We start from the raw sequence: 57,671 nt of genomic DNA, 5'->3' as shown, positions 1-57,671 counted from the left end.
ATTGAGAATTAGGAACAGAGAAAATGCGATCGCTAAATTTCTTCTTCATCTTTCTGATTTGCTTGGCTCTAGTATTATTCAGCATCGAAAATACAGAGCCAGTTGCGATTCAAGTTATCCAAGGCGTCCAAGTTAAAGCTCCGCTGTGCGTAGAACTAATTGTAGCGACCGGATTAGGGGCAACACTAGCGTGGCTGTTCAGTCTGTGGTCGAGAATGCAGCGAACCCTCGCGTTGCGCCAAGAGATTCGCCAAGTTCGCGAAAAAGAGCAGCGGATTCAGGAATTAGAACAAAATCTTGAACGCTATAAAGCCGAAGTAGAAGGGCAACAACCTTTGTTAGAAAGTGCTGAACCGATAAGTCTAGAAATAGCAGCCATTGATGCCAAAGCTGCTGAAATAACCGCCACTTAATTTGATATGCTCTCTCGTTTTCCCAGAGGCAAAATCTAAAATCTAAAATCTAAAATCTAAAATCGAATGGCCGTTTCCCGAGACCAAGATGGGTTAGAAACGATTTCTGAGGGGATCGCAATTTTAATTGACCTAGCCGAACGGGGAGAAATTGATCCTTGGGACGTTAAGGTAATTGAAGTGTTCGATCGATGTCTGAGCAAGCTTACGAACGCCTGCGATGCCGATCAGAGTAAGGATTTCTCCGATTTGTCCCACTCCGGCCAAGCGTTTTTGTACGCTTCAATGCTGGTGTTGCTCAAAGCAGAAAGTATCGTCCTCTCCGAACCCCCCGCGAATCCCGACTCGGCCGACGAGCCGGCAGTAGAAGACGCAGAACACTCAGGCGGGCGACACTTGCCGCAGCATTTAGAGCGACAATTGCGCCGTCGCGGTGTAGCTCAACTACCGCAAAAACGCCCGGTGACTCTCCCAGAACTGATTGAGCAGTTGCAGCTAATGAAAGCAGCAATGGAGCAGACAGTTACTCCCCGACGCCGCCCTACTTCAAAAATGCGATCGCAAGCGGCACAGGCTATCTTTGAGCTAGCTCACCAAGAAAATCTCGTTGAAACTGCTAGTGAACTCGAACGGTTTCTGGCTCAGCGGGGCGCGGAAATTGACGAGGGTTGGCTGGACTTGGACAAATTGCTAGAGCTCTGGCATCATAACGATTTGCACTCTCCTGTCAACCCAGAACACCCGGTATCGACTGGGGAAGTTCACTTGCCAAATCATGACCGCGTGGGTATTTTTTGGGCGTTGTTGCTGCTATCGGCTCAGTCTAAAGTAGAGTTGCTTCAAGAGGAGTTTTACCAAGACCTCAAAATCCGCGCGCTTTGAGCTTGCAGGGTATTAGGTTATGGGGCGAAGCGAAACTAATAACTGTGCCGCTGCGTCGGTTAAAATTCCAGACAGAACCTCGCTCGCCGACATTCTGCTGCTGAGTCTCGAATGCGGACAGCGGGAGTGCGAAGTTTTTGCTGATTCCCGATTCCTGGTTTCTTAAATCAAGCAAATAGGGAAGAGTCATTGATAGCCTGGTACGATGTCGCCTATAAACAGGTCAGGATTTTGCCGCGCTCGATCGATTCGATCGCAACCGCTAGCATCTAATTGTTGAGTTTATATCAATTAACAGAGGGTTGAGGAAGTTAAGAATGAAAGCGATGATTCTGGCGGCCGGTAAAGGCACTCGCGTCCGTCCCATTACTCAGACAATACCCAAACCGATGATTCCCATCCTGCAAAAGCCAGTGATGGAGTTTTTGGTTGAATTGCTCCGACAGCACGGATTTGACCAGATTATGGTCAATGTTTCCCACTTGGCAGATGTGATTGAAAACTATTTCCGTGACGGTCAAAAGTTTGGGGTACAAATTGCCTATTCTTTTGAGGGGAGAATTAAGGAGGGAGAACTTATTGGAGAAGCTCTGGGTTCTGCTGGTGGCATGAAGCGGATTCAGGACTTCTCCCCGTTTTTTGATGATACTTTTGTGGTGCTGTGCGGGGACGCTTTGATTGACTTGGACTTGACTGCTGCTGTGAAGTGGCATCGAGAAAAAGGGGCGATCGCTACTATTGTTATGAAATCGGTTCCCCGCGAAGAGGTTCCCAGTTACGGAGTGGTGGTAACAGACGAGTCTGGCAAAGTTAAAGCTTTCCAAGAAAAACCTTCTGTAGAAGAAGCTCTGAGTACCGACATTAACACTGGTATTTATATTTTTGAACCGGAAATATTCAAATACATCCCTTCGGGTCAGGAATATGATATCGGTTCAGAGTTATTTCCCAAGCTAGTAGCAGAAGGCGCACCTTTTTACGGGATTAGCATGGACTTTGAGTGGGTGGATATCGGCAAAGTTCCTGACTATTGGCGGGCAATTCAGAGCGTGCTGCTGGGACAAGTTAAAAATGTTTCGATTCCGGGAATTGAAGTGCGCCCCGGCATTTACGCTGGTTTGAATGTAGCTGTCAACTGGGATAAGGTTGATATTACTGGGCCTGTTTACATTGGTGGAATGACGATCATTGAGGATGGAGCAAAAATTGTCGGCCCGACAATGATTGGCCCAAACTGTTGGCTTTGCAGTGGCGCCACTGTGGAAAACAGCGTGATTTTTGAGTATTCTCGTTTAGGGCCGGAGGTGCGGTTGGTTGACAAACTGGTGTTCGGGCGCTACTGCGTTGATAAAACCGGGGCTGCGATCGATTTGCAAGCGGCGGCTCTCGATTGGCTGATTACTGACGCTCGCCAAGTTTTACCAACTCAGCAGGGAGAAGAGCGGCGGGCGATCGCAGAAATTCTCCGTCCTGAATAATTGGTAATTGCTCAAGGTAAGGTGCGCTAGGCGCACCCTACTTTTACATTTATAAGCTCAGCTTTTAATTCTGGTAATGTGCTTAGGTTGTACCTCACATCTTCCACCATTCTCAAGAACAGGCTTTCCGGTCTGTTCCACAATAAAATCTACTCTTTGTGAACAGGCCGGAAAGCCTGTTCATAAAAGGCTTATTGACCGTGGTGGAACATCTCAGTTACACCCTACATTTTAAGACTGAAGATAAGTATATTGGCTGAGACTCCGCTCGTAATTTTGCAGCAAAAGCTGGGCCTCGGAAAGAGTAATTTTATTTTGCTGCAAAGCTGCTTCTGTCTGACGGCGGATGCTTTCAACCAAATTTTCTGAATCATACTGTACGTAGCTGAGGACTTCTTTCATAGTGTCTCCTTTCACAACGTGTTCGATATGATAGCCAGAAGGTGTTAGCTGAATATGAACTGCATTTGCATCGCCGAATAAGTTGTGAAGGTTGCCCATAATTTCTTGATAAGCACCCCCCAAAAATAGCGCTAAATAGTACGGTTCTCCTGGTTTGAGAGTATGCAGTTCCAAAACCGACTTTACATCTCGCAAATCGATGAATTGGTCGATTTTGCCGTCGCTGTCGCAGGTAAGATCAGCTAAAATACCGCGTTGAGTTGGTTCTTCGTCGAGTCGGTTAATTGGCATAATTGGGAATAATTGGTTAATTGCCCAACTGTCTGGTACTGACTGGAAAACAGATAAGTTGATGTAATAAATAGACGCCATCACCTTTTCTAAGTCTTCCAAATCGTCAGATACATATTCTTTTTGCCGCGCGATCATCTGGATTTTATCGCAGCAAGCCCAGTACAACTGTTCGGTTTTCGCCCGTTCCGCCATTCCCAAATAGCCTAAGTTAAATAAACTGACTGCTTCTTCCTTGAATTGGATAGCATCGTGATAAACTTCTTGGTAATTTTCGGGACTGATAGATTGGTAAATTTCGTAGAGATTTCGCGGAATTTGGTGCGCGTTTTCATCTACTGGTTCTGGTACTTCTCTGGGGACATCGCTAGTACCGAGTACGTCAAAAACTAACACTGATTGATGAGAAGCGATCGCCCGCCCGCTTTCGCTAATGATAATGGGAACCGGGATTTTCCGCTCGTCGCAAGCATCTTTCACTCCCGCTACTACGTCGTTAGCGTAGTTTTGCATATTGTAGTTTTTGGAAGCGTGGAAGTTTGTTTTAGAGCCGTCGTAGTCAACGCCGAGTCCGCCGCCTACGTCCAAGTAGTTCATATTAGCTCCCAATTTAGCTAATTCTACATAAATGTGGCTGGCTTCTCGAATGGCGTCTTTGATGACGCTAATTGAGGAAATTTGAGAGCCGATGTGAAAGTGCAGTAACTGCAAACAATCGAGCATTCCAGCTTTTTCTAGTTCGCCGACTGCGCGGATAATTTCAGGAATTGTCAAGCCAAATTTTGCCCGATCGCCCGTGGAGCCTCCCCAGCGGCCAACGCCTTTGGTAGTGAGTTTTGCTCGCACTCCCAAAATCGGTTTAATTCCTAATGCTTTGCTCGCGGCGATAGCGAGTTCTACTTCCTCAATTTGCTCCAGCACAATTACGGAAGTTTGGCCTAGCCGCTGCGCCAAAATAGCAGTTTCGATGTATTCGCGATCTTTGTAACCGTTGCAAATTAACAAAGCGCCTGGGGTTTTTAAGGTCGCCAAAGCTATCATTAATTCCGGTTTCGAGCCGGCTTCCAGTCCGAAGTGATGGGGTTGACCGAAACGCACCAAATCTTGAATTAATTGTCGGTGCTGGTTGCATTTGACTGGAAACACACCGCGATAGACATTTTTGTAATTGTACCGAGCGATCGCTCTGGCAAAACAAGAATTTAAGCGCTCGATCCGGTCTTCCAAAATATCAGAAAATCGAATCAGCAGGGGCAAAGCCAAATTTCGCTGTTTGAGAGAGTCTACCAGTTCGCACAAGTCGAGGGAACCGCCGCGATCGCCCTTGGGAGACACTGTAACGTGACCGGCTGCATTGATCGAAAAATACGGTTCGCCCCAACCTTGAATTCGGTAGAGTTTCTCACTATCTTCTATTGTCCAAGATGCTTTTGGCAGTTGAGCCGCCGTTACCAAAGCAGTGTCTGGTGCCGCCAAACTCGTGGCTGTTGGCGAGTGAGTCGATAGCGGATCGAGATCGGAGAAAGCAGCGGTGGCTGGGGAACTCATCTTATCGGAAACCTCTTTTAGGAGTGGTCAAATAGATAGTTTATCGCACATATCGGGTTTCCTGATGCAGTTGAAAAATCACTTTGGGTACACGGGCTGGCGATTTTAGATTTTAGATTTTAGATTTTAGATTTTAGATTTTAGATTTTAGATTTTAGATTTTAGATTTTAGAATTGACTCTACAGATGGATGAAGGTGGGGGATTGAACTAAAATCTCAACCGTAATTGCTCTCCTGGACTTATTTCTTCAAGCAAGTATGCGTATGGAGGTGAATTCGGAAACCAGGTTTCCGAGTTCACCTGCACCAAGAGAGTGGTCGGACGATCGATCGCCCGACACACACTAACCAAAAATCACCTCCGGCGGGGCCATGTCAGCCCCCATCCTCAATCCCCCGTTATTAGACTTCTTCAAGCCCGGTTGAGGTGCTTTTTCTGGGGTCTTCTGAGCCGGTGCAACTGAGGCTGGCGGTGTCACCTGCGGTTGAGGTACTGCCTGTGCTCCTGGCACCACGGGTTGCTGCGACAGCCAACCCAAACCCCCTACAGCCCCAGCCATCAAAGCGGTGTAGCCGATGTACAAATGCACCGGACGCATTTGAAAGCCTTCGCCTGAGTCGGAATCGGAAACAGACACATACATACTGGGAATTGGACTCGGAGCGGGTTTGGGCAAAGCATTCGCCATAGCGCTGCCGTCTAGTCCCAAGGCGTCGCCCAGTCTGCGGATAAAACCTCTAACGTAAATATCTTGGGGCAGTTTGTCGATTTCCCCATTTTCGATCGATTCGATGTGGTGAACCGGCACAAGAGTTTGACTGTGGAGTTGCAGCAGAGATAAGGAGCGAATTTGCCGTCCCTTACGCAATTCTCCACCCAACTCCCGCAGGCACTCTTCTCGCTGTTGAACTGCTATTGCTGCTTCTTCTTCCCTGGTGAGTTTTTTCGGCTTTTTGGGAAAACCAAACCCTGGGAAGGATTTTCCGGGGACGGTGACAGTTGCAGGTGGAGCAGACTCGAATTTAATTTCGTCTTGGGGCGCTTCTTTGCTGTCTTCAGAAGTGTCAGTGTCTCGATCGGAATTTTCTTCTGTGTCGGACTCGGTTTGGGGCGGCGCTTCCACACTAGCGCTGCGCCAATAGAAGACAGGAACAGCTACTGGTGGCTCCAATTCTTGAATTTCTGTCACCGTCTCAATGGCGGGACTTACAGCAGTAAAACTCTCTGGGGCTACTTGCGGTTCAATTTTGTTTTGTTTGGGAAATCGATCGAATGCGAGCTTGACGGCTTCTCTGCTAACTGCTCTAATTAAAATTTCGGCAGCGGAGGCTGCTTCACCCAACATTGTTTGCAAGCTAGCTAGAGCTTGGCTATAGGTGTCGCTACATACGAGTTCAGCTTCTATTTGACCTAGGACAGAACGAAAACTTTCTTGAGAAATTTCAATAGTTGGGTGATCTGTCACCCCAAAATAAGCCTCGGGTTTCAGTGCCATGATATTCATGTTGTCTTGGTAGAAGGTATCTGAGTACGTTCTTCGACAGGTTGGCAGTGATTCCGGATGTAGGTTGGGGGAGAGTGGGGCATCGGGCATCGGGCATCGGGCATCGGGCATCGGGCATCGGGCATCGGGCATCGGGCATCGGGCATCGGGCATCGGGCATTAGTAGGCCCTCACAAATAACCAATAACGCATAACCAATAACTAATAACCAATAACTTATAACCAATTCCCACTCATGCCCATGCCCTGCGCGGGCCAATTCCCTGGGAAGGCTCATGCCCCATGCCCCATTCCCTGGGAAGGCTCATGCCCCATGCCCCATGCCCCATGCCCAATTCCCCAGAACTATTGCTTGTGGATGCGATCGAGCAACCACAGAGCCCCGAAAATCCCGACAAAATGGGCAACAGTGGCGTGAGTATTGGCGAGTACCACAAATATATCTAGGGGCTGAATAAATCGGCCCACATCGACTGCGGCACCGAACAAGGCTTGCGGCTGAGCTAGAGATTTGGCTAAAAGCGTGCCGCTGATGGCTTCTGCGCCTATCAGCGTCAGCACCATTCCTGACAAGTTGCTCATCAGTGCCAGCCGCACCTCTTTGATCGTGTCTGCTTTTTTGGGACGGACAGCGTTAGCGGGCGATCGCAGTTGTCTCGACAAGCGGGTGAAGCGGAAAGAGCGATATACGCTGTAAGCAAGTACGGCCAGCCCGCAAATGGCAAAAAATACGCCGCCGCCGGTGCCGGCACTGGTTGAACCCGCAGCGGCGCTAGCCCTGGGGAGGGCGAAGGGGATGGCAAAGAGCAAAATGATCGCCGCTACCACCCCTAGCACTACCTGTACCCAGAAGCAAATCCAGCCTGTTGTACGAAGGGCAAAGGCTACTCGCTGTACGGCGACAGGAAGCTTATCGTTATCTAACTGATTAGTCATATTTTGAGCGGGTATAATTAATTGGCATTAGTTGGTGGCAGTTTTTTCTCTTCCGGGACGGTTGACGGCGGTTAACCCTCTTTATAATAGAAGTAGCAATGTTTAAGATTTGTAACTAACATTGAATTTCACATTTGAATAGCGTCGATCGCCAGGTACCCAAAGCAATGACACAACTACAACCCACCGTCACTCCCAAACTGGAACAGCCTAAGTTTGGCTTCAACAGCTATGCGGAACGCCTTAACGGTCGAGCCGCGATGATCGGTTTTTCTCTAACTTTAATTATCGAGTATGTCACAGGCCAGGGCTTGCTGTCCTGGTTAGGTCTCAACTAATTTTAGCAATGGCGCGGTCAGCCTTACACTTTGTCTTGACTCAAACGGCAGGGGGTGTGAGTTCTGCTGACCGCGACCAATTCGGGAATTGATTAAAATATTAATTAGAAACAAGCCCAGCGACTTCTCTGTCGAGAGAGATCTGTTCCCGAATGCAATCGCTGGCTTTTGGAGGTATATATGGGGTGGAATTTTGATTTGACAAGCTTGGCAATTTTGCCTCGCTCCCGTACAATTCCCCACAGGCGAGAAGATTAATTTAGGTGAAGCTAGTCTCCCTTGCTAAAAATCCCGATCGTTCCGCCAACTCTAAGTTTTAGAGCTTGTAAATAAATATAGAACAGAGTAAAACCAAATGAATGCTTCGTGGACGCGACTTTTGAGGTCAGCTTACCGTAGAGAACCAATTACCAGCTTTGTTGTGACAGTGGGCATTGTCGATGCAGCCATCGGCAGCATGGGTGCGAGTGGCTCTTTATTGGCTTTTGGACTGGGTACGGCTGGGGTGGCGATGGGTCTCCGCTGGTGGCAATTTTACCGCTCTGGAGCCGAACAACCCGCACCTGCTCCTGAATACTATCTTCCTCCTCAGTCTTCTAGACCTCAGTTGCCCGTGCTTAATGTGTCTAAAAAAAATCCTCCTTATTAAGATTACCGGGCAATGGTGACTGGGTGAGGTGCCGATCGACTCCCTGGATCTGAGGCACTAAAAGATCGGGCAAGAAAGTCTTTCGATCTTGGATGCTGAGTTTATGAATATTTCTGTGGCCGAGAAACTGTACAAAATTGGCTCTGTAGCTGCCTGTAGTGGTTTGTCGGTGAAAACTGTTCGTTACTATGAGGAGATGGGCTTGCTGTCTCCTGCGGTAAAGCGATCGCCCGCTGGTTATCGCTTGTTTGGCGAAACGGTATTTAATAGGTTGGCGTTTATTAAACGCTCTCAGGCTCTGGGTTTGAGCCTTCAGGAGATTAAGGATATTTTACAGGTTCGCGATCGGGGAGACTTGCCTTGCTCTGAAGCGAAGCAGCATCTAACGGCTAAGGTAGAGGAAATTTCCGTGCAAATTGCAGCCTTAGAAACTTTGAAGGGGGAGTTGCAAGGCATTCTCAACTGCTGGCAAGAGCAACCCTCGCAGGCGAGCATTACTAGCACGATTTGTCCGAACATTCAGCGGGATTGAGCAGCGGAAAGATACAAAAAAAGGGAAGGAATTATGGGTTTCCTTCCCTTGATGGTTTTGTTGGTGGTTTTGTCGATCGTGTTGAGCTTTTAACTGTTTTCGCAGAGTTTGCTGTTGCTTTTTGAGTTGCCGAGCTCTGGCTGAGCCGCCTTTACCTTTGGAGTTTCTACCCTCGCTGCGGGGAGACTCCCAACTTTTTAGTCTCATGTTTTTCATTTTTTGCACTACTTCTATAATACACCGCCAGATTTTGACTGTCAAGTATTTTTTAGAGCGATATTTCCTAGTATCAACTGTTGACTGATGGGGATTTGCTAAAGGCATAGCGATGCTGCCCCCATTGTCGGCTGCTGGTTACGCCTACAGGCTTTTTCACAGTTTGGGATGTAAGGGCGATCGCATGATTTAATCATACTTGTATGCTCAGTAATTAATTAATGAGTGGAATTAATCGCCAAATCACCCTTGACAGCAGGCACATTGCTAAACACTTGCCAGACACGCCACAAATGAGAAGACTGCTTAATAAAGGACGTGCTGCTCATATTTTTAACGATGAGGCTACTATGAATCAGGTAGCTCAAGCCATAATAGAAGATGGAGAATTTACAGGTACGATTCGGGGCTACGATCGTTATGGTATGTTTTTTGCTGAATCAATTGGTTATAGAGTTGACCCGGATGGTAGCCGTCTTTTACTTTACTACGGAGAGATAAAAGTTGATGCAGAAAACCGATACCACGTTACGCCTCGAAGCCGATTTAGTGAAGAATAACTGGGAATTTACAGAGGTATGGATAGATCCAAATCTTTCACCGCCTTATCTGCTTTTGTTACTAAGTGACGCTGAGGGAAATTGTCGGATATACGATCCGGCTGAGGGTTATAAAGTTGTGTTTTCTAGTCAGAGTTATGATGAGGCGCAGTATTGGCTTTTAGAGGATGAGTATGAACCCGTAGAAGGGCGGCTGAGTGTGTCGGAGTTAGTTTGAATAATTCATGTAGGGGCGATCGCGCTTTTTGGCAATTTGGGATGTAAGGGCGATCGCTATTAGGTCATTATTCCGCACTGTTTGCTACAATTATTTAAGTCAGCTTTAAAAACTGCCATGACCCAAGCTACCTCAATAACAACTGAATATCAAATAACTGTAAGTTCTCCGGTATGGCAAAGAGTTGAGCAAATTGCCGGAGAATTTAACTTGTCAGTTTCTGAACTATTGGAACAGATAGGCGAAGGTCAACTGAAAGTTGTTGCGGTTGCAACTAATTCGGAAAAAATCAGCGATCGAGATATTGCAAATGCTTTGATTTGGTTAGCCGCGCAAACTGATGTAGCAATCAACGTCTACAAGCTACAAAAACTCGTGTATTACGCTCAAGCTTGGTATTTAGGAGTTTACGGCACGCCACTATTTGATGCAGATTTTCAAGCCTGGATTCACGGCCCGGTTATTCCTGATTTATTAGAGAAGTACCAATGCCAATTTAGTTGGGAACCAATTACAGAGAAAATCGAACAACCGAAACTTCCCCAAAAAATTGGGCAATTTATCGAAGAAGTTGCTGAGGCATATTTTGAGTATGATGATGAAACTTTGGAACGAATGATTTGCAGTGAAATGCCTTGGCTAGAAGCGAGAGGGGATTTGCTGAGAGATGAATCTTGTCATGCGATTATTTCTCAAGAGTCGATGAAAAAATATTATTCTGGTCGTGTTTTCTCTAAATAATATAAGTGAGGGCGATTCCCTACGGGATAGCTGCGCTTCACGCGCTTTTTGACAATTTGGGACGTAAGGGCGATCGCGATTTCTAGTAACTAGGATATCAGCAGCTAGGATTTGGGCTTAATCTCTGGTAATTTAAAACTTAATTGGTAATATGGATAAAATCACGGAGCTTCAGTTTTGATTCGGTTGCTTATTAGCGTGTAGTTGTTCTGATAATCAGCAAGCTTTTCTTTAGCTTGAGCTTCCACAAATGTACCTTGAGGAATAGAACTTAACAAGTTGATCGCCTGCTGCAATTTTGATTGAGCATTCTGCCACACTTCTTTAGGATGAGGTGGATTATTCACCATGAGGGCAGCTTCCCCTGCTAGTTTTTGGGCGGCTTCTAAATTAGTGGCTGCTTTCTGTTCAGTGACAATTCTATTAGTAATCGCCTGATAGTTAGTTCGATAAACACTTAGCTTTTCTTGAGCTTGAGTTGCAACAGCCGAATTGTCTGGAATTGCCTCTAACAAGTTGATTGATTCCTGCCACTTCCCTTGTACTTGCTGCCAATTTTCTAGTGGATGAGGTGGATTTTGAGTCATAACGGCAGCTTCCATTGCTAGTTTTTGAGCTGCTGCTAAATTTGTTGCTGTTGGGTCTGGCTGAGGAGTCGGTGTTAAGGTGGGTGAAGCTTCAGAATTTGTTTTTTGCTCTCCAACATTTAGAGGAATTCCCGAATTTGGTATTGTCTGCTGACTCGGTGAAATTTGAAAGGTAGTTTTCCAGCCGACAAAACCCAAAACTGCTAGAGTCAGTGTGGATAGTATAAGTATCCAGCCACTTCTACCCCCGCGTCTTTGCTCTGAAGACATGGTACGGTCAATAGAATTTAGAGATTCTCCTGTCTGTGTGGATCTTTCACTTTGCTTACGACTAGGTTTTTTTTGTTCCTTGCGACGGCGTTCTTTTTCTAGGTGCTTAAGAGATTGTTCAGCCTCTCCTCTTAACCTATTAGCCCGGTCAATTAAAGCATTAGCTTTTTCTTTTAAAGATACACATTCATTCAAGATAATTCCTAATGTTGTAGTTTGACCATCATAAGATATAATAAGCCCATGCTCTTCATCAAACCATTCTATCGCAAACACTGATTCCCCAAAGTAAGATATAAAAGCTTTTATGCGCTCAATAGGCTCGACATTACGTTCAAGATTGTGTACGATACTATCCAGTTTAGGCTGAACCTGTTTTAGCTGTTCTTGAGCTACCTTTATTTGCTGAACTTGTTGCCTTAAACTTTGCTCTTCATCAAAGTCTATGTGAATTCTTAAATTTTCATCAATTTGCCTTACTTCTTCTGGGACCCTTAGAGATTTCCTTTCCCATTCTAGCTTGATCAATAATTGTGAATCATTTAAAATATTTTCTGCTATATTCTTTAGACCCTCGCCCCACTCAGTTAAGTTTTCAACATTTTCTATTAAGTCAGCAAGAGACGTTTCCTTATCTGGGTCGCCCAATTTGTCTGCAAGCAATTTGCTCCCCCCTGCGACAAGTCCCTCTACTAAAAATCCACCAGGTATTAACAAGCCCGCCACCGCCCCTAACCAAGGTATCGCTCCCAAAAATCCTTTATTGAATCTCTCATTATTTAATACTTCTTCAAGTTCCTTGCCAATAGTATTTAGTCGCTTTAGAAGATTATCGATCTTCCCAATTTCACGTCTGATTTCGCTAGGATTGCCAATAGTAAGTTTCATTGCTTCGGCAATTTCTGGCAGTTGGTTTAGAAGGTTTTCAAGGTCAGCCATAATTTACTCTCCTTTAGAGTGGGGGAATCCCCACTGTAGTTTATCAATAATCGTTTAACAGCTAGCTAATTAAAACTTCCACTCGTGGTTTGGATCGGCGAGAGCAGCCTGCACAGAAGATAAATTAGCCAGTTCTTTAAACGGGCTAGACTTAGCAAGCTCTGTAATCGAATCTAATGCTAATCCCAGTTGCTCATTATTACCAGATGCTATTGCTCGATCGACCACATCGAAAAGTTGCTGAAAATTTTTCGATCGTTCATCAAAGGAGCGATCGAGGTACTCCATTAACAAGTCACGTTGAGCTTTAATCTTGGCTAGGCTTTCGTTTTCCCAAGATTTAATTTCACGACGCTTTGTCCGCTCTTGTTCCGCGATTTGCTTGTACTCAGCGTAATGTGCAATAACTTGCTGCAAGACATCACCACAGCTAACAAACGCTGCCATTTTGCTCATTGTTAATTTCCTCACAGATTCCGGTATTTTGCTTGAATATTCGCCACGGCCGAATTCAGATTTCCTTGGCTGTCTAACACAGGGGTTTTCATAATTTCTACAAGGGCTTTCACCAGTAGGGCTACCTGTTGAAACTTAGCAGCATCTTGAACTCGATCAAAGGGTTTTGATTCAAGTTCGTTGAGAAGTAGAGCAACGCGATTGTCTAAATCAGACACCAATTTGCCTAATTCTTTGACTCGCCGTTCGACTTGTCGGATGAAATCTCTAGCCTCTTCAATTTTGGCAACTTCAACGTTAACCTGAGCTTCGTATTCACGTGCTTTCGTTAAAGCTTCCTCACCTTTACCTGCAATTTGGAAACCGCCAACAGCTAAAGCAGGGCCAAGTGCAATACCTCCGAGTACAGCGCCACCTAGTGCCATGCTGCCACCGCCTAACCACGCCGCCACACCAGACATACCGAGTTGAGAAACAGCTACATTGGTACTAAACAAGCCAAAAAATTGAGGAACTGCAACTGTCCCAAAAGTTTGCGCCACGCCTACTGCTGTAGCACCAGCAGCCGCGCCTGCCCCTGCGGCTGAAGTCACACCTTGCAATACTTCCTGACCTTCCAGCGCGACAGTTTTGTATTCTTTTAGGTGCTGAATTGATATGCCTTCTAGTCCAGCTAAAAATTTCATATCACTTTGGGAAGCTTTCTGACCAATGCGTTCGATGAAAGCCACAAAGCGCCCAATAGTACGATGCCTTACACGAATTTGCAGTTGACCGTAAACTTCTGCTAATCTGTTGGCTGCTTCCCAGTCTACTGTTAGATCGCTGACTGCTTTCTCGTGTCGATATTGGGCTCGCTCTCCTATTTCCTTGGCTTGATTGATGTTACCAAAGCCTTCAGTACCTTTCACAGCGCCATACGCAGCAGTAGCTAAAACAGCAGCGCCCATAATAAACGGAATTACAAAAATCATAAACCACTCCTTTTCTTCCCAGTAAATCAATCACCCAAAGACACGTTTAGCTCCCAGTTTTTATCCTCCATCTCTTGATATGAATATGTCAAATCGCCTCGCCTACCGATCTGAATTGTGTAAAACTCTGCTTTTCTTATACCATTCACTTCGATAGAAAATTGGCAGTGGTTATCAGATATTATTTTACCTATGCCTAACTCTCCAGTCGCAATAGTTTCTCCTTTATGATCTTTTACTAGCACCTGCCTACCACTTTTAATATCCCCGTAACCTCCTTTTCCATTACAAAACTGACCCACTCCACCGAAGAAGTCATCCTTGAGTGTTAGTGAGCCTTTAATATTGTGATTGAAACCTAAAAAAGGTATTCCTTTAAAGGTTAGAGTTGCTAAGACAATAACTCCTACTATAATCAAACGTTTTTGACGCTCTGGATTTTCATTAATATAATTTTGGCCGATGTCTAACAATTCTTTGAATTTTCGTTCTTTAAGCAAATCAATAATCGGAGTCAATGAATCAGTCAAATTTGCAAATTTATCTGTTGATAATTTTTTTGAATCTGAACTAACCTCTGCCTTTAGCTGAAACTCTCGATTCCAAGCCGGAAAATCCTCACCCGCCTGCTGCCCGTAAACCTTCACAGAAGCGATCGCCCCCGCCTTCAAATTCGTCAACTCCCTGCGGACAACCCTGATAGAAACCTCCTCATCAGGAACCCGATCGCCCTCCAGCATCACCTGCAAACAACCGTCTTGCAAACTCGCAGTCGCCGTAATCCCCTTGTTTTGCAACGGAAGATTTAACAGACTGGCGATCGCCTCCACATCCCCAAGCTTAGCCCGTTCCTTCAAACTAAGCTGATTTGACTCCGTATTTTCACTAGGACTTGTCCGCCCCTCTGTAACATCCGTAACAGGCAACTTTAGCCCCGCCACTTCAAACTCTTGACTCCACGCCGGCACTTTTGCGCCCGTCTGTCGCCCGTAAACCTTGACTTTCTCAATCGATGCAGCCCCCAAACCAGCGATCGACTTACTCACCCACGGGGCCAAGACTTGCTGACTAGGCGCTTCTGCCGCTTCCAGCATCACCTGTAAACACCCATCCTTAAGGGAAGCTGCGGCGGTGATGCCCTTGGCTTGTAGCTGGCGGTTCAGCAGAAGCGCGATCGCCTTTGCATCTCCCTGTTTCGCGAGTTCCAAAATATTCGGTTGTGTCATAACAGGTAGATAACGGTAGCGCTTAGCAAAACGTTTTGTTGTCTTAAGTATAAATTCTTTCCTAAATGCCAAAGCTTGTCAAGCCATATAAAGTCATATTTAGTAGTTGTTTTCCATCCCAACTAGGTCATAAAAAGTCACATTTAGTTGGTTGCTAGCGAAAAAGTCATATTTAGTTGGGTTACAATCAGGTCAACCCCTTGCATCTCCCTGACCGATGGACGTTGAAGAAGCCTTAGAATTTGTAGACCATCTAGCTTTGACTACTACGGGAAAACATTTAGATAGTCTGCAAAAAGCTATATTACGCGGTGCTTGGGACAATCAGAAATATAAAGAAATTGCACAGCATCACAACCGTTCAGAGAAATACGTTAAAGAAGTTGGCTTTAAATTATGGAAACTTTTATCAGTTGCATTAGGCAAGGAACAAGTATCTAAAGCAAATTTTAGAGCCAAACTGGAAAATTTACAAGCTTCTAATATTGTCTCACTCGTCGGGAATGGCTGTATCCATATTGGCAACCTCTCTTCTGAAAGTTTGCCCTCCCCAGAAGTCTCACAATCTGAACCGCAAGACAAGAATAAATTTAACGAAAAAACAAGCAATTCCGAACGGAAAATACATTTAGACTTATCGGACGCACCAGAACCCAACCTATTCTATAACCGCACATCCGAACTCACCACCCTCCAAAACTGGATTTTAGGCCGCACCCGCCTCATCACCATCTTAGGCTTATCCGGTATTGGCAAAACCGCCCTTACTCTCCAACTAATCTCACAAATTCAACACGAATTCGATCGCATCATCTGGCGAAGTCTCCGCAACTCTCCACCCCTCGCATCACTCCAAACCGACTTAATTAAATCCTGTAGGGGCGGTGCCCCCGTGCCCGCCCCCTCCGTGCCCGCCCCCTCCGTGCCCGCCCCCTCCGTGCCCGCCCCCTATCCTGAAGAAAGGGCAACCACGGGGGGATTGCCCCTACTAGAATATTTACGATCGCACCGCTGTCTGATCATCCTCGATGATATCCAAACCATCTTCAGCAGCCAACAACTCGCAGGAAATTACCAACCTGGATATGAAAATTACGGCACATTCTTCAAACAACTAACAGAATCATCCCACAACAGTTGCTTAATCCTCCTGAGTTGGGAAAAACCCAGAGAAATCGCCGCCTTAGAAGGCGAAAACCGCCCCTGCAAATCTCTGCAACTCAACGGTTTAGGCCCGGAAGCACAAGAAATATTCAGAGAAAAAGGATTAGCAGAACCGGAGAAATGGTCAGAACTAATCGACCTTTACCGAGGCAATCCCTTATGGTTAAATATAGTTACCACATTGATTCAAGACTTATTCGGCGGTAGCGTTTCCGAATTCCTCTCCTATGATACCCTATTCTTAGGAGACTTAGAATCACTCCTGCACCAGCATTTCGATCGCCTAACCGCATCCGAACAACAGGCGATCGCATGGCTAGCCAATACCCCCGAACCTGCCGACATCTCAAAAATACCAGAAAACCTGCAACTATCACCGCCCGAACTCTTGAAAGTCATGCAATCTTTAGGACGACGGTCATTAGTTGAAACAGTCAAACAAAACGGGCGATCGCACTTTACGATCGGGCCAGTAATCAGAGAGTATATAACAAACAAAAAATGAAAATCGCCACCTGGAACCTCAACTCAATCCGGTAGTAATAAATATGTAGTGAAGTTTAATTACAGTAATTGAATATAGCAATCCTATAGCAAGTCTATTTGAGTTGTGAATGTAGAACAACCTGAAATGCTTGTGATGATTGAATCGATTGTTTACAAATCAAATGGTTTTGCTATAAATGATTTTCTATATCTAGAGCAATCCTAAATAATTTTCTGTGTGTAAGTATATTGACGTATTTTGGGAAAATCAAATTTATGTTCCTTAGTAAGCTGTTCACCATTTAAATTTCAGAGGCTATCTAGGCCAGTAAAGGGTTTCAGGCTCTGAAATACGCAGTTTAAATGCTAAACAGCTTAAAAAATTCAAACAAAAATTTGACAATCTTAAAAGACCTACATAAATACCAATACTTTTTTAAAAAGTTTTTAACTTTTAACCAAATATCTTCAACGGGATTCTGTTGGGGAGCATTGGGAGCAAATAAAATACAAGTAATTGACTAATTATCAGGTTTTTTGTCACCATTTAGTTCTAATAAAAACTCTCTAAATTCTCCATATTTATGATAACTAGCTCCATTCCAAATCCAGATAATCTTGCGATTTTTATATTTATTTCGTAAGTATTTTATGAATTTAACTGTGGATTTTTTATCACCAGATGGATGGCTCTGAACATGGAATCTTTGCTTTAATAATTGACTGCGCCAAAATAAGTTTGTCTATCTTTTTCATTGGTAATTGGGACTGCAATTCTAATTTTTGATTAACCCCAAACATAACCAGTCAGATCACCATGAAGTAGATGACATTCATCTAAAAACAATACTATTATTTCCCCAGACTCTATACCAGCCTTGTTTTGTTTTTGAATAAAATATCGTTAATCTCTTCCGTTTTTTTTGTTACCAGTTCTTTATCAAAGTTAGGATTAGTTTTTTGAGTTTTTTTCCAACTTATTTTCGCCCGATCGAAAAGTTGATAGTAACTCTCTTTTGATTTATATATCACACCAAATTCTTGAGCTAAATAAGTAACCAACTCATCTAAGTTCCAATATTCTTTATTCTTTAACCACTCGATTACTTCAGTATTTTGCCGAGATGTTAAATACCCTTTTGAACCTTTATGTCTTAGTTTTATTCCGGCGATGCCTTTGGTTTTAAATTGTTTTTTCCAATAACCAATGAAAAACTTACTTACACCTAATATTTTGCTGATTTCATGGTAGATTTAACCTGAAAGCCCCATCCTTACAGCTATTGCTCGTTTTAGTTCTCTTGCATCGATATCGCTTTTCTTTTAATGAAATCTTCTAATTGGGCTAAGCTGTTCTACATTTAAACTGTGTGTCGAAAATCAATAAAACTCTTGTGGGACGGGCTTCTAGCCTGTCCCAATTTTCTAATTTAAATGCGTAACAGCTTATTTTTTTTTCCATATTTTTTTTTGTGAACGTTGGAAGTTATTCATTTTTTTTTGTCATAATTAAGTATTGCATATAATTGTATCACAGTCTTGATAATGATTTAGGATTGCTATAACGACGGAGATTCGTGAAGTTGACCTTGCCATAGGCCAGCAAAATAGTTGAAAATAAAGTGATTAAAAACTTCTTTTGGGGTTGACTAATCCGACATTTGTTGTACTATGGATTCAATAATTTTCATAAGGCAATCTGTTGAGCTTGTGTGTTTTTATAGCTTAGCCTAAAAGAGTCCCTTTTTTTATGTTGATTTTGGGTTCAGATTGCACTCACTTTTTTCACTTCTCTGCGGTATTGCGATCGCCTCCCTCTTTAAAAAGTGTCCGGAGTATTGTTGAGGCGAAATTATATTATAATAAATTCCCATTATTTAAATCTTAATTATTAGGTTAGTCGGTGTTCGTGTGATTCACAACCTTTCCCAATTACCGACTACGAATTACCGATCGCCACTAAATAAATATTGGTCACAGATAAAAAGAACTGCACAGCAGTCAACAGCGGTATACCTGACACTCCGCAAAATTAAATGTAGGATTAAGTGTTGCCGTGAATCAGAAAAAAAAGATGAACGTATCCACTATTTGGCGAAAACTCCGCAGCCAGCAAGCCTTCTGCTTGGCTGTACTCCTGGCAGGTTGCCTGGTATTTATCGGTTGTTCCCCCGCACAGTCAACGGCTGGCAATTCAGTCGATCCCAAGTTGAAAGAGCAAGTCTTGCAGGTGATCCGCGAAAATCCCCAAGCAATTTTAGAGTCGGTACAAGCGTACCAGCAACAACAGCAGCAGTCTCTCAAAGCAGCGCAGCAGTCATTTTTGCAGGAGATGAAAACTAATCCCAAATCTTCGATAGGGGATTCTCCCACCACGGGTTCAGCTTCGCAGCAGATTGTACTTTTAGAATTCTCTGACTTTCAATGTCCGTTTTGCGCGCGCGCTCACGATACTGTCAAGCAGTTTATGGCAAAGCACCAGGACAAAGTTACTTTAGCTTACAAGCATTTTCCCTTGACTTCTATTCACCCTCAAGCGCTGCCAGCAGCTAAAGCAGCTTGGGCGGCGGGCCAGCAGGGCAAATTCTGGGAATATTACAGCGCTTTGTTTGAAGGGCAGAAAGATTTAGGCGAGCCATTGTACGCATCGATCGCCCAAAAGCTCAATCTAAAATTAGATAAATTTAACACCGATCGCAACAGCCCCGCTGCAGAAGCCGCCATTGCCAAAGACGTGCAACTCGCTCAACAACTAGGCATTGAAGGCACTCCCTTCTTTATTATGAACGGCAAAACTTTCTCCGGGGCGATCGAGCTTTCTGAGATGGAAAGCATTCTCGCCTCTGTCTCGAAATAAGTAATTCCTGACTCTTAGAAACCGAGTCTAAAAATGCGTTCCCAGCCAAAGTAGGCTGGGAACGAGAAAAACCAGAAAAACTCGAAAAATCTTTGATTAAACCGCAGCCAACTCAGGAGTCGGGCGCTTGCTGTGGCGGATACCCTCGATCGCCCCTGCGTAATCATTGGCCTTAAACACAGCAGAACCAGCGACGATCGCATTTGCGCCGGCTTCCAGAACCTGCCAAGTATTGTTCCCCTTCAAACCGCCATCTACCTCAATCCAAGGATCGAGGCCCTTGTCGTCGCACATTTTACGCAACTGGCGAATTTTCGGCAAAACAGCCGGGATAAAACTTTGACCACCAAAGCCCGGATTGACGCTCATAATCAGCACCAAATCGCAAAGTTCCAGCACGTACTCGATCAACTCCAGCGGCGTCGAAGGATTCAGAACCACACCAGCCATTTTGCCCAATTCCCGAATTTGGCCGAGGGTGCGGTGCAAGTGAGGCGAAGCATTGTGTTCCGCGTGAACCGAAATAATGTCAGCACCCGCCTTAGCGAAGTCCTCGACGTACTTCTCCGGCTCCACAATCATCAAGTGGACATCGATTACCTTGGTAGTAACGGGGCGAATTGCCTCAACAATCAGCGGCCCGATAGTAATATTAGGAACAAAGCGACCGTCCATCACATCTACGTGAATCCAGTCAGCCCCAGCTCGATCGACAGCCTGAATCTCTTCTCCAAGACGGCTAAAATCGGCTGATAATATGGATGGAGCAATAACAATGGGTTTTTGGGATTGGGTCATGGCTAAGTCTGTTCTCCTGACTGCTGTGCTGTATCCAGTTTATCAAAATACGGGTCTCCGGGTCGAAAAGTTGCCCACGATCAGTCGCGAGATTGGGAGGGCAGAAAAATTTTGCCTCTGACAGACAAGTTGGGCGATCGCGCACCAGCCCAGCTCTCGGAATTTTGGTTTAGGATATAAATTTTCCCTCTAACAAATAACTTGTGTGCAACATCTGACCTTCTGCAAATTTTGAGTAGCGAATTATGAAAAAAACAGATCCCTTAGAAAATCCTGAACTCGATCGTGCCAGTCTGTTTGTATTAATGATCCCAGTCATCGGCTTTTTCCCCGCCCTGTGGACTCTTTACCGCCGTCAGGGTAGTCCCGAACGCAAAGCCATCAGCCGCTTGGCAATTGCCCTTGCTTTTAGTTGGCTCTTAGGACATATTCTTTTAGAAGCTGGAGCGATTTCTGCGGAATCTCCGACACTTCCCATGTTATTAATGAGTAGCCTGCTAACAACCAGCTATTTCATCGTTGCTCTGGGACTGATGGTTCGCCTCTGGAAGCGTCAACCACTATGGTTGCCCGGAATTAGTCGCTTAGCCGAGCAAGTAGTAGGCAAACATTTATCATAATTTAGGGTTCTTTTAAGCCCCTACCCTATTGATTGAGTGCGTCTTCAGCTTGATACTACATATTGCCATTATCTTTTTTATTTTTGTTGTGTGTGAGGAAGCCAGTGCCAGCTCAAAAAATTCCTAATCAAGACCCTATCCAACAATCCACTGCTCAACCTGCAACCAAAAAAGCTTCCCAGCCCCATCGAGGCCGCTGGCTGGGTTTTGGTTTTGGTTTGGCTGGAGTAGCCATGCTCTCAGCCACAGCCGGAGCATTGCTAGCCGTCTCCCTTTCTACAACGCCGCTTCAGCAACAAAAGTTGAGCCCTGAAGAAGCAGCAGTATTTTCTCAAGGCGACATGGCAAAGCTCAACATGAAGATGCCGGAGCTGACTCGCCCAGTTAATATTTTAGTTTTAGGACTTAAAGTTCTGACCTCTGACATCGAAGGAGGTGTCAACAAAAATGTCGGATACGAGGTTTGGGAAAACTCCTTTAAGGGCTTAACCGATACCATGCTTTTGGTTAGATTTGACCCTCAAAATAAAAAGTTAAGCGTGCTTTCCATTCCGCGAGACACCCGCACCTATGTTGAAGGCAGAGGTGTCGTGAAAATCAACGAAGCTAATTACTACGGTGGCCCGGCTTCGTCAGCGAAGTCAGTCAGCGGACTCCTTGGCGGTGTGGGAATTGACCGCTACGTCACAGTTAATATTCATGGCATAAAAAGTTTGGTCGATGCCCTGGGTGGCATTACTATTAATGTCCCTAAAGACATGAAGTATACCGATAACAGCCAGCATTTATATATAGATTTAAAGGCTGGTAAGCAAAAACTCAACGGCGAACAAATCGTGCAATATTTGCTTTATCGGCACGACGATTTGGGCGACATCGGGCGGGTGCAGCGCCAGCAATTGTTGATGCGGGCTTTTGTGGAACAGGAAGTAAATGTAGGTTTGCTGTCTCGACTACCGAAGATTTTGTCGGTGATTCAGTCTCACCTTGACACGAATTTGAGTATAGAAGAATTGGTAGCTTTGGCTGGTTTTGCTACTCAAACCGATCGCGCAGGCGTCCAGATGTTGATGGTTCCCGGCAAATTTAGCGATTCTAAGGACTACAAGGCAAGTTTTTGGTTGCCAGACCAATATGCCATCGAAACTATGGTGGCGGAACATTTTGACTTCGGCCAAAATACTTGGACAATTGAGAATGCTGATTCGACTTTTCTGAACGTGGCGATTCAAGATAGTACCGGAGATCCATCGGCTGTTGAAGATTTTGTCAATAATTTGACTCAAGCCGGTTATCGGAATGTTCAGGTTTATAAAGCTTGGCCGGAACCCCTGGAAGTAACTACTCTAGTAGCTCAACAGGGCGATATTAAAGGTGCTCAAGCGATTCGCCAGTTTTTGGGTTTTGGAGATGTGTTGGTTGAGAGTACCGGTTCTTTGCAGTCCGACGTGACAATTAGATTGGGTAAGGATTGGTTGGAGAAAAAGGCTCATTCCGGCAGTGCAGCTAAGTCTTTTTAAACTGGGCTTTAACCGCAGTATTTGTAGGGACACAGCAATGCTGTGTCCTCTTATTTTCTGTTGGTATGAGAGGGAAGCGATCGCTTTTTGTCGATTTACTGTACTATATTTTTTGGTGATGATGAATCACGATCTCCATAGCGATACTTCCCTCCGCAATCTCAACTGAAACAATAATCAACGAGGGAAAGCTTAAAATATTTTATAAAGGTAGGGTTGATGAACAAGGGTGCTAAAATAGACCGGCAGCGGGAACATCAGGCAAATGAACGCACCTTTCTGGCATGGTTACGAACTTCACTCGCTTTAATTGGTTTTGGGTTTGCAATCAGTCGGTTCAGTTTATTTCTCCGTCAATTTCAAGCTACAGTGACTCAGCAAGAAGTTTCCTCCCCTCCCTTCTTCAACTCAGAAACTTTAGGGCTGAGTCTGGTCGTTTTTGGAATTGCGGTCATTGCCTTGGCAGCATGGCGTTATAATCGAGTTTTCTGGCAAATTGAGCGAGGTGATTATCGCCCAAATCGTGTGCTAGTTTGGATTCTGACTGGAGTTGTAATGATTTTAGGAACGTTAAGCATTCCGTTATTGCTATGGCGAGATCGCGGAAATATAGCTCCCACTTCAACTCCTAAAAACTCTCAATTCTAAGTTAACCCGATCGCTTAGCTAAAGTGAAAATAACCCCAACCATATCCTTAAGCTTTTGTGAATCTAGATTGTCTATGGTGTTCGAGAGATGGGGAGAGAATTTGAAGATTTTTGATCGGGTCATCGAAATATACAATTTAAATACTGTACAACTTACAAGCGGAAGCAAGTGAAATGAAGTAATTAGCTGTCTGTTTATTATTGACGAACAGCGATTTATACATTACAACGAGCCTTTATTGAGGAATATTCACCAAGAGGGAATGTCATTTCTCAATAAGCCTTTGACGGGCGGGCAGGATGCCCACTCCACAAAAAAACTTACTCTTTGTGGAACAGGCATCTTGCCGGTTCTGGAGAATACTAAAAGATTGCAATTGCGAACACTTTCATCTCCTTTAACTTACTCTACCACCGCCCTCAAACAGAATACTTAAATCCCCGACTTCTTCAAGAAGCCGGGGATCTAAAACAAGAAAACAGCCCCTACAGATTAATGACTACCCGCTCCAGCCGCCCGTTTAAACGCCTCATCCAACACTTCCGAAAGGGTCGGGTGCGTGTGCACTCGGAATGCCAAAGTGTTAACAGAATCGCGCTGGGCGATCGCATTTGCCGCCTCCTGAATTAAATCCGAAGCGTGCAAACCGAAAATGTGAACTCCCAACAACTCCCCAGTATCTTTCCGGTAAATCACCTTAGCCATACCGTCAGTTTCACCCTCCGCAATAGCCTTAGAATTTCCCTTAAAATAACTCTTGACAGAACCGACCTCAAACCCTTCAGCTTTTCCTAACTCTTTGGCCGCAGGTTCAGTCATCCCCACATAGCTAATTTCCGGGTGAGTAAACGCCGCCGCCGGGATACTCAAATAGTCAACTTCGCGCGCACGACCGCAAATATTTTCCACCGCAGCAATTCCCTGAGCAGACGCAGAATGCGCTAACATCATCTTGCCATTAACATCGCCGATCGCCCACAAATTTTGCACCGGTTCTCCCGCCGCCAAAACCTGCATCTTATCGTTAACTGGGATATAACCGCGCATCGTTTCCACGCCAACAGTTTCTAACCCCAAATTCTTGCTCACCGGCACCCGACCAGTTGCTACCAAACAAGCGTCAACTTCCAAAACTTCGACAACTTCCTTAGTTTTGAAATCAGCTAATTCAATAATTACCGGCGAACCAGGAATAATCTTCTTGGCCAAAACACCTACTTTTGTTTCAATATCGCGGGGTGCAATTAACACTCGTTCTGCTAATTTAGCAATATCCGGGTCAAAAGTCGGCATCAATTGGTCTAGAGCTTCAATCATCGTAATTTCGCAGCCCAGGGCTGTGTAAATATCCGAAAACTCCAAACCGATATAACCGCTGCCAATAATTGCGATCCACTTCGGCAGCGATTCCAGCCTGACTGCATCATCGCTGGTAAATACAGTTTTGCCGTCAATTTCTATCCCGGGGGGGACGAAGGGAACCGAACCGGGAGCGAGAATAATATCCTTGGCAGTAATAGTTTTCTCGCCTTTATCGGTTTCGACGGTAATTTTTTGAGCACTGGCAATTTTGCCCCAACCTTGGATGACATCCACGTTCAAACGTTTGAGGCTGTTGGTCAAGTCGCCGCGAAGTTTGCTAACAATAGTATTAGCGTGATTGGCGATCGCCCCGCGATCGAAATCCACACTGCCCAATTGAATACCCAAAGTCTTTAGGTGGTGGGCATTCCGCAAATCTCGCACTCGCCCGGAAGCCGCCAACAGCGCCTTCGAGGGAATGCAGCCGCGGTTGACGCAAGTCCCCCCCATGTCCCCCGCTTCGATAATTGCCACTTTCAGCCCGCAGCTAACCGCGTGTATGGCCGCGCCGTGTCCGCCCACGCCAGCGCCGATAATTGCTAAATCGTAATCAAATCCCTGAGTCACCTTAAAATCTCCTAATGCCTTTGAAATCTTAGGACTCAAGCAAAAAACACCGTCTCTCCGTCCTTTCGAGGTGGCGCGTTGCCATCGCAACCCTTGAACAGCGGTAATAGTTGCATAAGTCCTGTCTCCTTATTCTCGACTAGACTAGGGTTAATTAGACAACGAAAGAGCCGTAACTGAGATTTTTTCAGGGTCAATGATTTTGAGCTGGGTCTGCACCAAGTCTCAAATCACTCAGTAGGCGGGTGTAGAGTTAAATATAGTTTGAAGGCTGACAATGCCCGCTACAGGTTTTATAGGGCAGCAAGTTCAGCAGCAAGCATTCCACCGTCCGGTTAAATTGTGTCCGCTTGCTTGTTTTAGTCGGGTTTTCATGTCTGCACGCCTTGGGGGCGGGCAGAGTTTGTTGGCAACTTTTAGAGTCTATGGAGTGGCTTATGACGGATGACGACGACCAGAAAGATTTACGCCGGGCCTCAGCTCAATCATTTTTTGAGTCCCTGGATGAATTGTTCGATTCTATAGAATCGAACAGCACTCAAGCTGCACAACCGAAATCTCCACCGCCTCCGGCTAAGTCTTCGAGTCAGTCTTCGAGTTTGCCGAAGAAGACTAGACCTGCGAAAATTAATTTGTCGGATTTTGAAGATGCGATCGCCGATTTGGAACAGTTTATCCAGAGCAAACACCAGAAACGCCCTGAATCCAATCAATAGTGCGATGACACATTTTCAAGTAATGACGGTTGACGGTTGACGGTTGACGGTTGACAAGTGACCAATTTTACACCTAATTTCCAGCTCCCAGATTCATCTGTGGAGTCAATTTTTCAACCTAAAATCTAAAATATAAAATTGACTGGCTGTTGAATGTTGAACTCGCCCAAAAACGGAGACTTGCTTTAAGACAGGAGTCGTGGAAAACGAAAAATTTTAGACCAAAATTCTTCCTCCCAGATTCATCTGTGGGGTCGGTTCTAAAATATAAAATCTAAAATAGACTGGCTGTTAACGCTGATTTCGACTTAAGCTGCTGATGTCGCTGCCTACAATATATTCATATTTAGTTGAGGATTGCTTTTACAGAATCAAGCCAGATAAATCATCTCAATTTACTATTAATAGCCTTGTTTTTAGGCTTTGAGTGCTGCGGTAATTGCCTCGATCGCACTTCGATCGCCCGATCGCCGATCGCACTCACAGGCAACTCCCATTCATCAATATCAATATCATTGCGGAACTTCACCGGAATATCAGCACCGTTAATAATCGCTCCCAACAGCCGCGGCCCGGATTTATGCGAATCCTCATCCTCAGATTCCAGCAACTGATCTGCAGCCTCAGACAACATACTAGACAAAGTGTAACCAGGCCGCGCCACCAAAATCATACCGTCCGTGTACGGTTCCAGCGTCAGGGCATCGTTGCACTCGCTCAACGCCGGAGAATCTACAACCACAAAATCAAAGCGGTTGCGAACATCCTCAAACAATCTCCGCATTTCGCTGGATTCTAGTACGGCGGAGGCTTGCCGCAAAAAGCCGGGACTCGGCACAACGTATAGATTCTCTACCTCTGGAACCAAAAGGACGCACTCGCTAATATTGCCGTAATAGTGCAAAGGTTCCACAGTCGCCAAAGGATCAGCAGCAATTTTCAAAGATTCAACGTTAGAAGGCGATCGCAAATCTGCTTCAATTAGTAAAGTCCGTTTACCCGATCGAGCCGATGCAATTGCCAAATTGTAAGCACTAAAACTTTTCCCCTCCAAAGGCGCTGCCGAAGTCAGCAACACCACCTTTACCGGTTTGTTCCCGATCCGGCGCAAATTAGTACGCAACCGCTCGTAAAATTCCAAATAGGGAGAATTTACCTCCAGGGCCAGAGGCATTTCATCGCCGTAGGAATCAAACACCGTCACTTCAGGCAAAACTGCCAGTATCGGCACCTCTTTTTCCACCAAAGCCGCCCGCACTTCTTCCCAACTGTAAAACTTGCCGTTGAGCATCCCCAACAGAAATATCAACCCCCCGCCCAGCAGCAATCCCACAAATCCGCCCACCGCCAGCATCACGGGCAAACCTCTCTTGTTGGACTCAACGTCATCAGTTTGCGGCCATTGGGCGATTCTCAAACTCCCCGTTGTCTCAGCTACCGCCGCCTCAGCATCTACCAAAGCCGACAACATCTTGTCGTAGAGAGCTTTTTTGAACGCCACTTGCTGGGCTAACCGCGCTTGTTCTAACTGCTTGTTGGGGATTGTCGCGTGTTCCCGACGCAATTCTTTTTCAGTTTTCTCGATTCCTTGGAGTTGCTGTTGCACCGTATCCCGCTGCGTTTGCAAAGCAATCAAAGTTTGAGCTAACTGCTGTCTGGCCGGATCTAAAGAAGAGTCTACCCGAATTCGATCGGCACTTCTGAGCGGAGCCGCCACTCCGTTACCGCCGAGTACCTCAGACTGGCGCTGCTGCAACTGCTGCTCAAAAGCAAGTTTTTGTTTAAGCAATTCTACAATTTTCGGGTGTTCCTCCTGCAAGTCGCTGCGGAGAATTTTGAGCTGAGATTCGATCGAAAACAATTGCACTCGCAGTTGGGCAATAATTGGATCGGCTGAGAGTGCTTGAGCGACGTAAGCTTGCTCCACATTCAATCCCAAGCGATCCTGCAAACTGTTAATTTGAGCTTCAATTCCTCCCAACTGCACGCGGAGTTGCCGCTGCTGCTGTTGGATGCTGGTAATCGCTTGCGGCAAAGCACCGCTCTGAGCTGCTAAAATTGAAGTTCCTTCTCGTTTTTCGTAGGCTTCAAGTTTTGCTTCCGTCTCTCTAAGTTCCTGAGTTACTTTCGGCAAACGCTGGTTGATTTGGGTGATCGTTTCTCGCAGTCTAGAAGTATTAATATTTTTGCTGTGTTCCACCATTTCGTTCATCAGCGTCTTTACTACCGCTTCTGCTTGTTTACGCTCGGCATTTTTGTACAATATTTGAATCAAAGCGCTGGGGTCATTATTCTTACTGGGCATCTTTATTTGCACATCTTTTCCCAGCTTGTCAGCCAAAGCTTGTACTTTTTCCGCTTCTTCTTTGTTTAATTTTCCTTCGGGTTTGATGAGTTTTTTTGCTGCTGGTTCAACCACCCTTGTATCCAGCAGCATATCTTTAGTTATTTCTTGTCCTTCCTGTTGAATTTTAGTAGTAGTGGATGAAAAAATCACGCTCGGTCTGTCGTAGGCCAGCGTACCTATTGCAACGTAAACTGGCGCAGGCTTTGGCTGCATAGCCACTACTCCCGACACGCCCACAGTCACCGCGAGAGTAGCCAGTCCCACCCACTTGTATTGGTCAAAAGCAATTAAATAACGTTTAACAACGGATAAAGTCATGATGATTTTAGATTTTAGATTTTAGATTTTAGATTTCTAATTGTTAACGATAACTAATGATTCCTGACTAATTCTACAAATCCCCCAAAAACCTTAGAACTTTCGGTCTGCGAGCTAAACCCATATCGCCTAAGTCATTCCCCATCTTAAATCTAAAATCTAAAATCTAAAATGGTATGACTACCTATCATTACGTGACGGGCCGAACAAATCTGTTACTCCATTTCTCAACTGCTCAAAGAACAGAATAAATCCCAAAGTATCCCGGAATGGTCGAGTAAAAGTGTTGAGTACATAACCAATGCGCTCTACCAGATTCCTACCAATCACAATCACATCATTATCTTCGAGCATCGGGTTCTGAGAAACATTGCCCTCCAAAGCAGCTTTAGCATCTATCGAACGGTTGATTGCTCTACCTTGCTTTTCGTCGAACCGAATCAGGGCTGTTTTCCGCAAGTCAGCAAGATTAACAGGCAAGTTGTTGAGAGCATCCAAAAACCTGCTGCCATTTTCTATGTAGAACGAGGTCAAACCACCACTAGCGTAACTCAAAACTCGAACGTAGATCCTGGGCTTAATCAAAGTAGACCGCGAAACTAGAGCTTTGTCGTAGTCTAGGTTTTTGGTACTAGCGTCCAATTCCGGGATGACAATCACATCTCCCGATGCCAAAGGAAAATCGAACAAATCGTTACCGTTTGCTAGGGGAGTGTAGAGGTCGATTGGTTCCTCGACCGAGGAGCCGTTCATCAGCGTCCGCCGCACTCGCACCTCCCGCAAATCGGCTTTTCCCGTGACTCCCCCCGCAATCACCAAAGCAGCCGAAATTCGACCCGAACCCGCCGGAAGCGTGTAAAAACCAGGTTTGCTGACTTCTCCGGTGACAGTGATTTGGACGGGGACAGCAGCAGCAGCGAGGCTGTACCTGGATGCTAAATCTTGATCGGATTTGCGATCGGGCCTAACCTGTTTATACGGTACGACGATCGCATCTCCATCTTCCAAACGCAAATCCGGTGGAGCAATACCAGTTTGCAACGGTGTCAAAATATCAACAACTTGCTCCGCGACAGCACCTCCCGGCAGAGTCCGCCGCACCCGCACCGCCCGCAGTTCCGCCGTAGGATTAGTCCCAGCAGCAGCCGCCAAAGCAGCAGGAAGCTGGGGGGTTTGCAACGGATAAAAACCCGGTCTGGCAACTTCCCCCGTCACGGTCACCACTACGGGGCGCTGAACCAGCAAAGCAGCCGAGACTTGAGGATTTTTGATAAATTGGCCAAAGCGCTCCCGGAGGCGCTGCTGTGATTCTTCGACAGTAAGACCACGCACATTTACTGTTCCGATTAGCGGTAGTACAATTACGCCTTCAGGGCTGATTGGACCCGTAAAACCTAGCTCTGGGAAGCGCTGAACTTGAACAGAAATCTGGTCTCCCGGCCCGAGGCGGTAGGGCCGATTCCGAAAAGCTGGGTTAATATCCCGGTTGAAATTGGCAGGGGGCGGTGGCGGTAAACGCAATGGCGGTGGCGCCACGAGGCGCTCGGAACCAGGAGCAACAGATTGAGCTAAAGCCGTTTCCGAAAAATTTTTGCTATTAAAACCCCAGAATACAGCAGCAAAAGATAGAGTCCAAGCAGTTGAATGCAGGCCTGCTAAGTAAAAAGCGAGGCGATTTTTAATAGGGGATTTTTGCCACATTTTCAGAGGATTTAAAAAAGTAATATTTTGAATAATGGTCTGACTTGTAAGTTTCATCTAAATATAGCGACGAGAAAAAACAATAAGATATTTTCGGGCGGGTTGAACCCAGATATTTACTAAGAAGCAGTTGATTGTGGCAAAATCCGCCCACCCCCTAGGCCGATTTATTTGCACATACCTGCTTACTGAAACCGAAAAGTTTCTGTAATTAATTTAGCCTGGACACTTTCGGCAAGAGATTCCAACAATGGTTGAGCTATCTTAATCTCCCCCTGCGGTTGAATGGGAAGGATGATACTGACAGCAACCCAAGAGGCGCGGCGGTTCGAGAGTCTAGCAATACTGTCTTCCCAAAACCAGCGGCTGGTTGTTGGAGAACCCCCGTTAGGCCAAGCGTACCACTGCACGACAGCAAAAGTTTGTTGGCGAGTCCAGCTTCGGAAAAACCTCGCCTCGACATTAGGCGTTGGCTGGCCGGGTATTGGTGCTAATTTAACTGTAAACCTCAAAGTGCGATGAGAATCGGTTTGCCATCGGTGAAATCCATCGATATCTAGCCATTCTACTTGGGGCTGGTTTTTGGGGTAATTTTGAGGCAACAGCAATAAAATGGCAATTGTTTTATCTTTTTTAATTTCTTGAACTAACCATCTGTGAGCGCCAATTTGGACGTTATTCTGAACGGCTATAACTTGCCACCCAGGAATTTTTATCCCGTTTTGGTGCACACTTCTTAATTGCTTGAGGTTGGCAAGGGTTGGTGGGTTTGTCCAAGGCCATCTTCCCGTCGCGTAGCCGGGAATTGCTACTGCCCCAACTAATACCAGCAAAAACACCAGCACCATAATTTTAGATAATTGATATCGCCGCAGTAGTTTCTGTGCTGAAATCATCTGTTTCATTAATTGCCAGACTGACTAGGGAAATACTTTTCCATCCCGTTGAGGAGAAGTACCAATAACCCTAGTATACAAGCAGAATACAAATCTCCGCCCCATCCGGCGTGTAGCCAAGTAAAAAGCGCCTCTCTGTTGGTTCCGTGAAAGTAAGTTAGCAAAGTATTGCGAAAAATGTTGGAAGTAATGCTAATAATGGATGTAATCACTAAAAACAAAAGACTTTTTTTGCGAGAGTCCCAAACTCCCGTCCAATCCAGTAGAATTAAGCTGACGTAAAGACTGGTAAACAGCATTTTTAAGCCTGCACAGTGTGGAGCAACTTCTACAATGCGCTCGTTTACGTACAGATAAATTTCTTCCACTCTCACGTTGATACCAACCTTAATTAATATCCAGCCTGATGCTTCAGCAATAAATTGCTGTAAGGGTAAGGCGTAGGGTTCTAGGAGGTAAGGAATGTGGTTCGGCGATGCCAGAAATACGAACAAAAGTGGCATCGCCTGCAATTGTAAGCCGGGAATTCCTTTTAAAGATAAGCAAATGCTGGCTAGCATTACGGGGAGGGATAAATTTACTAAATCGCTCAAGCGACTCAGATAAAAAAGCGTGGCTAGTACCAGCAAAAAGCCTCCCAAAGGATGCGGTGAGTGGGGCAAGCTGCGCCAGGACTTTCGGTTCATCCAAGCAACATAAGCTGCGTAGGGCAAACCAATTAGTCCGTGGCTGAAATATTCGTGTTCGAGGCTGATGCTTTTGTTGAGCCAGCCGTCGTACCAGTGTACTAGCAGGGGGGCGTACAGCAGCACTAGGAGCACAGTGATACCTTCCGCCAGGAGGTATCGCTTGAAAACAATGCGAATTTTGCGCTGGATGTGCATGGTTTGAGAAGTTTTAAGATTGCCGCGCTGGATTCGCAACGCTTTCGGGTTTTCAACTGTGAGTTAAAGATTTGTTAATTTCCCACCCAAACGCTTTGAGAACTGCACCCTACTGCTTGAAACAACTCCAGCATAAGTTTTATGAACAATTAGCAATTCAATGATAGTACGATCGCCCGAACAACTTGCTCGATCTGAGTATTGCTCAATCCGGGATACATTGGCAATGATAAAATTTGTTCGCACAGGGTTTCTGCGTGGGGAAAGTCGCCCCGATTGCCTAAGTTTTGGTAGGCGGGTTGCAGGTGACAAGGTACGGGATAGTGTATACCTGTTTGAATGCCGTGTTGGCCGAGTTTTTCCTGAAGGGTGTTGCGGTTGATCGAGCTTTCCTCAGTAATTTGGATAACATATAGGTGATAAATGTGACCGCTGCTGCTGTGGTTGGCGATCGGTACAATGCCTTTGTGTTTCAATGGTTGTAGTAGAGTATTGTAGTGTTGGGCGGCGGCGGTGCGAGCGCGATTCCATTTTTCTAAGTAAGGCAATTTAACATTTAGCACGGCGGCTTGCAAATTGTCGAGGCGGCTGTTGCTACCGATTTCGGTGTGCAAATATTTGCTGGGTGCTCCGTAATTGCGGAGAGTTCGCATTTTTTCTGCGAGCTCTGCATCGTTAGTAATGAACATCCCGCCGTCGCCAAAAGAACCGAGGTTTTTGCTGGGATAAAAGCTGAATGCTGCTGCTGTACCAATGGAACCCGCGCGGTATCCTTCTCTTTCGGCTAAGTGCGCTTGGGCGGCATCTTCAAATATGATTAAATCGTGGCGGTTCGCAAAATCTAAAAGCTGCCGAGGCGATACCATTTGACCGTAGAGGTGTACGGGGATAATTGCTTTAGTTTTCGAGGTAACTGCTGTTTCGGCGGCTGTGAGGTCAATCAGGGCGGTTTCCGGGTCGCAATCTACAAGAATAGGTATAGCTTTGGCTTGGAGGACGGCGATGACGGTGGCGATAAAAGTGTTCGCGGGTATGATAATTTCGTCGCCCGGATTAATGCCGCAAGCTTGGAGTCCCAGAGCGATCGCATCTGTTCCACAAGCCACTCCTACGCCGTATTTTACTCCAGAAGCTGCTGCAAATGCTGTTTCAAATTCCGCGAGTGCTTGGCCTAAAATAAAATCTCCTTGCTCGATAATTTTTCCAATGGTTTCTGTTATTTGAGATTGGATTGGTTGGTGTTGCAGGGAGAGGTTGACAAACGGAACTTTTGGCGGGCGACTACTCATACATCAGAGGAATACTAATTATTTATATTAACATTTAAGTGCGGATATCTTTTAATTTTTTTTAACCGCAGAGGGCGCAGAGGAAAAGAGGAAGAGAGGAGAAAGCCGATCGCACTTTTCTGGAGCTTTCAATTAAATCAAACTTTTTCTGTAATATAGAATCAGATAATTTTCCAGCAATCAAACTCATGGAATACAAAAAACTAGGCGACAGTGACTTATCAGTATCTGAAATCTGTTTGGGTACGATGACTTATGGCCAGCAGAACACCGTTGCAGAAGCGGCCCAACAGCTCGATTTTGCGATCGATAGAGGAATCAACTTTATCGATACGGCAGAAATGTATCCTGTCCCTGGAAAGGCGGAAACTCAGGGCAAAACAGAGAAATATATCGGCGAATGGTTGGCGAAACAGCAGCGGGATAAAGTCATTATAGCGACTAAAGTGGCGGGCAGAAGCACTCGATTAAAGTGGATTCGGGAAGGGGAAAATCAGATCGATCGCCCAAATGTCGAAAAAGCCCTGAATGACAGCCTGAAGCGCTTGCAAACTGACTACATCGACCTCTATCAGATCCACTGGCCAGACCGCTACGTACCCTTATTTGGTGCGCCGGATTACGACATCGCCCAAGAGCACGAAACTGTACCGATTCTCGAACAGTTAGAGGTATTTGCTGACTTGATTAAAGCTGGGAAAATCCGCTATTTGGGTTTGAGTAACGAGACGCCTTGGGGAGTTTGCGAGTTTTGCACGTTGGCTGAAAAACACGGTTTGCCGAAAGTTGTTTCGATTCAGAATGCTTTCAGTTTGAGCAATCGGACATTTCACATAAATTTAGCCGAAACTTGCCGTTTTAAGAATGTGGGATTGCTGGCTTACAGTCCTTTGGGATTTGGGCTGTTAACCGGGAAATACTTGAATGGAATTCCCGAAAATTCTAGGTTGGCTTTATTTGCGGGATTTGGTCAGCGTTACGATAAAACTAATCTGAATGATGCGGTGAAAGCGTATGTTGAGATTGCGGGTAAAAATGGGATAAGTCCGGCGCAGATGGCTTTGGCGTATGTGCGATCGCGCTGGTTTGTAACTAGCACTATTATCGGTGCAACCAGCCTCGGACAGTTGGAGGAAAATGTCGGTAGTTTGGAGGTGAATTTGGATCGGGAGATTATAGCGGAAATCGATGCGGTGCACGCTAAGTATCCGAATCCGACACCGTAAGTTTATTAGTAGGTTGGGTTGAGCTAACAAAACCCTACGTTTCACTTCGCCCAACTTACCTCTTTTCTAAGATCATGTATGTTGTCCAAATCAATAAAATAGAGAAGTGGCAGAAATTGTCGAACAGTTTATAATAGATTCAAGCAGAGAAGTTGGGAGCGGTTGTGAATGGACAGGTAGCGGAACCGAACCGCAGTGGAACAATTCTAAATCAATGAAAGCCTACGATCATATTGCTCGCCATCATGGGCCTAAACTGAAAGCCAACAGATTGATCGGAAGAGCAGCAAGCACTAACGATGACCAAGGACAATGGCTAAATGCGGAGGATTGGATCGTAGCCGAGCAATTAGTACCCAAATATCGAGGAGAATACATTATTGATTTTCATCGTCCTATAGGTAGAGTTTATCATCCCGATCTAAGGATAACTCAAAACGTCACTCGCGCTTTTATTCAAAGGGATTTTGATGGAACTCTCAATAGTGGTTATCCTATAGCTGAGGGTGTCAGTCTGCGGCAATTAAATAGGAGTAGCAGCCATGAATAGCAGTCATAAATTTAATTTTCAACTAGCAGAACGTTTCTTAGAAGACTGGGCAGATCCTCCAGAAGATCCATTAGGGGAGCTTTCTGATTTTGAAATGGGATGGCGATGTTTCTGCTTTGAACACAACCATAAAGTTTTTATAGAAATAGGTGACGCTCAAAAAGAGGTATTTTTAGATCCCGATATTTGTATGATGATTGAAAGTAACTTTCCCAAAGAAATTGCTAAGCTATCACAAGGTCAAAAAATAGTAATAACTTTTTCTGAGAGTTGGTTTATTATTACGTTGCTACCTACGGACGATCGCATTAGCTGTACTTTGAGAAAGTTTGGAACTTCTGGCTGGGAAAAGGTTTTTGAATGCGATCGCACTCACGTATTAGATGTGCTGAGAGGTTTTCTTCAGGAAGTGATGCAGCTAGCTGTAGATAAGAGTTACATCACGCTGGAAGAGAAGGAGGAATTTATTCGTCCGGCTTTTGCTAGCAGTACCGATGCTGTGGTATTGAGGTAGGGGGTTTGGGTGGTGTTAAGGGCGATCGGTCTTTTTGTTGTCAATTAATATTTTAACCTTGTTTAACATCCATTCCCAGCGCTGGGAAGAGGCGATCGCACCAATGGATATTTTAACTGCAGATGATGTACGGGCGAGACGCCCGTATCACAAATCATGTACGGGCGAGACGCCCGTACCACAATGAAAGAGGATGTTTTGGGCGATTGTTCTTGACGCAGAGGAAATGGGAGAGAGGAGCGAGCCAGCCCGTACTATCCTGAAGTGAGTAATCTATTTTCCTCGTTTCGCAAAGCCCAAATCATGGTCAACAAGACTTTTAAAGTAAACGTTCTATTAAGTTTCCCTGATAGGGATTTACCCTCCTAAAAAACATGGAGTTTAAATAGGAGGGCTTGGAATAGCAAACTTGACTTGTAGCAAGCATATTTCAATCCCTAATAGGGAGCGCTGTTTGCCCAGAGTAGGGCAACCAGTTTGCTGTTCCTATTAACAGGATAGCCCACGATCAAAAAAATGTCAAGTCATGCTAGCTACAAGTCTAAACACTGATCTATAATTATTGATGAGGATACCCAGTCACTAAAAACGGAAAAGGCCCGCCTGAAGTACAAATTCAGACAGTGCCCTCGCTTTCGCTAGGTAGCTCAGTTGGTCTGAAGTTAAGAGGTCAAACCAACACAAGTAAACCCAACTACTTTGAAATATATGTTCCACAACTGTAACCCACAAGACGGACTATTGTTTGCCAACCTTCGGCGGGCTAGGATCGCTCTCTCTGCTTTGGCGAAGTCGTACCACGCTTTGGCGGAGTCGCACCGGGCTTTGGCGGAGTCGCACCGCAGTCTGCTTGAGGAAAAAGAAGCACAGGATGAAACGATTGAAGAACAGCGACAGGAAATAGATGACTTGAAGCGCGAACTTGATTGTCAGCCAAATTACTGCGAAAACGATGGTTCATCCAACTGCATAATGTCACGATCGCGAAGATGTTACGGATAGACTAGGAATCTCATAGAAACCTCGATCGCCCTTCCCATCCAAAAAATAGGACAATGGTAAAGGGCGATCGGACTTCACCCTAAAATCTTTCTCAACTAAACCCATGAGTACAATTCGCTTAAGACTAGCCGAATACTTGAAATGTCGAGGTTTCACCCCCGAAAACTTAGTCGAAGCTGTGGGCGAAACACTCAATCCTGAAACCGTATACCAACTGATCGAAAAAGCCGAAAACCTAAGCCATCTAGACTTATCCGTCTTAGCCGCCATTATAGATGGCTTGAGCAAACTCAATGGTTTTCCCGTTGGCATCGCAGAAGTGCTAATATTTTTTCCTGACATTTCCGACGAAGCATTGGCAAAATCGCCTTGGCGTCAACTTTACCTCGTCGATAATGAAATTCCCCCCTATGATTGGGGAGATGTAGACCCCCTCGAAGGCACAAAGCCTGTGCGTTTTATTCCGGGAGTTGGAATAGTAATTCTGGACAATGAAAGTGCCACGAATAGTAAAGAAGATATCCAGCAATTTACTAGAATTACCTGCGATTCACAATTCATGGCGGGAAAACCTTGCATTCGCAACTTACCCATAACTGTTGAAACTATCATCTCAATGATGGCGTCTCACTATTCGACAGCAGAAATACGCCAAACCTATCCAGAACTTGAAGAAGCAGACTTTAAAGAAGTTATCGCCTATGCTAAATGGCGAATTCAAGAAACAAATCCGATCGACATTGGCAATAAAAAGGTAGAGAAAATTTGTGAGTCAGCTACCTAATTTTTTGCAGGTGAGGGCTGTAGTGCTAGTTAACTTCCCGGCTCAAATTCCGCCCGGCCGCGAACAGGAAAACACTCGACCTGCCGTAATTGTAGCTTTGCCAAATGTCACAGGGATAACGCGGTTTTCGTTGGTAATAGTCGTTCCCTTGACGACACAACAAGGAGATTGGGCGACACGAAACTCAACGCTATATCCGCAGCTTCAGGCTGGAATGGGAAACATACGCTATGACTCTACAGTGTTGCTGGATCAAATACGCGCTGTGGACATAAAGCGTGTTTTGGGCTACCGAGGAGACTTAACCGCAGAAGAGTATCAGCCGATCGCAAATGGACTAAAAGCCATGTTTGGCTTTTAAATTAGCCCTTCATCAGCGTTTATCTGCGTGCATCTGCGGTTAAAAATCCCCCTCAATTCCCTGACAACAAAGTTAATGTCCCAATAGCTTATCCCGCAAATGCTTAATCCGATCGCGCAATTTACCCGCCTCTTCAAACTCCAACTTCTTAGCCGCCGCCTTCATCTGCGCTTCCAACCGCCCGATTAACTGAGGAATCTCATCCAAAGATAACTCGTTTACCTGTTCGTAAACCTCCTCCAACTGCTGAGAATTCAGCTTGCGCGACACGTCCAAAAATGCCAAAATTGCATTACTCGATCGCTTTTTCGCGATCGGCTGCGGCGTAATCCCGTGCATCTTATTGTACGCTAGCTGAATCCCCCGGCGTCGATCCGTTTCGTCGATCGCCTTAACCATACTATCCGTCAAATTATCCGCGTACAAAATAGCCTGTCCCTGAACGTGCCGCGCCGCCCTTCCAATCGTTTGAATCAACGAACGTCCCGATCGCAAAAACCCCTCTTTATCCGCATCCAAAATTACCACCAGCGAAACTTCCGGCAAATCCAAACCTTCCCGCAGCAAGTTAACACCAATCAATACATCAAACTTACCATCCTGCAAATCTTGGATAATTTCGATGCGTTGAATTGACTGAATTTCCGAGTGCAAATACCGGACTTTAATCGCCCTCTCCTGCAAATATTCGGTTAAATCTTCCGCCATCCGCTTCGTTAAAGTCGTCACCAAAACTCGCTCGTCCCGAGTTACTCTCTCCTTGATTTCCCCCAACAAATCATCAATTTGCCCTTCCGTCGGGCGCACAAAAATTGTCGGATCTATGACTCCAGTAGGGCGAATTACCTGCTCTGCAACTCTGCCTTCAGATATCTCCATTTCCCAATCCCCAGGCGTAGCAGAAACAAAGATGCACTGATTCTCTTTTGCCCAGAATTCTTCTGCTTTTAAAGGGCGGTTATCGGCCGCGCTGGGCAAGCGGAAACCGTGTTCTATCAATACTTTTTTCCGAGCTTGGTCGCCGTTGTACATCCCCCGAATTTGCGGCACTGTGACGTGAGATTCATCTATCACCAACATCCAATCTTTCGGGAAATAATCAATCAAACATTCTGGCGGTTCCCCCGCATTTCTTCCGGCTAAATGCCGCGAATAATTCTCGACTCCGTTGCAGTATCCTACCTCGCGCAGCATTTCCAAATCGTAGCGCGTGCGCTGTTCTATTCGCTGAGCTTCTAATAGTTTACCCTCTTTTTCAAATTCTGCCAGTCGGTCTTCTAATTCAAGTTCTATCCCTTGACAAGCTGCCTCTAATTTATCTTCCGCCGTGACAAAGTGACGCGCTGGATAAATATTTAAAGCGGTTGTACTTTGGATAATTTTACCAGTTACGGGGTCAACGTAGCGAATGGCATCAATTTCGTCGCCGAAGAATTCAACGCGAATAATTCTATCTTCGTAAGCCGGGCCAATTTCCAAAACATCGCCTTTGACGCGAAATTTGCCTCTGCCTAAATCTATGTCGTTGCGGCTGTATTGGACGTTAACTAAATCGCGCAAAACTTGCCGCTGGTTGACTTCCATTCCTACTTGCAAAGGAATAGCCGCTTTCAGGTATTCTGCAGGCATTCCCAAACCGTAGATGCAGCTAATTGAAGCAACTACAATCACGTCGCGGCGTTCAAAGAGCGATCGCGTGGCGGAGTGCCGCAACATATCGATCTCGTCGTTAATTGCTGCCGTTTTCTCAATGAAAGTATCGGTGACGGCGATGTATGCTTCAGGTTGGTAGTAGTCGTAATAACTGACAAAGTATTCGACTGCATTGTTCGGGAAAAAATTTCGCAGTTCGTTGCACAGTTGAGCTGCCAGGGTTTTGTTGTGTGCTAGAACTAAGGTGGGTCTGCCGACTTTTTCAATCACCGAGGCAATGGAGAAGGTTTTGCCCGTACCTGTGGCACCGAGTAAGGTTTGAAATCGATCGCCAGCTTCGATGCCTTTGACGAGTTGGGCGATCGCTAGCGGTTGGTCGCCTGTGGGCTGGAAGGGCGCTTGCAATTGAAAAGATGCTGCCGCAGTTACCATAGGAAAATGTAGCTATTACCCATAAATCTTAACAAAAATGCAGAGATTCTGCAATTTCGTTAAAAAAATAGTTAGACTTTGTAATATTATTTTAATCATCGGCCGAAATAGCAAGCAGAAAGCCAAGAAAAGCAGTTGTCCGCACCCAGCAATCAACGTCCAAAAATAAGCGAGGAAAAGAATTATGGATACGAGCAGTACAGGTACAAGCAAAAGCAAAGCGATCGCCCGTCGCGGTAAAGGCAGTTCCAAAAGCCAACCGACACCACCCACGGATGCCAAAGCAACAGGAATCCAACTTTATCGGCCGCAACTCATGCATGACAACCGCCCTGTCGGCCCAGACGATTTTACCATCAGCGAGACCGTCTCGATGTCGGGGAACCGCCCGATCGGCATTAGCACCCTGCACCTCAGCGAAACCTACGGCATTGTAGGCAATCGCCCGGTAGAATCCAGCGACTTTGAAGTGGTTGCTACAATCGGCAATCGCCCGATCGGCTCCAGCGCCATGCAAGTCAGTGAAATGTTCAGTATGTCCGGTGCTCGCCCTATTGCAATCAGCACTCTTCACATTGATGAAGTTTACTCCACAATGGGAGGAAACCGCCCCATTGCCTCCAACGAAATTGACGATAGCTCGACCTTAATGGGATTTTTAGATTAATTAGTCAGTTGTTAGTTGTTAAGCTGTTGTGGCATTTAAATTGTTTGTCAAAAAACAATCAAACAATGAGTGGGGTGTCCCGCCCGCACCGAATATACAATTTAAATGCGCGACAGCTTAGTTGTTAGTTGTTGGTTGTTAGTTGTTATCTGCTATCAATAACTAATAACTAATAACCACAGCCAACAGTCAACAGTCAACAGTCAACAGTCAACAGCCCACAAACTACTTCTCGATACCCTGATATTTACTCAATAAAGCAGCAAAGCGCTTGTAATCCACAGGCTTCCTCACATACTCCGCGGCTCCCAATTCCAACCCCTGATTTTGGTCGTCCAAAAAAGTTATCATAATCACTGGAATATCAACCAAATCTTGATCTGCTTTCAACGCCGACAGCACCGCCCAGCCGTCCATACTCGGCATCATCACGTCCAGAATAATCGCGTCGGGCAGCAACTCCTTAGCCAACAGAAGCCCCCCTTCACCGCTAGCCGACGATCGCACCCGAAATCCCTGTTTCGATAAGCAGCGGGTCATCAAATCTCGCGCGTCTGGATCGTCGTCAATCACCAGCACAGTAGCAGCATCGGGCAGATCCAGCGGTTGCGATCGCAGTTCTTTTTGCTTCGCTTCAGTCGCCGCTGCACTCGTGTCTAACTCCTGGGAAGACTCAGCCTGAATTTCTGGGATTTCTCGATCTTCCCGCGCTTCTTTCGGGTTTTTAACCGCAATCGGCAACCGGATCGTAAAACTAGAACCGCAGCCAAACTCGCTCTCAACGGTAATATCTCCGCCCATCATCTGGCAAAATCTCCGGCTAATTGTCAGCCCCAAACCGGTGCCGCCGTATTTGCGCGTAGTAGAATCGTCCGCTTGAGCGAAAGCTCCGAATAGCCTCGACACCTGATCCTCAGTCATGCCGATGCCGGTATCGGTTACTTGAAACACGATCAAAGGCTGTTGACAACGAGAAGGATCTGCCCAGAGTTCTGCGGAATTGTCGATCGGCAAAACCTCCCCTTCTTCTTTCCAAACATTAATCGTAATTTTGCCTTGATCTGTAAACTTAGCAGCATTGCTCGCCAAATTTAACAGCGCTTGTCCCAGCTTCCCCGAATCAGCGTATATCGTGCCAATATTGCGATCGCAATTGACGATCAAAGTATTGCCATTTTTCCCTAGCGTCGGTTGAACAGTAGTGACAACCTGCTCGATCAAATCCAACACCTCAAAAGTCTCCAAGAAAAGAGTCATCTTTCCTGCTTCAATTTTAGAAATATCCAGGATGTCACTAATAATGTTGAGCAACTGCTTGCCTGCCATATTAATGCTTGCCAAATCCATGACAAACTCTTCTTCGCCGAGTTCCAGAGCTTCTTCTTGCAGCAGCTCGCTGTAGCCGATAATCGCATTCAAAGGCGTCCGCAACTCGTGAGTCATATTTGCCAAAAAAGTGCTTTTCGCCCGGTTGGCAGCTTCCGCAGCATTCTTAGCGACTTCCAATTCCTCCGATCGTTCCTCTAGCTGCCGCTGCCGCACTTCCAAACCGTTGAGCAAACTGCTAATTTGCTGAGCCATTGTATTGAGAGTAGAAGATAGCACCCCGATCGCGTCATTAGAAACCACAGGCGATCGAGCCGTAAAATCACCGCTGGCCATCAGTTCCGCAGTTTCCCGCAGCAAGCCGAGATTCCGAATAATTGCCGACACCGAGACAAAAGCCACTATCCCCGCGATCAAACTCAAAACTGAAGCCCCCAGCAGCCAGTGCTGAGTGCGGCTCGCCACTGCCAGAGTTTGCTGCACCAGCACCGCCATTGCTGCCTCAGAAACCCCCGCCGGAGTTGAGGCAGCTTTTATTGTCAGCAAATAGTTCTTCATCTCCACAGAACCCATCCACCCGACTCCCACCGCCATCCAAGTTATCAGTACCAAGATGACAAACAGCCCGCTCAAAGACGCCCGAGTTCCCAGAGAAATCGGCCTCGGAGCAAGTGCCGCCGCCCAAGGATAGGTTTTGAGAAAAGGATCTGGCGGAACCGGTGCGCCCGAATTCCAAATCTCCTCAATTTGACCGTCCGACCGCACCTTACCAATCCGCACTGTTTTCCAGATATGCTGCGTTTGGGCATCTATTTTTACCTTGCCCGATGGCGCTGCAAACTCAATATTTTTAGCAGCAGCCCTGACTTTAACCACATCTGTCGAACCAGCTTTTTCTACTGCTTGCTTCCACAGGTAAACGCCCAAATAAGCTGCTGCGATCGGGTCATCCGTGACTCGATTTTCCCCGTATCGGGCTTTATAAGCCTTGACAAATTTCCGATTTTCCGGTGTGTCCACCGTTTGAAAATAGTTCCAAACCACCCAATGTCCAGCAATATTGGACGGCCCGATCGCCCGCACTTCCTCTTCTGCTACGCTAACCGACATCACCGGCAAATCATCGGGGTTCACGCCAGCTTCCCGCAACTTTTGGAAAAAAGCCACATTGCTATCGCCGTTGAGAGTGTTGAGAATAGCATCTGGTTTCACTGCTAAGATATGTGCGATCGCCTCGCCCACTTCCCTCGATCCCAGCGGCAGATACACTTCCCCCGCCAACTCTCCCCCCAGTGCCGCCAGTTGAGCTTTCACAATCCGATTTGCTGTGCGGGGAAAGAGATAGTCCGAACCCAACAGGAAAATTTTCCGCTTTCCCTGTCTCAGCAAGTAATTCACCCCAGGCACAATCTGTTGGTTCGGGGCAGCACCAGTGTAGAAAATATTCGGACACTGTTCTAGCCCTTCATACTGCACCGGATAGAACAGCAACCCGTTGCCGTGCTCGAAAGCAGGCAGTACAGCTTTGCGGCACGCCGAAGTCCAACAGCCAAATACCACCGCCACCTGCGCTTCTAAGAGCAATTGCTTAGCTTTTTGAGCAAAAGTCTGCAAATCGCTGGCTCCATCTTCTATAACCGCTTCCAAGGGGCGTCCGAGCACCCCTCCGGCCGCATTAATTTCCTCAACCGCCAACAGCGTCGCATCTTTAACAGAAATTTCGCTGATGGACATCGTGCCCGTCAGCGAATGCAACACACCTATTTTGATCGGCTCACGAGTCGGGCCGGCTGCTTCGAGGGGGTTACTGCTCCTTGCTCCCATAGGGTTTTAGATAATTTTTACTAATAACAGAAATTTTAGTTCGATCCTGCTGGAAGTTAGCCTTGACGCTAACTCTTGTTTAGCAGACTATTTAACCCGATCGCCACCAAACTTGGGAATTGCTGCACCCTACAGATTTTAACTTTCCAACTCTCAGCATAGACTTAAGTCTGCACTAAACTGCCTCCCATTTCTCTCTTCATCTTTTACCGATGTCCAAAGAGCCTCATAGCACAACATTCCACACTTAATGCCATCGCTCGCGCCGCAGAAAAATTCTCCCCCCTCCTCCCCTTTTCCCAACTCATTCACTGCCCGCGCCTTGCGACCCACCAAGCAATCTCACGCACTATTCCCCTTCCCCTATCTCCTTTGGGGCTAATGGAAGTTTCCGTAATTTATCTTAACTATAGAACTCAAAATTATTCACCAGCCCCTATCTCCCTTGAGGTAGATGGAAGTCTTCGTGATTTCCGTTATCTTAAGTATAAGGTTAACTTCTAAGTACCCTTGTTAAAAATAAATTTTGCAAACAATAGGGGAAAAACTAATGAATAGTCAAGAAAACGCCACCCACACGGCCAGCGAAAATCAAGTCACTGTACCAAAATCTAGGGAAATATTGCTCGGCGAGGAAACAGAAAAAGCCCTCGGTCAGCAAAAAAAAGAAGATGCTCAAACTATGCGCGCTGTGGAACAGTTGAAAGAAGAACTTCAGCACAAAATAGATGAAGAATGTCATCAAAAGGTAGATTAAAACTAATACGGATTTTTTTCGGTGTGGGTAAGATGCAATCTTGCCCACACTCGCTTTGGGAAGGCAGAATTAAATAAAAATTGATACTTTTAAATTATTTGGGGTATGAAAAAAAACTCCGGGAAGCGGGGTTGACCATCCACCCGCTTTTTTACACAAATACTTCGTTGCAGCCACCAGAAACGGTGAAAAAAAACCTATAAGTATGAAAGTGGCAGGCTGTCCAAGACATAAAAATAACTTTTCCATCTTCCATCTTCATTTTTTATTCATTCTTTCTTCCTAGAGGTAGATTGCAACGCAGCTCCTAGTTACCTATGATGAGTTTATTAAGTAGAAAATGTCTGATTAAATACAGATAGGGAGAAAACCATGAGCACTGAAGATAGAGCAAAGGCAACTGGCAACAACATCGCAGGCAAAGCTCAAGAAGCCCTAGGCAATGTTACTGGCGACCCGAAAGATAAAGCAGAAGGCAAAGCCAAGCAGGCCAAAGCTGAAGCTGGTCACGCGATCGAAGATGTAAAAGATGAGCTCAAAAAGAAACTAGACTAAGCCTAATAATATAGGCATTGAGAGGGTCGAGCAACCTGACCCTTTCAACTATTCCAAATGTTTTAGGAACGGAGGAAAAAAGGTGAGTTTATTGCAGCAGAGTCGCAAAATAATTGCAGGCGTACTTTTGGTATTAATGCTGGCAGTTACTACTGCCTGCGCGCCCAGCGTTTCCGCCCAAAAACCGACTGATATACCCGTAGCAATTGGTGGCAGTCAGGGTTATTACGCGCAGCTAGAACGTGGCAATACCGCCGCAGGTCAAGATTTCGGTCAATGGGTAACAAAGACGGCTAAGGGCTTGGTTCAGGATGCTTATGTGCGCGACAATAACAAATTGGGAGTTGTAATTACCCCGCAAGTCCGCCCGACTGAAGTGAAAGATTTGGCGAAATCTTTAGCACAAGGTTTTCACCGCAATTTCCCAAATCAGGATGTAAGTGTTTTGGTTTACGCTCCTGACAAAAAGTTAATTTTGACTGCTAAGTACGATCAGCAATCAAATCAGATTGAATACAAGTCTTGACCGAGTTAGCAAGCTTAAATGATAGTCGCGTGGCGGTTTAATATTCCGCAGTTTTTTGAAGGCTAAACCATCTCAATTTAAGACTGAAATGTTGTGTAGATTGGAAGAGAGTTACCATGAGTAGCAGCGATAATTACAAGCGTCAAATCATGAACGATTTAGCCCAGGGCGATCGAGAAATTATGCCGGAGACAACGGGTGAAGATTACGAAAACTTTGACGATTTTGCTCAGAGAACTTCCCCTGCTCAGCGCAAACAATTATTCGGGCGTTCCCTGAATCACGACTCCCTCCCGCCGGCTCAGTTGGAACCGGAATTGCAAAAGGCGATCGCCCAAATTAAGCCAAATGAACGCGACGATGTAGCACGGGAATTCTTCAAGCATTTGGGCAAGAGAGGATTGAACGATCGCCAATTGGAAAAGCAGCTAGGACTTTCTACCCACCACGCCAGCCGCATGAATGCTGACGATGTTACCAAGCTGGCCTCGTTCACCTATCACAATCACCCGGATATTTTCCAAGAAGTGCTAGCCGAACAGCCGAGTTTGATGAAGTTTTTAGGCAATCCAGTTGTTGCTGGTATTTTGGGAATAGTTGCGGCTAAATGGCTCAACAACCGTAAATAATCTTGGATTCAGACAAGCTGCAAAGCTGATAGTACGTGAAGCAAATAAAAGGACGATCGCGCTGGCGATCGTCCTTTTATATTTTATATCTAGTCCTGTAGTAAAATAGTAATTGCTCAACCCCCTTGACAAGAAGACAAGATAGACATTAGATCAAGGGATGGAAAAACTCCCCGACTTAAAGCAACTATCGAACGAGGCAAAAGAAGCCTTGATAGTAGAGCTATGGCCAGAAATCCAAAAACTTAGCGCAGCATTAGCCACATACGAACCAAAACCAGGCTCATCTCCCAAAAAACCTAGCCAAAATTCCAGCACTCCACCATCCTCATGATTCAAGCCAAACATTAAGCCATAGAAAATTGAGGGGATAAAAAGACAAAGAAGCCTAGGAAGAGCAGGATGGAAAGACAGCTACATCCTGAACCCGACCAAACAATCATCGCCCAAATCAAAAATTGCCCCCAGTGTGGAGAGAAACTCACCGCCGCCGCACAAAAATTGCAATCCCTCTACGAAAAAACCGAACTACCCCCAATTCGCCCCATAGTCACCCGAATCGAACGTTATGATGGTCAGTGTGCCTGCTGTCAGACCGAATATGTTGCACCTGTACCATTGGGAATGGAACCAGGTTCACCGTTTGGCCGTTCAATTCAAAGCTCGCGTCACATATCTTCGTTACACTCATGCCATCAGCTACGAACCGCTGTCGTCGATATTTGGCGGGTGCATCTCACTTTGCCAAATGTGTCAAAAAAGAGAGAAAATGAAAAAGCTAGTAAAATCGTTAAATAAAGATGAGACAAATAAAATGACACCATCAGACCAACAACAGCTAAAAGTCCACTTAAAAGCGGTAGCAGAAATTTTTTACAGAAATACAGATCCAACCGAGTTAAAAAGTTTTAAAAGTATAGAAAAAACCCTGCGAAGCGAAAATGTTAGAAGAAGTCGGCCCAGAACTAGGTAGCTTTTTTTTCATCAGTATCAGGAATTAAAACAGGAAAGCCCCGAAAAATAAAATCAATAATCGGCTCGCTCGACATTACAGATAATCAGGCAAAATATTTTGGCTTAAAAGCTTACAGTCAATTTAGTCCACTCATGGAAACTTGCTGTCTTTTAATCGGTGCCAATGAATCTTATCAAATGGCAGAAAAAGATTTGGAAAAATTTACGGGAATCAAAATTTCTCACAGTACATTACAAAGATTAGTCAATCGACAAGAATTTGAATTACCTATATCTCAACAAGGAGTCAAGAAAATTACATTAGATGGCGGTAAAGTTAGACTACGCAACGAAACCAAGGGCGAGAGCTGTTACTGGAAAGACTATAAAGCCCTGTGTTTAGATAATGTTTATTCGGCAGCCTTTTTTCAAAATAATCAAGATTTAATTGATGGGACTAATAGCCAAAAATTACTACACCCTATGTATTGTCTAGGAGATGGTCATGCCGGGATTTGGAACATATTTAAAGAAATTGGAGACAATGAACAAAGACAAGAAATTTTAGATTGGTATCATCTCAAAGAAAATCTCTACAAGGTAGGGGGGTTCAATAAAAGAACTAAAATTAGTAGAAAATATGTTATGGCAAGGCAAACTTGATGAAGTTATAAATTTATTTAAAGACTTTAAAGATCGAGCATTTAAAATAAAACGTTTTGTAATTATTTAGAGACCCATCGCTGTCGAATAGTCAATTACCAATACTACAAAGAAGAATCCATAAGTTCGATTGGTTCGGGAACAATTGAATCAATAATTAAACGCATTGGATTAAGGGTGAAAATATCGGGAGCGCAATGGAAGATTGAGAACGTTTCGTCTATCCTTTCTCTTCGCTGTGCTTATCTCAACGGTCAACTTTCAATTTGATGTATTTGCTAAACTGAGATGCACCCTAAAATTACTCTCCCTAATGGATATTTGCAACTAACCCTAATGGAAACATTAATCAAACTTACACATAGGGGCATAGAAACCGGGTATTTTACGACAATAATTGGTTGTTACCCTCTGATTCGGTAAAAAACCCGGTTTCTTCGATGGGAGTGCGTAAGTTCTGAGTAAATCAATAAGGGCAGGCAGTGCCAGTCCTCTTACTTCTCATTACTCCGAAATACCGACTTACCCTTCGCTTTCAGAGTATTAGCCGCATCTGCTAAAGTCTGCGCGAAAGGCTGCTGCGAGTGCATGAAAACGCGAGCGGTGTTGCGTCCCGGCATCCCCGAAATTGAGCCACCCGGATGCGTTCCCGCCCCCGTGAGGAACAAACCATCGATCGGCGTTTTGTAATTCGCCAACTCCGGCAAAGGACGGAAAAATATCATCTGATCTAGCGTCATATCAACGTGATAATAATTCCCTTTCAAAGCCCCCAAACGCTCTCCCAATTCTGCCGGACTTTCCACGTGGCGCCCTATAATTGAATTTTTGATATTTGGCGCGTATTCTGCTAATTTATCAATGCAGCGATCGGCAACTTTGTTTTTCAGCTCATCCGTCCAACCCGTACCGTGTTGACCGGTTCCTTCAGCATTTTCGATCATGTAAGGAGCAAAAAATTCAATCCAAGCCGTATGATGTCCGGGGGGAGCCATTGACGGGTCTAGTACCGTCGGAAACACTACATACATCGATGGGTCAGAGTCGGGAATTCTGCCGATTGAAGGCTCGCTGTGAGAAATTTCAACGTGTCTCACCGAATCTGCAATTAAAACCGAACCGATTAAATATTCGTCCCGATGATTCCAGCGATCAAACTTGGGCATTTCATTGAGAGCTAAGTCTATTTTGAGAATAGTCTCGTTGTTGTTAACAATTTTGCGCTCCAATCTTTCCCGCAAATCCGGGTCGGCACTGTCAACATCGCTGGAGTCCATTAAGTGCAGAAACAAGCGCTTAGCATCAATATTAGAAATGACACCTTTTGTAGCGCGGTATTCCGTGCCGTTGGCCACTCGAACTCCCACAGCGCGACCATCATCAACTAATATTTTCTCGACGTGCTGGTCGGTAAGTACCACACCTGAATAGCTTTTAACTAAATTGAGCAGCGCTTGCACTAATGCACCGGTTCCTCCGCGCGGTCTTGCCATGCCGGGATTGTGTCTCATTGCCAGCATAATTGCACCTACAGCAAGGGTTTTTTGCGAAGGAGGCGCGCCGAGCTCTGCGGCGAATCTTGCTAGGGGTGCTTTGATAAATTCCTCGTCAAACCACTCGTTGAGAAGGTCTTCAGCGCTGGTGAGCATCGTGCGAATAAAGTCCAGCGTTTTGTCGGGTGAACCGATGACGGACAATAAATCTTTGATCTTTGAAATATCGTAGTTGCCCAGAATATCTATGATGGATTTTGGTGGCGCATTAAACATCGGAACCATTGCCCCTAAAGCCCGCTGCCAAAAGTCTGTATATTCGGCATATTTTTTAGCGTCGCGCTCGTTATAGCGGGCAATTTCAGCACAAGTTTTTTCAACGGATTTGTGCGCTAAGAAATATTTACCGTCGGGATGTGGACAAAAGGCCACTGGATCGCAGAAAAGATATTCTAAACCGTATTTTTCCAGTTCTAGTTCTTCTACAACTGGCCCTAAATGGATAAATTCGTGGTCGATCGCGCAAAGATTGAATTTAAAATCCGGCAATTCGGGAATGGCAGCTTCAGTAGTTGCCGCGCCGCCGGGAACTGAACGTTTTTCTAACAAGAGGACTGTATATCCAGCTTTCAGCAGATAAGACGCACAGACGAGTCCGTTGTGACCTGCGCCTATGATAATGACATCATACGTTTGCATAGATGAAGTTCTAGGGAGAGGATATTTTGCTTATTTTACAAATGTTAACAACTTTGCCGTCTCTACCAATAGAAATAGATTCATTGTCAATAAGCCTTTTTAGCATATTACAAAAGATGGAGCTTTGACAAAATGCTGTTGTGCGATCGCCCTTATTTCTTCTTAAACTTACAGAGCGATCGCCCTTCTCCAATCGCGCCAATATTGTACTCTATTTAGCCACATTTATCTGCATTCAATTAAAAACTTAAGCAAACGAAGTAAGAAGGAAGAAGGAACAGGAAAGGGGCCTAGGCAATAGGGAATAGAAACAGTTTTGAGATTGCTTCTTTCCTTGCAACAAGGCGGGTTGAAGGAGTTAAGCCCTAGGAAAATTACTTACTCCACACTCAAAACTGCTAGCCAATTACCTATTAGTACATTGAGAAATATTACTTCAGTTCCCGCAATGCCGCCTCAGCTTTTTGTGCACCATCATTGTTGCCTTGCTGGCGGTAAGTGTCGAGGGCTTGTTGAAAAGCTTCAATTGCTTCGGATTTGCGATCGCGCGCTTTGAGTGCCTTGCCCATATTGTAATAAGCTTCTGCCCGGTTTGGATCAAGCTTAATCACTCGCCGAAAAGTAGTAATCGCTCCTGAAAAATCTTGTTTTTCCAGTTGAATTTTCCCCATTCCTGCGTGTGCTTCCACTAAATTAGGTCGCACCTCAATAGCCCGCTGATAAGCTATAAGCGCTCCGTCGAAGTCGTTTTGAGCCTGGAGAAGTTCGCCAATTTCTAGCTGCACTTCTGGATTCCGGGGCTCCAATTTGGCAGCTTCTTCAAAAGCTGCTAGCCCTTCGGAAGTATAGCCGGCACGCAGCAAAGCAGTGCCTAATTTTAACTGGACACCTGCTTGTTTGGGAGCGAGTTCGGCTGCTTGTTGGAGGACGGTGACAGCACTGGCAAAACTTCCCTGCTGGATCAATACTAAACCCATTGAAGAATAAGCTTGCCAATTTTTTGGATCGAGGGCGATCGCCTCTTGGTATGCTTTAAAAGAACCGCTGTAATCTTTTTGCTGAAAGAGTACCACTCCGAGACCGATTCGGGCATTGACATTTTTGCGATCGAGCACAGCGGCGCGGCGGTAAGCTGTGGCTGCTGCGGGATAGTTTTGTAAATTCGCCATAGCATATCCTAATGCGTATTGGAAGTCAGCATTATTCGGCTCGAGACCGATCGCTTGTTGGTAAAATTCTACTGAGGCTTGATAGTTGCCCTGACGCGCTTCTAAATAGCCAATACCCGAAAAAATGCGGGGGTTTTCCGTATCTAAACGCGCCGCTTCTTGATAAATGGCGATCGCCCTAGTGTAGTCTCCTGAATCTACAAACTCGCGCCCTTGTCGCAGCAGATCATCTAAATTTGAATTATTTTGAGGGTTGACTTGAACGGATATTTCTGCTGAGAGCGCTATCTGCGGCGCTGCGACAGCGAATCCTGCTACTAGCAACGTACTGAATACCAAGAGACTTTGTTTGTGCACGGCCATGTGTTTCAAAGAGTATGTGGAATGGAAGAGCGAGTAGCTGTCTGCTTGGCAAGCTGACAACTTATGATTTACCAGGAATGTTTGAGTGGCGAGATGTAGTAAATCTACAGAACAAGACCCACTCAAAATTTTCGCGATTGAGGCCAACTGATGATTGTAACAACAACTGATATCATCCAAGGAGCAGAAATTCAATCTTACCTGGGAATTGTAACTGCTGAGGTTGTCTACGGCACCAATGCCCTGCGAGATTTCTTCGCGGGCATTCGCGACATCATCGGCGGGCGCACCGGCAGTTACGAGGAAGTGTTTCTCAAAGGACAGCGAGATGCCCTCGCGGAACTGGAAAAACGGGCCCAGCGCCTCGGCGCCAATGCCGTAATCGGGGTGGAAGTTGACACCGGCACGATTAATGTAGACTCAAACGGGGCTTTGCTGCTGATTACTGCCGTTGGAACGGCTGTAAGATTGCGTTAAGCTGTTTTTTCTGTATACGTCCGCCTTTTCTGTATACATCCGGGAAGCTTTCCAACGGGATAAAATAGTTATCAGCCATCAGTCATCAGTCATCAGTCATTAGCTAATAGCGGGTGGCTGGGGGCGGATGACTTTTTCGTTTCTTTCTTCAGACATAGATACTGGTTATTTCCCCAGGCAGATATAGTTTCTATCAATCTCAGCCACAATCAATGCTTAAGTGAAAGATTGTTAAAAATTAAAGCAAATCTCAGAGGAAAAAAAAATCTATGTCATACGTAAATAGACCTGTAGATAACGTTGGTACCGAACCCGTGGTCGTAAATTCAGTGATGGAATACCACGATCGAGTACGTTGGGGCCCGATTTTTTCTGGTTTGGTAATTGCGATCGGCACACAACTGGTATTAAGTGCATTGGGCGCTGCGATCGGGTTGAGCAACATTGCTGGTTCAGGAGCTCCGCGCACTATTGCCGGGGACGTGGGTACCGGCGTGGGAATTTGGTCAATTATTAGTTTGTTAATTAGCTTGGCCGTTGGCGGTTGGGTAACTGCTCGCGCTTGCGGCCCGATGAACCGCAACACAGCGCTTTTAAATGGAGCAATTTTGTGGGCAACGACCTTAACAATTGGCTCTTGGCTGTTAGCAAATGGCGTGGCCGGCACTTTTGGCGTAATAGCTGCGAATGCGGGAGAAGCAATTAATCAAGCACAGCAGGGCGGGGTCGATTTGCCGAACCGAGCACCTAACGTATCTGCTCAGGATACTCGAAATATTGCTGGTAATGCTGCAAAAGCTGGTTGGTCCTTCTTGTTCGGCTCACTATTGGGTTTAGTTGCTTCGATGGTAGGAGCATCTGCCGGCGCGCGCACTCCCCGGAATTACTCGTAAAAGTTTCGTCAGACACGGAAAGTTTATATTCAGGAAAGCACTTTTGTTAAGGTGCTTTTTTATTGCTTTAATTCGGAAACTATTTTTGTATTGTTGGCAGGTTATACCTGAAAACGCATTTTTTGAGGCTCGGCACCCCGGTTTTTAAAGGGATGCTCTGCCTCCCGATCTTTGTTCCCAGGCAGAGCCTGGGAACGAGAATAATGAACGATCAAAGCGAGAGAAAGGTGCTTATAGCGTACCCTACGAATTAAGCGCTGAAGTATTTGGCGGCTGGGTGATAGGTGATAATTGCCGTTGTTGATTGTTCGGGATAAAGTTGTTCGCTTTCATCCATGTAGAGGTTGATACGATCGCACTTTAACAATTCCAGTTGCTTGTACTGATCCGCCATGTTCGGACAAGCGGGATAGCCGAAACTGTACCGCGAACCGCGATATCTTTGTGCTAGCATATCGCGAAGGCTGTCGGGTTCTTCGCTACCAAATCCCAATTCCCGGCGAATTCGCGCGTGAGTCCATTCTGCGATTGCTTCCGCTGTCTGTACCGCTAACCCGTGAAAGTAGAGATAGTCGGTATATTGATTGTTAGCAAATAGCTTTTGCGCGTACTCTGTAGCAATTTCTCCCACTGTCGCTACTTGCATCGGAAATACATCGATTTTTCCCGATTCTTTGGGTGCAAAGAAGTCGGCAATGCACAGCCGTCGCGCCGATTTTTGCCGGGGAAATGTGAATGTTGCAGCGGGTGTCGATACATCTTGCCCGCCCTCCATAATTTCTGGATCGTACAAATGCAAAGAATTACCTTCAGCTTGACAGGGAAAATACCCGTAAATTGCTTGCGGCTGCAGTAAATTTTCGGTGATAATTTTGTGTTTCCACTCTTCCAATATGGGATAAACTTTCTCAGCTAAGAAAGCATCGTATTCTTCCCGCGATTGGTCTTTTGGCTTGCGGAACTGCCACTGACCGGCAACTAAAGCTTGCAAATCTAAGTGCCAGAAAATCTCCTCAAAGGGGATGTCTTCTCCCTGCAACAGTTTTGTTCCCCAGAAAGGAGGAGTCGGGCGATCAATATCTGCTGCAACTGCTTCGGATCGCCTGGTATCTATCACCACAGGAGTGTCTGCTTTCTTGGCATCTTCTCCAGAAGTTTCTGGCGCAGCTTTAGCTTCTTTAGCCACCCCATTCTCCTGCCCTATTTCATCTAAAAATCCTTGCAAATCTTCCCATTTACCCGCAGATTTTGCTGGCATGAGTTTGTCCATAAAGTGCAAGTCAGAAAACGCATCTTTGCCGTAAACGACTTTACCTTTGTAGGTATTTTGGCAGTCTTCATGTACAAACTTGGGAGTCAAAGCCGCGCCGCCCAAAATTACCGGAACGGTAATTCCTTTCTGGTTGAATACTTCCAGATTTTCTTTCATAAATGCGGTGGATTTTACCAGCAAGCCACTCATGGCAATACAGTCGGCTTTGTGCTTCTCGTAGGCTTCGATAATATTGTCAACTGACTGTTTAATACCCAAGTTAATCACTCGGTAGCCGTTGTTTGATAGGATAATATCAACCAAGTTTTTGCCGATGTCGTGAACGTCGCCTTTGACAGTAGCGATGATAAATGTTCCTTTGGCGTTGTCCCCGGATTCGGACTTTTCCATGTACGGTTCTAAATAGGCAACTGCCGCTTTCATGGTTTCTGCTGACTGCAATACAAATGGCAGTTGCATTTGTCCCGAACCGAACAATTCTCCGACTACTTTCATGCCGTCTAGCAAGAAGGTATTGATAATGTGGAGAGGCGGATAGGTTTCTAATGCTTTGGCGAGTTGGATATCTAGCCCAATGCGTTCGCCGTCGATGATGTGCTGCTTGAGACGTTCTTCTACCGGGAGGCTTGCGTCTTCTGTCCGATCGCGCTTTGTGGTTTTGCCCGCAAACACCGTTGTCAGCTCGCCCAAGGGGTCGTAAACGCAAATTTCGCCGTCAAACTCCCGTTCATCGTAAATGAGTTTACGGCAGATTTCTTGGTGTTTGGGGTCGATTTTGGCGAGGGGCAAAATCTTATTGGCGCTGACAATTGCCGAGTCCATCCCGGCTTGCATCGCTTCGTGCAAAAACATCGAATTCAAAACTTGCCGCGCCGCCGGATTTAAACCGAAGGAAATGTTAGAAACTCCTAAGATGACGTGACATCCGGGCAATTCTTGACGAATGCGACGGATCGATTCGATGGTAGCTTTCCCGTTTTTTCGGTCTTCTTCAATCCCGGTAGAAATTGGCAATGCTAGGGTATCAAAAAAGATTTCCTCGGCGGGAATTCCGTAGGCGACAGCGGCGTTATATGCGCGCTGGGCGATCGCAAATTTTTGGTCAGCAGTTCTGGCCATCCCGTCTTCGTCAATTGTACCAATAACTATGCCCGCGCCGTATTTTTTCGCCAACTCTAAAACTTGATAAAAACGCGGTTCTCCGTCTTCGTAGTTAGTGGAATTCAGCAAACATTTGCCGCCCGCAACTTTTAAGCCTGCTTCCATCTTTTCCCATTCTGTGGAATCCAGCATTAAAGGGAGAGTTGCATTAGTCACAACGCGGGAAACTAATTCTTTCATGTCGCGCACGCCGTCGCGGCCGACATAATCAACGTTAACATCGAGAATGTGCGCGCCTTCTCGCACTTGTTCCCTCGCCATTGCTACTAAACCGTCCCAGTCTTCGGCGTTTAGCAAATCGCGGCATTTTTTGGAACCGCTGGCGTTGAGTCTTTCGCCGACAATTAAGAAGGAATTCTCTTGTTCGTAGGGTTGGGCGGTGTAAATTGAAGCGGCGGATGGTTCCCAAGTAATTTCGCGGATTTTGGGTTTAAGAGTTTTGCCAATTTCTGATAGTTCGCGGATGTGATCGTAGCGGGTGCCGCAGCAGCCGCCGATGACTTGCACGCCTAAGTCTTCGACAAAGCGCATCAAGGCCATTTTTAATTCTATTGGCGTGAGTTTGTAGTGCGCGTGTCCGCCGATGTTTTCGGGTAAACCGGCGTTGGGAACGCAGGAAACGACGAAGGGCGAATGTTCGGAAAGGTATTTGACGTGTTCGGCCATGCGATCGGGCCCGGTGGCGCAGTTGAGGCCTAAAATGTCGATCGGGTACGGCTGCAAAATGGCTAGGGCGGCGCTGATGTCGGAACCGACTAACATTGTGCCGGTGGCTTCCATTGTGACTGATACCATTAACGGAATGCGCGCACCTTTTTTCTTAAATACTTCTTCAATGGCATTTAATGCTGATTTAATTTGCAGCACATCTTGACAAGTTTCGACAATAAATAAGTCAACGCCGCCGTCATAAAGTCCTTCTGCTTGTTCGGCAAAAGCGGCGGTGAGCGTGTCAAAATCAATGTGTCCTAATGTTGGCAATTTGGTGCCTGGCCCGATCGATCCTGCGACAAATCGAGGTTTTTCTGGCGTGGAAAATTCGGCGGCGATACCCTTGGCGAGTTCGGCGGCAGTTTTGTTGAGATAATATGCTTTGTCTGCCAAATCGTATTCGGCGAGAACGATGGAAGCAGCGCCAAAGGTGTCTGTTTCGATGACATCGGCCCCTGCTTCGAGGAATCCCCGGTGCACGTTGGCGACTGCTTCCGGCTTGGTGTGGACGAGATATTCGTTGCAGCCTTCGTATTCTTTGCCGCCAAAGTCTTCTGCGGTGAGGTTTTGGACTTGCAGGTTGGTTCCCATCGCGCCGTCGAAGACGATGACGGGGCGCGAGGGGTGGTGGAGGCGATCGAGGAATCTGCTATTCATAAGCGGTCAAAAAAAACGCAGGTGCTATATATTTACAATTTTATCTATTGTGCAATATTGTCAACAATTATGTGACTGTTGGCAAATGGCTAATGACCATGCCGATTTGAGATTTGGGATTTGGGATTTTGGATAAAAAAACCAGCCCCCGGATTCATTCCGACGCGCAGGTTGACTGATGGGGACAATCCCCAATCTCAAATCAGATGACAATAGTTCGATCGTACCTGTAAGTGTGCGGGAAATGTCCGATTATTTCGAGGATGCTGTTGTGCGTGGAGATTTGGGGGAGAAGCGGGTGATTATCGGCTGCGAGGGGTTTTTCCGCTTAACTGTTGAGGAATTTTGCCAAAATGCGATCGAAATAATTAAACGATTGATATTAAAGGGCGATCGAATTTTCTGCTATCTCGTAGTTATGCTGATAAGTACGATCGCGATCGCTACTCCTGGCACTTGCCATTGTTTGAGTGTTTCTTCTACGAATAGACGGAATTCGCTCAGATCCCATTGGTTTTTCATCAGAAGTCTCCTTCCAAATTCCACGATTTTATCAATGAGTATCGAAAAGCATGGGTTAGTTTGAAAGCAGCGAGTTGCTTTTTGTTAATTGGTTCAAGACTATAATCGATAACTCCAGCTAACTCCACCATCTGTTTTTCTACACTTTTTGCCCTCACTAAAGATACGCCCAGAACTAGCGAAGCTAATATGAGCTTAAAAAAACGACCTGGTATTTGCAACAAGGTCGAGTTGATTAATAGAGATCGTCTATACAAGCGCTATCATCCCAGGAATTGGTAAAGCGGATTGTCTATACCAACACCAACCAAAGTTCCATCTTCCATCGTAGCAACACTAAGTAGGTTGCCTCCCTCTCCTACAAGCTGCCATCGAGCTGCAAATGTTGCTACTCCCTTCCCAGGGTAAACGCATCTACATTAATTTGACAAACACCTAAATTTGTGCACTACTAAATAACTAAAAAAACCTTCTAAAAATCATTGACTTTAACCA

At 45.6% G+C, this 57,671-nt stretch carries 54 protein-coding genes and 1 pseudogene; 35 read left to right on the top strand and 20 right to left on the bottom strand.

Translation table 11 applies throughout. The features are described from left to right. Positions 1–23 precede the first annotated feature (23 nt). The 4 genes from Q5691_RS14500 (at position 24) to Q5691_RS14485 (ending at position 2,773) form a co-directional block, all read left to right on the top strand. A complete protein-coding gene (locus Q5691_RS14500; protein WP_333216210.1) occupies positions 24–413 on the top strand; it encodes a LapA family protein in 390 nt (129 codons plus the stop codon). Positions 414–479: 66 nt separating this feature from the next. Next, the gene (locus Q5691_RS14495; protein WP_333311412.1) at positions 480–1,295 is read left to right on the top strand and encodes a segregation/condensation protein A; all 816 of its coding nucleotides are present in this window, start codon (positions 480–482) and stop codon (positions 1,293–1,295) included. A gap of 19 nt (positions 1,296–1,314) precedes the next feature. Further along, the gene (locus tag Q5691_RS14490; RefSeq protein WP_333345357.1) at positions 1,315–1,461 is read left to right on the top strand and encodes a hypothetical protein; all 147 of its coding nucleotides are present in this window, start codon (positions 1,315–1,317) and stop codon (positions 1,459–1,461) included. Positions 1,462–1,612: 151 nt separating this feature from the next. Then, a complete protein-coding gene (locus Q5691_RS14485; protein ID WP_333084974.1) occupies positions 1,613–2,773 on the top strand; it encodes an NDP-sugar synthase in 1,161 nt (386 codons plus the stop codon). A 231-nt stretch (positions 2,774–3,004) separates the two neighbouring features. Here Q5691_RS14485 and speA read toward each other — a convergent pair whose 3' ends face one another. The 3 genes from speA to Q5691_RS14470 form a co-directional block, all read right to left on the bottom strand. Continuing rightward, positions 3,005–5,014, bottom strand: coding sequence for a biosynthetic arginine decarboxylase (gene speA / locus Q5691_RS14480; RefSeq protein WP_333216203.1), 2,010 nt, complete (start codon positions 5,012–5,014; stop codon positions 3,005–3,007). A 345-nt stretch (positions 5,015–5,359) separates the two neighbouring features. Then, positions 5,360–6,511, bottom strand: coding sequence for a helix-turn-helix domain-containing protein (locus tag Q5691_RS14475; protein ID WP_333216202.1), 1,152 nt, complete (start codon positions 6,509–6,511; stop codon positions 5,360–5,362). Between the two features lie 354 nt (positions 6,512–6,865). Next, a complete protein-coding gene (locus Q5691_RS14470; protein WP_333216200.1) occupies positions 6,866–7,456 on the bottom strand; it encodes a DUF3611 family protein in 591 nt (196 codons plus the stop codon). Positions 7,457–7,623: 167 nt separating this feature from the next. On the opposite strand from Q5691_RS14470, the gene Q5691_RS14465 reads away from it, so the two are divergent. From Q5691_RS14465 to Q5691_RS14440, 6 genes are all read left to right on the top strand, one after another. Further along, positions 7,624–7,794: a hypothetical protein gene (locus Q5691_RS14465; protein WP_172186391.1), complete on the top strand. Its 171-nt coding sequence runs from the start codon at positions 7,624–7,626 to the stop codon at positions 7,792–7,794. A 355-nt stretch (positions 7,795–8,149) separates the two neighbouring features. Next, on the top strand, positions 8,150–8,443 hold the full coding sequence (locus Q5691_RS14460; RefSeq protein WP_333216198.1) for a hypothetical protein: 294 nt from the start codon (positions 8,150–8,152) through the stop codon (positions 8,441–8,443). A gap of 103 nt (positions 8,444–8,546) precedes the next feature. Further along, the gene (locus Q5691_RS14455) at positions 8,547–8,975 is read left to right on the top strand and encodes a heavy metal-responsive transcriptional regulator (RefSeq protein ID WP_333158165.1); all 429 of its coding nucleotides are present in this window, start codon (positions 8,547–8,549) and stop codon (positions 8,973–8,975) included. Positions 8,976–9,412: 437 nt separating this feature from the next. Beyond that, positions 9,413–9,751: a DUF6972 family protein gene (locus Q5691_RS14450; protein WP_333218586.1), complete on the top strand. Its 339-nt coding sequence runs from the start codon at positions 9,413–9,415 to the stop codon at positions 9,749–9,751. Further along, positions 9,741–9,968: a hypothetical protein gene (locus tag Q5691_RS14445; RefSeq protein WP_445250970.1), complete on the top strand. Its 228-nt coding sequence runs from the start codon at positions 9,741–9,743 to the stop codon at positions 9,966–9,968. The genes Q5691_RS14450 and Q5691_RS14445 overlap by 11 nt, the downstream gene beginning before the upstream one ends. A 117-nt stretch (positions 9,969–10,085) precedes the next feature. Next, a complete protein-coding gene (locus Q5691_RS14440) occupies positions 10,086–10,709 on the top strand; it encodes a type II toxin-antitoxin system antitoxin SocA domain-containing protein (RefSeq protein WP_333345355.1) in 624 nt (207 codons plus the stop codon). A 161-nt stretch (positions 10,710–10,870) separates the two neighbouring features. On the opposite strand, the gene Q5691_RS14435 is transcribed toward Q5691_RS14440, so the two are convergent. The 4 genes from Q5691_RS14435 to Q5691_RS14420 form a co-directional block, all read right to left on the bottom strand. After that, the gene (locus Q5691_RS14435) at positions 10,871–12,505 is read right to left on the bottom strand and encodes a hypothetical protein (protein ID WP_333345352.1); all 1,635 of its coding nucleotides are present in this window, start codon (positions 12,503–12,505) and stop codon (positions 10,871–10,873) included. Between the two features lie 69 nt (positions 12,506–12,574). Beyond that, complete coding sequence (locus tag Q5691_RS14430; protein WP_333345350.1) at positions 12,575–12,961, bottom strand: hypothetical protein; 387 nt, start codon at positions 12,959–12,961, stop codon at positions 12,575–12,577. An 11-nt stretch (positions 12,962–12,972) separates the two neighbouring features. Then, positions 12,973–13,935, bottom strand: coding sequence for a hypothetical protein (locus Q5691_RS14425; RefSeq protein ID WP_333345348.1), 963 nt, complete (start codon positions 13,933–13,935; stop codon positions 12,973–12,975). Between the two features lie 26 nt (positions 13,936–13,961). Next, a complete protein-coding gene (locus Q5691_RS14420; RefSeq protein ID WP_333345346.1) occupies positions 13,962–15,161 on the bottom strand; it encodes a hypothetical protein in 1,200 nt (399 codons plus the stop codon). Positions 15,162–15,378: 217 nt separating this feature from the next. On the opposite strand from Q5691_RS14420, the gene Q5691_RS14415 reads away from it, so the two are divergent. Next, positions 15,379–16,830, top strand: coding sequence for an ATPase (locus tag Q5691_RS14415; protein ID WP_333345344.1), 1,452 nt, complete (start codon positions 15,379–15,381; stop codon positions 16,828–16,830). 848 nt (positions 16,831–17,678) lie between these two features. On the opposite strand, the gene Q5691_RS27685 is transcribed toward Q5691_RS14415, so the two are convergent. Beyond that, the gene (locus Q5691_RS27685) at positions 17,679–18,020 is read right to left on the bottom strand and encodes a winged helix-turn-helix domain-containing protein (protein WP_333214514.1); all 342 of its coding nucleotides are present in this window, start codon (positions 18,018–18,020) and stop codon (positions 17,679–17,681) included. Between the two features lie 865 nt (positions 18,021–18,885). Between Q5691_RS27685 and Q5691_RS14410 the strand changes: the two genes are divergently transcribed. Beyond that, on the top strand, positions 18,886–19,668 hold the full coding sequence (locus Q5691_RS14410) for a DsbA family protein (protein ID WP_333214508.1): 783 nt from the start codon (positions 18,886–18,888) through the stop codon (positions 19,666–19,668). Positions 19,669–19,764: 96 nt separating this feature from the next. On the opposite strand, the gene rpe is transcribed toward Q5691_RS14410, so the two are convergent. Further along, on the bottom strand, positions 19,765–20,466 hold the full coding sequence (gene rpe, locus Q5691_RS14405) for a ribulose-phosphate 3-epimerase (protein WP_190744589.1): 702 nt from the start codon (positions 20,464–20,466) through the stop codon (positions 19,765–19,767). 245 nt (positions 20,467–20,711) lie between these two features. Between rpe and Q5691_RS14400 the strand changes: the two genes are divergently transcribed. From Q5691_RS14400 to Q5691_RS14385, 4 genes are all read left to right on the top strand, one after another. Continuing rightward, entirely contained in the window at positions 20,712–21,086 is a 375-nt protein-coding gene (locus tag Q5691_RS14400; RefSeq protein WP_333085806.1) for a hypothetical protein, read from the top strand. 104 nt (positions 21,087–21,190) lie between these two features. Continuing rightward, the gene (locus Q5691_RS14395) at positions 21,191–22,606 is read left to right on the top strand and encodes an LCP family protein (protein ID WP_333214504.1); all 1,416 of its coding nucleotides are present in this window, start codon (positions 21,191–21,193) and stop codon (positions 22,604–22,606) included. A 219-nt stretch (positions 22,607–22,825) separates the two neighbouring features. Beyond that, complete coding sequence (locus tag Q5691_RS14390; protein WP_333214502.1) at positions 22,826–23,254, top strand: DUF202 domain-containing protein; 429 nt, start codon at positions 22,826–22,828, stop codon at positions 23,252–23,254. 263 nt (positions 23,255–23,517) lie between these two features. Next, entirely contained in the window at positions 23,518–23,691 is a 174-nt protein-coding gene (locus tag Q5691_RS14385) for a hypothetical protein (RefSeq protein WP_333311405.1), read from the top strand. Positions 23,692–23,747: 56 nt separating this feature from the next. Here the strand turns inward: Q5691_RS14385 and lpdA are convergent, their stop codons facing one another. Further along, positions 23,748–25,184 (bottom strand): dihydrolipoyl dehydrogenase, encoded by a 1,437-nt coding sequence (gene lpdA / locus Q5691_RS14380; RefSeq protein ID WP_333214500.1) that lies wholly within the window; start codon positions 25,182–25,184, stop codon positions 23,748–23,750. A 277-nt stretch (positions 25,185–25,461) separates the two neighbouring features. On the opposite strand from lpdA, the gene Q5691_RS14375 reads away from it, so the two are divergent. Together Q5691_RS14375 and Q5691_RS14370 are read left to right on the top strand one after the other, a co-directional pair. Further along, positions 25,462–25,632 carry a hypothetical protein gene (locus tag Q5691_RS14375; protein WP_333214498.1) on the top strand — a complete coding sequence of 57 codons (171 nt, stop codon included), beginning with the start codon at positions 25,462–25,464 and terminating at the stop codon, positions 25,630–25,632. After that, positions 25,622–25,900, top strand: a complete 279-nt coding sequence (locus Q5691_RS14370) for a hypothetical protein (protein ID WP_333171805.1) — start codon at positions 25,622–25,624, stop codon at positions 25,898–25,900. The genes Q5691_RS14375 and Q5691_RS14370 overlap by 11 nt, the downstream gene beginning before the upstream one ends. 385 nt (positions 25,901–26,285) lie before the next feature. Here Q5691_RS14370 and Q5691_RS14365 read toward each other — a convergent pair whose 3' ends face one another. From Q5691_RS14365 to Q5691_RS14345, 5 genes are all read right to left on the bottom strand, one after another. Then, complete coding sequence (locus Q5691_RS14365) at positions 26,286–28,565, bottom strand: lipopolysaccharide biosynthesis (protein WP_333214496.1); 2,280 nt, start codon at positions 28,563–28,565, stop codon at positions 26,286–26,288. Between the two features lie 180 nt (positions 28,566–28,745). Then, the gene (locus Q5691_RS14360) at positions 28,746–30,323 is read right to left on the bottom strand and encodes a polysaccharide biosynthesis/export family protein (protein WP_333345342.1); all 1,578 of its coding nucleotides are present in this window, start codon (positions 30,321–30,323) and stop codon (positions 28,746–28,748) included. A 128-nt stretch (positions 30,324–30,451) separates the two neighbouring features. After that, the gene (locus Q5691_RS14355) at positions 30,452–31,171 is read right to left on the bottom strand and encodes a cyanoexosortase B system-associated protein (RefSeq protein WP_333214492.1); all 720 of its coding nucleotides are present in this window, start codon (positions 31,169–31,171) and stop codon (positions 30,452–30,454) included. Beyond that, entirely contained in the window at positions 31,171–32,046 is an 876-nt protein-coding gene (crtB, locus tag Q5691_RS14350) for a cyanoexosortase B (protein ID WP_333214490.1), read from the bottom strand. Before crtB ends, Q5691_RS14355 begins: the two co-directional genes overlap by 1 nt. 149 nt (positions 32,047–32,195) lie before the next feature. Further along, positions 32,196–33,335, bottom strand: a complete 1,140-nt coding sequence (locus tag Q5691_RS14345) for a DegT/DnrJ/EryC1/StrS family aminotransferase (protein WP_333214489.1) — start codon at positions 33,333–33,335, stop codon at positions 32,196–32,198. A gap of 188 nt (positions 33,336–33,523) precedes the next feature. Here Q5691_RS14345 and Q5691_RS14340 point away from each other — a divergent pair, with 188 nt between their 5' ends. From Q5691_RS14340 to Q5691_RS14310, 7 genes are all read left to right on the top strand, one after another. Beyond that, entirely contained in the window at positions 33,524–34,561 is a 1,038-nt protein-coding gene (locus tag Q5691_RS14340; protein ID WP_333345340.1) for an NADP(H)-dependent aldo-keto reductase, read from the top strand. 106 nt (positions 34,562–34,667) lie between these two features. Further along, the gene (locus Q5691_RS14335; protein ID WP_333141548.1) at positions 34,668–35,111 is read left to right on the top strand and encodes a hypothetical protein; all 444 of its coding nucleotides are present in this window, start codon (positions 34,668–34,670) and stop codon (positions 35,109–35,111) included. Next, positions 35,104–35,625 carry a hypothetical protein gene (locus Q5691_RS14330; protein WP_333214484.1) on the top strand — a complete coding sequence of 174 codons (522 nt, stop codon included), beginning with the start codon at positions 35,104–35,106 and terminating at the stop codon, positions 35,623–35,625. The genes Q5691_RS14335 and Q5691_RS14330 overlap by 8 nt, the downstream gene beginning before the upstream one ends. A gap of 34 nt (positions 35,626–35,659) precedes the next feature. Continuing rightward, positions 35,660–35,812, top strand: coding sequence for a hypothetical protein (locus Q5691_RS14325; RefSeq protein WP_333345337.1), 153 nt, complete (start codon positions 35,660–35,662; stop codon positions 35,810–35,812). 521 nt (positions 35,813–36,333) lie between these two features. Next, positions 36,334–36,627 carry a hypothetical protein gene (locus tag Q5691_RS14320; protein ID WP_333329862.1) on the top strand — a complete coding sequence of 98 codons (294 nt, stop codon included), beginning with the start codon at positions 36,334–36,336 and terminating at the stop codon, positions 36,625–36,627. A 103-nt stretch (positions 36,628–36,730) separates the two neighbouring features. After that, positions 36,731–37,411 (top strand): DUF433 domain-containing protein, encoded by a 681-nt coding sequence (locus Q5691_RS14315; protein WP_333214480.1) that lies wholly within the window; start codon positions 36,731–36,733, stop codon positions 37,409–37,411. Continuing rightward, complete coding sequence (locus tag Q5691_RS14310; protein WP_333214479.1) at positions 37,395–37,772, top strand: type II toxin-antitoxin system PemK/MazF family toxin; 378 nt, start codon at positions 37,395–37,397, stop codon at positions 37,770–37,772. The genes Q5691_RS14315 and Q5691_RS14310 overlap by 17 nt, the downstream gene beginning before the upstream one ends. Positions 37,773–37,844: 72 nt before the next feature. On the opposite strand, the gene uvrB is transcribed toward Q5691_RS14310, so the two are convergent. Further along, a complete protein-coding gene (gene uvrB, locus Q5691_RS14305) occupies positions 37,845–39,857 on the bottom strand; it encodes an excinuclease ABC subunit UvrB (RefSeq protein ID WP_333345334.1) in 2,013 nt (670 codons plus the stop codon). A gap of 184 nt (positions 39,858–40,041) precedes the next feature. On the opposite strand from uvrB, the gene Q5691_RS14300 reads away from it, so the two are divergent. Then, a complete protein-coding gene (locus Q5691_RS14300) occupies positions 40,042–40,524 on the top strand; it encodes a hypothetical protein (protein ID WP_333214475.1) in 483 nt (160 codons plus the stop codon). A 225-nt stretch (positions 40,525–40,749) separates the two neighbouring features. On the opposite strand, the gene urtA is transcribed toward Q5691_RS14300, so the two are convergent. Continuing rightward, on the bottom strand, positions 40,750–43,674 hold the full coding sequence (gene urtA / locus Q5691_RS14295; RefSeq protein WP_333214473.1) for an urea ABC transporter substrate-binding protein: 2,925 nt from the start codon (positions 43,672–43,674) through the stop codon (positions 40,750–40,752). A 550-nt stretch (positions 43,675–44,224) separates the two neighbouring features. Here urtA and Q5691_RS14290 point away from each other — a divergent pair. The 6 genes and pseudogenes from Q5691_RS14290 (at position 44,225) to Q5691_RS14265 (ending at position 48,028) form a co-directional block, all read left to right on the top strand. Next, complete coding sequence (locus Q5691_RS14290; protein ID WP_333214471.1) at positions 44,225–44,431, top strand: hypothetical protein; 207 nt, start codon at positions 44,225–44,227, stop codon at positions 44,429–44,431. A gap of 372 nt (positions 44,432–44,803) precedes the next feature. Further along, a complete protein-coding gene (locus tag Q5691_RS14285; protein ID WP_333034601.1) occupies positions 44,804–44,986 on the top strand; it encodes a CsbD family protein in 183 nt (60 codons plus the stop codon). Between the two features lie 82 nt (positions 44,987–45,068). After that, positions 45,069–45,512: a hypothetical protein gene (locus Q5691_RS14280; RefSeq protein ID WP_333214469.1), complete on the top strand. Its 444-nt coding sequence runs from the start codon at positions 45,069–45,071 to the stop codon at positions 45,510–45,512. A gap of 116 nt (positions 45,513–45,628) precedes the next feature. After that, positions 45,629–46,141, top strand: coding sequence for a hypothetical protein (locus Q5691_RS14275; protein ID WP_333214467.1), 513 nt, complete (start codon positions 45,629–45,631; stop codon positions 46,139–46,141). A gap of 402 nt (positions 46,142–46,543) precedes the next feature. After that, complete coding sequence (locus tag Q5691_RS14270; protein WP_333345332.1) at positions 46,544–46,939, top strand: IS66 family transposase zinc-finger binding domain-containing protein; 396 nt, start codon at positions 46,544–46,546, stop codon at positions 46,937–46,939. Positions 46,940–46,955: 16 nt separating this feature from the next. Then, positions 46,956–48,028 (top strand): annotated as a pseudogene (locus Q5691_RS14265) (ISKra4 family transposase). A gap of 224 nt (positions 48,029–48,252) precedes the next feature. Here the strand turns inward: Q5691_RS14265 and crtO are convergent. Then, a complete protein-coding gene (crtO, locus tag Q5691_RS14260) occupies positions 48,253–49,950 on the bottom strand; it encodes a beta-carotene ketolase CrtO (RefSeq protein ID WP_333216670.1) in 1,698 nt (565 codons plus the stop codon). A 431-nt stretch (positions 49,951–50,381) separates the two neighbouring features. After that, positions 50,382–51,482: a tetratricopeptide repeat protein gene (locus tag Q5691_RS14255; protein ID WP_333216672.1), complete on the bottom strand. Its 1,101-nt coding sequence runs from the start codon at positions 51,480–51,482 to the stop codon at positions 50,382–50,384. Between the two features lie 150 nt (positions 51,483–51,632). Between Q5691_RS14255 and Q5691_RS14250 the strand changes: the two genes are divergently transcribed. Continuing rightward, positions 51,633–51,959: a YbjQ family protein gene (locus Q5691_RS14250; RefSeq protein WP_006634531.1), complete on the top strand. Its 327-nt coding sequence runs from the start codon at positions 51,633–51,635 to the stop codon at positions 51,957–51,959. Positions 51,960–52,228: 269 nt separating this feature from the next. Next, positions 52,229–52,852, top strand: coding sequence for a hypothetical protein (locus tag Q5691_RS14245; protein ID WP_333216668.1), 624 nt, complete (start codon positions 52,229–52,231; stop codon positions 52,850–52,852). A gap of 250 nt (positions 52,853–53,102) precedes the next feature. Here the strand turns inward: Q5691_RS14245 and metH are convergent, their stop codons facing one another. Beyond that, positions 53,103–56,654, bottom strand: coding sequence for a methionine synthase (gene metH, locus Q5691_RS14240; protein WP_333345329.1), 3,552 nt, complete (start codon positions 56,652–56,654; stop codon positions 53,103–53,105). Positions 56,655–56,832: 178 nt separating this feature from the next. On the opposite strand from metH, the gene Q5691_RS14235 reads away from it, so the two are divergent. After that, positions 56,833–57,240 (top strand): hypothetical protein, encoded by a 408-nt coding sequence (locus Q5691_RS14235; protein ID WP_333216664.1) that lies wholly within the window; start codon positions 56,833–56,835, stop codon positions 57,238–57,240. Positions 57,241–57,671 lie beyond the last annotated feature (431 nt).

Source organism: Microcoleus sp. w1-18aA5 (genome assembly GCF_036701705.1).
GTDB lineage: Bacteria > Cyanobacteriota > Cyanobacteriia > Cyanobacteriales > Microcoleaceae > Microcoleus.
Note: the sequence above shows the minus strand (reverse complement) of the source record. Positions and strands in the feature narration are given on the sequence as shown.

Excerpts from the sequence above, each read along its gene's own strand:
- Q5691_RS14500 (WP_333216210.1), top strand. The coding sequence starts at position 24 with ATGCGATCGCTAAATTTCTTCTTCATCTTTCTGATTTGCTTGGCTCTA.
- Q5691_RS14495 (WP_333311412.1), top strand. The coding sequence starts at position 480 with ATGGCCGTTTCCCGAGACCAAGATGGGTTAGAAACGATTTCTGAGGGG.
- Q5691_RS14490 (WP_333345357.1), top strand. The coding sequence starts at position 1,315 with ATGGGGCGAAGCGAAACTAATAACTGTGCCGCTGCGTCGGTTAAAATT.
- Q5691_RS14485 (WP_333084974.1), top strand. The coding sequence starts at position 1,613 with ATGAAAGCGATGATTCTGGCGGCCGGTAAAGGCACTCGCGTCCGTCCC.
- speA (WP_333216203.1), bottom strand. The coding sequence starts at position 5,014 with ATGAGTTCCCCAGCCACCGCTGCTTTCTCCGATCTCGATCCGCTATCG.
- Q5691_RS14475 (WP_333216202.1), bottom strand. The coding sequence starts at position 6,511 with ATGGCACTGAAACCCGAGGCTTATTTTGGGGTGACAGATCACCCAACT.
- Q5691_RS14470 (WP_333216200.1), bottom strand. The coding sequence starts at position 7,456 with ATGACTAATCAGTTAGATAACGATAAGCTTCCTGTCGCCGTACAGCGA.
- Q5691_RS14465 (WP_172186391.1), top strand. The coding sequence starts at position 7,624 with ATGACACAACTACAACCCACCGTCACTCCCAAACTGGAACAGCCTAAG.
- Q5691_RS14460 (WP_333216198.1), top strand. The coding sequence starts at position 8,150 with ATGAATGCTTCGTGGACGCGACTTTTGAGGTCAGCTTACCGTAGAGAA.
- Q5691_RS14455 (WP_333158165.1), top strand. The coding sequence starts at position 8,547 with ATGAATATTTCTGTGGCCGAGAAACTGTACAAAATTGGCTCTGTAGCT.
- Q5691_RS14450 (WP_333218586.1), top strand. The coding sequence starts at position 9,413 with ATGAGTGGAATTAATCGCCAAATCACCCTTGACAGCAGGCACATTGCT.
- Q5691_RS14440 (WP_333345355.1), top strand. The coding sequence starts at position 10,086 with ATGACCCAAGCTACCTCAATAACAACTGAATATCAAATAACTGTAAGT.
- Q5691_RS14435 (WP_333345352.1), bottom strand. The coding sequence starts at position 12,505 with ATGGCTGACCTTGAAAACCTTCTAAACCAACTGCCAGAAATTGCCGAA.
- Q5691_RS14430 (WP_333345350.1), bottom strand. The coding sequence starts at position 12,961 with ATGAGCAAAATGGCAGCGTTTGTTAGCTGTGGTGATGTCTTGCAGCAA.
- Q5691_RS14425 (WP_333345348.1), bottom strand. The coding sequence starts at position 13,935 with ATGATTTTTGTAATTCCGTTTATTATGGGCGCTGCTGTTTTAGCTACT.
- Q5691_RS14420 (WP_333345346.1), bottom strand. The coding sequence starts at position 15,161 with ATGACACAACCGAATATTTTGGAACTCGCGAAACAGGGAGATGCAAAG.
- Q5691_RS14415 (WP_333345344.1), top strand. The coding sequence starts at position 15,379 with ATGGACGTTGAAGAAGCCTTAGAATTTGTAGACCATCTAGCTTTGACT.
- Q5691_RS14410 (WP_333214508.1), top strand. The coding sequence starts at position 18,886 with ATGAACGTATCCACTATTTGGCGAAAACTCCGCAGCCAGCAAGCCTTC.
- rpe (WP_190744589.1), bottom strand. The coding sequence starts at position 20,466 with ATGACCCAATCCCAAAAACCCATTGTTATTGCTCCATCCATATTATCA.
- Q5691_RS14400 (WP_333085806.1), top strand. The coding sequence starts at position 20,712 with ATGAAAAAAACAGATCCCTTAGAAAATCCTGAACTCGATCGTGCCAGT.
- Q5691_RS14390 (WP_333214502.1), top strand. The coding sequence starts at position 22,826 with ATGAACAAGGGTGCTAAAATAGACCGGCAGCGGGAACATCAGGCAAAT.
- Q5691_RS14385 (WP_333311405.1), top strand. The coding sequence starts at position 23,518 with ATGTCATTTCTCAATAAGCCTTTGACGGGCGGGCAGGATGCCCACTCC.
- Q5691_RS14375 (WP_333214498.1), top strand. The coding sequence starts at position 25,462 with ATGCCCGCTACAGGTTTTATAGGGCAGCAAGTTCAGCAGCAAGCATTC.
- Q5691_RS14370 (WP_333171805.1), top strand. The coding sequence starts at position 25,622 with ATGACGGATGACGACGACCAGAAAGATTTACGCCGGGCCTCAGCTCAA.
- Q5691_RS14365 (WP_333214496.1), bottom strand. The coding sequence starts at position 28,565 with ATGACTTTATCCGTTGTTAAACGTTATTTAATTGCTTTTGACCAATAC.
- Q5691_RS14360 (WP_333345342.1), bottom strand. The coding sequence starts at position 30,323 with ATGAAACTTACAAGTCAGACCATTATTCAAAATATTACTTTTTTAAAT.
- Q5691_RS14355 (WP_333214492.1), bottom strand. The coding sequence starts at position 31,171 with ATGAAACAGATGATTTCAGCACAGAAACTACTGCGGCGATATCAATTA.
- crtB (WP_333214490.1), bottom strand. The coding sequence starts at position 32,046 with ATGCACATCCAGCGCAAAATTCGCATTGTTTTCAAGCGATACCTCCTG.
- Q5691_RS14345 (WP_333214489.1), bottom strand. The coding sequence starts at position 33,335 with ATGAGTAGTCGCCCGCCAAAAGTTCCGTTTGTCAACCTCTCCCTGCAA.
- Q5691_RS14340 (WP_333345340.1), top strand. The coding sequence starts at position 33,524 with ATGGAATACAAAAAACTAGGCGACAGTGACTTATCAGTATCTGAAATC.
- Q5691_RS14330 (WP_333214484.1), top strand. The coding sequence starts at position 35,104 with ATGAATAGCAGTCATAAATTTAATTTTCAACTAGCAGAACGTTTCTTA.
- Q5691_RS14320 (WP_333329862.1), top strand. The coding sequence starts at position 36,334 with ATGTTCCACAACTGTAACCCACAAGACGGACTATTGTTTGCCAACCTT.
- Q5691_RS14315 (WP_333214480.1), top strand. The coding sequence starts at position 36,731 with ATGAGTACAATTCGCTTAAGACTAGCCGAATACTTGAAATGTCGAGGT.
- uvrB (WP_333345334.1), bottom strand. The coding sequence starts at position 39,857 with ATGGTAACTGCGGCAGCATCTTTTCAATTGCAAGCGCCCTTCCAGCCC.
- Q5691_RS14300 (WP_333214475.1), top strand. The coding sequence starts at position 40,042 with ATGGATACGAGCAGTACAGGTACAAGCAAAAGCAAAGCGATCGCCCGT.
- urtA (WP_333214473.1), bottom strand. The coding sequence starts at position 43,674 with ATGGGAGCAAGGAGCAGTAACCCCCTCGAAGCAGCCGGCCCGACTCGT.
- Q5691_RS14290 (WP_333214471.1), top strand. The coding sequence starts at position 44,225 with ATGAATAGTCAAGAAAACGCCACCCACACGGCCAGCGAAAATCAAGTC.
- Q5691_RS14285 (WP_333034601.1), top strand. The coding sequence starts at position 44,804 with ATGAGCACTGAAGATAGAGCAAAGGCAACTGGCAACAACATCGCAGGC.
- Q5691_RS14275 (WP_333214467.1), top strand. The coding sequence starts at position 45,629 with ATGAGTAGCAGCGATAATTACAAGCGTCAAATCATGAACGATTTAGCC.
- Q5691_RS14270 (WP_333345332.1), top strand. The coding sequence starts at position 46,544 with ATGGAAAGACAGCTACATCCTGAACCCGACCAAACAATCATCGCCCAA.
- crtO (WP_333216670.1), bottom strand. The coding sequence starts at position 49,950 with ATGCAAACGTATGATGTCATTATCATAGGCGCAGGTCACAACGGACTC.
- Q5691_RS14255 (WP_333216672.1), bottom strand. The coding sequence starts at position 51,482 with ATGGCCGTGCACAAACAAAGTCTCTTGGTATTCAGTACGTTGCTAGTA.
- Q5691_RS14250 (WP_006634531.1), top strand. The coding sequence starts at position 51,633 with ATGATTGTAACAACAACTGATATCATCCAAGGAGCAGAAATTCAATCT.
- Q5691_RS14245 (WP_333216668.1), top strand. The coding sequence starts at position 52,229 with ATGTCATACGTAAATAGACCTGTAGATAACGTTGGTACCGAACCCGTG.
- metH (WP_333345329.1), bottom strand. The coding sequence starts at position 56,654 with ATGAATAGCAGATTCCTCGATCGCCTCCACCACCCCTCGCGCCCCGTC.
- Q5691_RS14235 (WP_333216664.1), top strand. The coding sequence starts at position 56,833 with ATGGGGACAATCCCCAATCTCAAATCAGATGACAATAGTTCGATCGTA.